Origin of the sequence: Halomonas sp. G15, from assembly GCF_021282295.1 — a bacterium.
Lineage (GTDB): Bacteria > Pseudomonadota > Gammaproteobacteria > Pseudomonadales > Halomonadaceae > Halomonas > Halomonas alimentaria.
Window position 1 is genome coordinate 1 of sequence record NZ_JAJSPA010000007.1, and the last position, 54,178, is coordinate 54,178.

53 protein-coding genes, 1 tRNA gene and 1 riboswitch (1 of these 55 cut by a window edge) are annotated in these 54,178 nt (G+C 67.7%); of the genes, 32 read left to right on the forward strand and 22 right to left on the reverse strand.

Annotated features, from left to right (window positions below; genetic code table 11):
- Positions 1 to 86: 86 nt before the first annotated feature.
- From LWH48_RS05165 to LWH48_RS05215, 11 genes are all read left to right on the forward strand, one after another.
- A complete protein-coding gene (locus tag LWH48_RS05165) occupies positions 87 to 659 on the forward strand; it encodes a bifunctional adenosylcobinamide kinase/adenosylcobinamide-phosphate guanylyltransferase (RefSeq protein ID WP_161432726.1) in 573 nt (190 codons plus the stop codon).
- Positions 656 to 1,411 (forward strand): adenosylcobinamide-GDP ribazoletransferase, encoded by a 756-nt coding sequence (gene cobS / locus LWH48_RS05170; RefSeq protein WP_232911713.1) that lies wholly within the window; start codon positions 656 to 658, stop codon positions 1,409 to 1,411. The genes LWH48_RS05165 and cobS overlap by 4 nt, the downstream gene beginning before the upstream one ends.
- Positions 1,363 to 1,995: a histidine phosphatase family protein gene (locus LWH48_RS05175; RefSeq protein WP_232911714.1), complete on the forward strand. Its 633-nt coding sequence runs from the start codon at positions 1,363 to 1,365 to the stop codon at positions 1,993 to 1,995. Before cobS ends, LWH48_RS05175 begins: the two co-directional genes overlap by 49 nt.
- Positions 1,950 to 2,366 carry a bifunctional adenosylcobinamide kinase/adenosylcobinamide-phosphate guanylyltransferase gene (locus tag LWH48_RS05180; protein ID WP_232911715.1) on the forward strand — a complete coding sequence of 139 codons (417 nt, stop codon included), beginning with the start codon at positions 1,950 to 1,952 and terminating at the stop codon, positions 2,364 to 2,366. The genes LWH48_RS05175 and LWH48_RS05180 overlap by 46 nt, the downstream gene beginning before the upstream one ends.
- A 57-nt stretch (positions 2,367 to 2,423) precedes the next feature.
- Positions 2,424 to 2,659, forward strand: a riboswitch (cobalamin riboswitch).
- A 128-nt stretch (positions 2,660 to 2,787) separates the two neighbouring features.
- Positions 2,788 to 4,680, forward strand: a complete 1,893-nt coding sequence (locus LWH48_RS05185) for a TonB-dependent receptor domain-containing protein (protein WP_232911716.1) — start codon at positions 2,788 to 2,790, stop codon at positions 4,678 to 4,680.
- On the forward strand, positions 4,680 to 5,588 hold the full coding sequence (locus LWH48_RS05190) for a cobalamin-binding protein (protein WP_232911717.1): 909 nt from the start codon (positions 4,680 to 4,682) through the stop codon (positions 5,586 to 5,588). The genes LWH48_RS05185 and LWH48_RS05190 overlap by 1 nt, the downstream gene beginning before the upstream one ends.
- Positions 5,585 to 6,553 (forward strand): FecCD family ABC transporter permease, encoded by a 969-nt coding sequence (locus LWH48_RS05195; protein ID WP_232911718.1) that lies wholly within the window; start codon positions 5,585 to 5,587, stop codon positions 6,551 to 6,553. Before LWH48_RS05190 ends, LWH48_RS05195 begins: the two co-directional genes overlap by 4 nt.
- The gene (locus LWH48_RS05200) at positions 6,553 to 7,320 is read left to right on the forward strand and encodes an ABC transporter ATP-binding protein (protein ID WP_161432733.1); all 768 of its coding nucleotides are present in this window, start codon (positions 6,553 to 6,555) and stop codon (positions 7,318 to 7,320) included. Before LWH48_RS05195 ends, LWH48_RS05200 begins: the two co-directional genes overlap by 1 nt.
- 4 nt (positions 7,321 to 7,324) lie before the next feature.
- Positions 7,325 to 7,930 carry a cob(I)yrinic acid a,c-diamide adenosyltransferase gene (gene cobO / locus LWH48_RS05205; protein WP_232911719.1) on the forward strand — a complete coding sequence of 202 codons (606 nt, stop codon included), beginning with the start codon at positions 7,325 to 7,327 and terminating at the stop codon, positions 7,928 to 7,930.
- On the forward strand, positions 7,927 to 8,634 hold the full coding sequence (bluB, locus tag LWH48_RS05210; RefSeq protein WP_232911720.1) for a 5,6-dimethylbenzimidazole synthase: 708 nt from the start codon (positions 7,927 to 7,929) through the stop codon (positions 8,632 to 8,634). The genes cobO and bluB overlap by 4 nt, the downstream gene beginning before the upstream one ends.
- Positions 8,622 to 10,073: a cobyric acid synthase gene (locus LWH48_RS05215; protein WP_232911721.1), complete on the forward strand. Its 1,452-nt coding sequence runs from the start codon at positions 8,622 to 8,624 to the stop codon at positions 10,071 to 10,073. Before bluB ends, LWH48_RS05215 begins: the two co-directional genes overlap by 13 nt.
- A 22-nt stretch (positions 10,074 to 10,095) precedes the next feature.
- Here the strand turns inward: LWH48_RS05215 and LWH48_RS05220 are convergent, their stop codons facing one another.
- From LWH48_RS05220 to bioB, 8 genes are all read right to left on the reverse strand, one after another.
- The gene (locus tag LWH48_RS05220) at positions 10,096 to 11,088 is read right to left on the reverse strand and encodes a hypothetical protein (RefSeq protein ID WP_232911722.1); all 993 of its coding nucleotides are present in this window, start codon (positions 11,086 to 11,088) and stop codon (positions 10,096 to 10,098) included.
- A 34-nt stretch (positions 11,089 to 11,122) separates the two neighbouring features.
- On the reverse strand, positions 11,123 to 12,403 hold the full coding sequence (gene bioA / locus LWH48_RS05225; RefSeq protein ID WP_232911723.1) for an adenosylmethionine--8-amino-7-oxononanoate transaminase: 1,281 nt from the start codon (positions 12,401 to 12,403) through the stop codon (positions 11,123 to 11,125).
- Positions 12,404 to 12,524: 121 nt separating this feature from the next.
- A tRNA-Leu gene (locus LWH48_RS05230) sits at positions 12,525 to 12,609 on the reverse strand.
- Between the two features lie 43 nt (positions 12,610 to 12,652).
- On the reverse strand, positions 12,653 to 13,354 hold the full coding sequence (gene bioD, locus LWH48_RS05235; protein WP_232911724.1) for a dethiobiotin synthase: 702 nt from the start codon (positions 13,352 to 13,354) through the stop codon (positions 12,653 to 12,655).
- Position 13,355: 1 nt separating this feature from the next.
- On the reverse strand, positions 13,356 to 14,153 hold the full coding sequence (locus LWH48_RS05240; RefSeq protein ID WP_232911725.1) for a methyltransferase domain-containing protein: 798 nt from the start codon (positions 14,151 to 14,153) through the stop codon (positions 13,356 to 13,358).
- On the reverse strand, positions 14,150 to 14,905 hold the full coding sequence (locus LWH48_RS05245) for an alpha/beta fold hydrolase (RefSeq protein ID WP_232911726.1): 756 nt from the start codon (positions 14,903 to 14,905) through the stop codon (positions 14,150 to 14,152). The genes LWH48_RS05240 and LWH48_RS05245 overlap by 4 nt, the downstream gene beginning before the upstream one ends.
- Positions 14,902 to 16,077 (reverse strand): 8-amino-7-oxononanoate synthase, encoded by a 1,176-nt coding sequence (gene bioF / locus LWH48_RS05250; protein WP_232911727.1) that lies wholly within the window; start codon positions 16,075 to 16,077, stop codon positions 14,902 to 14,904. The genes LWH48_RS05245 and bioF overlap by 4 nt, the downstream gene beginning before the upstream one ends.
- Before the next feature lie 3 nt (positions 16,078 to 16,080).
- Positions 16,081 to 17,211 carry a biotin synthase BioB gene (bioB, locus tag LWH48_RS05255; RefSeq protein WP_232911728.1) on the reverse strand — a complete coding sequence of 377 codons (1,131 nt, stop codon included), beginning with the start codon at positions 17,209 to 17,211 and terminating at the stop codon, positions 16,081 to 16,083.
- Between the two features lie 69 nt (positions 17,212 to 17,280).
- Here bioB and LWH48_RS05260 point away from each other — a divergent pair, with 69 nt between their 5' ends.
- Both LWH48_RS05260 and LWH48_RS05265 read left to right on the forward strand, forming a co-directional pair.
- Positions 17,281 to 17,997: a ComF family protein gene (locus LWH48_RS05260; protein ID WP_232911729.1), complete on the forward strand. Its 717-nt coding sequence runs from the start codon at positions 17,281 to 17,283 to the stop codon at positions 17,995 to 17,997.
- A gap of 41 nt (positions 17,998 to 18,038) precedes the next feature.
- Positions 18,039 to 19,025, forward strand: coding sequence for a serine/threonine protein kinase (locus tag LWH48_RS05265; protein ID WP_232911730.1), 987 nt, complete (start codon positions 18,039 to 18,041; stop codon positions 19,023 to 19,025).
- Positions 19,026 to 19,079: 54 nt separating this feature from the next.
- Here LWH48_RS05265 and LWH48_RS05270 read toward each other — a convergent pair whose 3' ends face one another.
- Positions 19,080 to 19,622, reverse strand: a complete 543-nt coding sequence (locus tag LWH48_RS05270; protein WP_232911731.1) for a hypothetical protein — start codon at positions 19,620 to 19,622, stop codon at positions 19,080 to 19,082.
- 262 nt (positions 19,623 to 19,884) lie between these two features.
- On the opposite strand from LWH48_RS05270, the gene folE reads away from it, so the two are divergent.
- From folE to LWH48_RS05285, 3 genes are all read left to right on the forward strand, one after another.
- Positions 19,885 to 20,442: a GTP cyclohydrolase I FolE gene (folE, locus tag LWH48_RS05275; RefSeq protein ID WP_161432746.1), complete on the forward strand. Its 558-nt coding sequence runs from the start codon at positions 19,885 to 19,887 to the stop codon at positions 20,440 to 20,442.
- A gap of 39 nt (positions 20,443 to 20,481) precedes the next feature.
- Positions 20,482 to 20,883: a dihydroneopterin triphosphate 2'-epimerase gene (gene folX / locus LWH48_RS05280; protein WP_205743548.1), complete on the forward strand. Its 402-nt coding sequence runs from the start codon at positions 20,482 to 20,484 to the stop codon at positions 20,881 to 20,883.
- A gap of 168 nt (positions 20,884 to 21,051) precedes the next feature.
- The gene (locus LWH48_RS05285; protein ID WP_232911732.1) at positions 21,052 to 22,509 is read left to right on the forward strand and encodes an NAD-dependent succinate-semialdehyde dehydrogenase; all 1,458 of its coding nucleotides are present in this window, start codon (positions 21,052 to 21,054) and stop codon (positions 22,507 to 22,509) included.
- Positions 22,510 to 22,723: 214 nt separating this feature from the next.
- Here the strand turns inward: LWH48_RS05285 and purH are convergent, their stop codons facing one another.
- The 7 genes from purH to dsbD form a co-directional block, all read right to left on the reverse strand.
- Positions 22,724 to 24,304: a bifunctional phosphoribosylaminoimidazolecarboxamide formyltransferase/IMP cyclohydrolase gene (purH, locus tag LWH48_RS05290; protein ID WP_232911733.1), complete on the reverse strand. Its 1,581-nt coding sequence runs from the start codon at positions 24,302 to 24,304 to the stop codon at positions 22,724 to 22,726.
- A gap of 100 nt (positions 24,305 to 24,404) precedes the next feature.
- Entirely contained in the window at positions 24,405 to 24,725 is a 321-nt protein-coding gene (gene fis, locus LWH48_RS05295; protein WP_232911734.1) for a DNA-binding transcriptional regulator Fis, read from the reverse strand.
- Positions 24,722 to 25,783, reverse strand: a complete 1,062-nt coding sequence (dusB, locus tag LWH48_RS05300; protein WP_232911787.1) for a tRNA dihydrouridine synthase DusB — start codon at positions 25,781 to 25,783, stop codon at positions 24,722 to 24,724. The genes fis and dusB overlap by 4 nt, the downstream gene beginning before the upstream one ends.
- 77 nt (positions 25,784 to 25,860) lie before the next feature.
- Positions 25,861 to 26,775, reverse strand: a complete 915-nt coding sequence (gene prmA / locus LWH48_RS05305) for a 50S ribosomal protein L11 methyltransferase (protein WP_232911735.1) — start codon at positions 26,773 to 26,775, stop codon at positions 25,861 to 25,863.
- A 237-nt stretch (positions 26,776 to 27,012) separates the two neighbouring features.
- Positions 27,013 to 28,362 carry an acetyl-CoA carboxylase biotin carboxylase subunit gene (accC, locus tag LWH48_RS05310; RefSeq protein ID WP_232911736.1) on the reverse strand — a complete coding sequence of 450 codons (1,350 nt, stop codon included), beginning with the start codon at positions 28,360 to 28,362 and terminating at the stop codon, positions 27,013 to 27,015.
- 43 nt (positions 28,363 to 28,405) lie between these two features.
- Positions 28,406 to 28,873, reverse strand: a complete 468-nt coding sequence (gene accB, locus LWH48_RS05315; RefSeq protein WP_232911737.1) for an acetyl-CoA carboxylase biotin carboxyl carrier protein — start codon at positions 28,871 to 28,873, stop codon at positions 28,406 to 28,408.
- Between the two features lie 228 nt (positions 28,874 to 29,101).
- Positions 29,102 to 30,979: a protein-disulfide reductase DsbD gene (dsbD, locus tag LWH48_RS05320; protein ID WP_232911738.1), complete on the reverse strand. Its 1,878-nt coding sequence runs from the start codon at positions 30,977 to 30,979 to the stop codon at positions 29,102 to 29,104.
- 240 nt (positions 30,980 to 31,219) lie between these two features.
- Here dsbD and LWH48_RS05325 point away from each other — a divergent pair, with 240 nt between their 5' ends.
- The gene (locus LWH48_RS05325; RefSeq protein ID WP_232911739.1) at positions 31,220 to 32,491 is read left to right on the forward strand and encodes a DUF2333 family protein; all 1,272 of its coding nucleotides are present in this window, start codon (positions 31,220 to 31,222) and stop codon (positions 32,489 to 32,491) included.
- 133 nt (positions 32,492 to 32,624) lie between these two features.
- Here LWH48_RS05325 and ppa read toward each other — a convergent pair whose 3' ends face one another.
- Positions 32,625 to 33,155, reverse strand: coding sequence for an inorganic diphosphatase (gene ppa / locus LWH48_RS05330; RefSeq protein ID WP_161432755.1), 531 nt, complete (start codon positions 33,153 to 33,155; stop codon positions 32,625 to 32,627).
- Between the two features lie 243 nt (positions 33,156 to 33,398).
- Here ppa and LWH48_RS05335 point away from each other — a divergent pair, with 243 nt between their 5' ends.
- Positions 33,399 to 35,132 (forward strand): bifunctional protein-serine/threonine kinase/phosphatase, encoded by a 1,734-nt coding sequence (locus LWH48_RS05335; protein ID WP_232911740.1) that lies wholly within the window; start codon positions 33,399 to 33,401, stop codon positions 35,130 to 35,132.
- A gap of 227 nt (positions 35,133 to 35,359) precedes the next feature.
- On the opposite strand, the gene LWH48_RS05340 is transcribed toward LWH48_RS05335, so the two are convergent.
- On the reverse strand, positions 35,360 to 36,616 hold the full coding sequence (locus LWH48_RS05340; RefSeq protein WP_232911741.1) for a 6-phosphofructokinase: 1,257 nt from the start codon (positions 36,614 to 36,616) through the stop codon (positions 35,360 to 35,362).
- A 185-nt stretch (positions 36,617 to 36,801) separates the two neighbouring features.
- Between LWH48_RS05340 and mpl the strand changes: the two genes are divergently transcribed.
- From mpl to LWH48_RS05355, 3 genes are read left to right on the forward strand one after another with little or no spacing between them, the layout of a single operon-like run.
- The gene (gene mpl, locus LWH48_RS05345) at positions 36,802 to 38,181 is read left to right on the forward strand and encodes a UDP-N-acetylmuramate:L-alanyl-gamma-D-glutamyl-meso-diaminopimelate ligase (RefSeq protein WP_232911742.1); all 1,380 of its coding nucleotides are present in this window, start codon (positions 36,802 to 36,804) and stop codon (positions 38,179 to 38,181) included.
- Positions 38,174 to 38,794, forward strand: coding sequence for a flavin prenyltransferase UbiX (locus LWH48_RS05350; RefSeq protein ID WP_232911743.1), 621 nt, complete (start codon positions 38,174 to 38,176; stop codon positions 38,792 to 38,794). Before mpl ends, LWH48_RS05350 begins: the two co-directional genes overlap by 8 nt.
- Before the next feature lie 58 nt (positions 38,795 to 38,852).
- Complete coding sequence (locus LWH48_RS05355; RefSeq protein ID WP_232911744.1) at positions 38,853 to 39,476, forward strand: LysE family translocator; 624 nt, start codon at positions 38,853 to 38,855, stop codon at positions 39,474 to 39,476.
- 186 nt (positions 39,477 to 39,662) lie between these two features.
- On the opposite strand, the gene LWH48_RS05360 is transcribed toward LWH48_RS05355, so the two are convergent.
- From LWH48_RS05360 to LWH48_RS05370, 3 genes are read right to left on the reverse strand one after another with little or no spacing between them, the layout of a single operon-like run.
- Positions 39,663 to 41,066 (reverse strand): bifunctional DedA family/phosphatase PAP2 family protein, encoded by a 1,404-nt coding sequence (locus LWH48_RS05360; RefSeq protein ID WP_232911745.1) that lies wholly within the window; start codon positions 41,064 to 41,066, stop codon positions 39,663 to 39,665.
- A 33-nt stretch (positions 41,067 to 41,099) separates the two neighbouring features.
- On the reverse strand, positions 41,100 to 42,026 hold the full coding sequence (locus tag LWH48_RS05365; RefSeq protein ID WP_232911746.1) for a diguanylate cyclase domain-containing protein: 927 nt from the start codon (positions 42,024 to 42,026) through the stop codon (positions 41,100 to 41,102).
- Complete coding sequence (locus tag LWH48_RS05370; protein WP_232911747.1) at positions 42,013 to 42,891, reverse strand: hypothetical protein; 879 nt, start codon at positions 42,889 to 42,891, stop codon at positions 42,013 to 42,015. The genes LWH48_RS05365 and LWH48_RS05370 overlap by 14 nt, the downstream gene beginning before the upstream one ends.
- 101 nt (positions 42,892 to 42,992) lie before the next feature.
- Between LWH48_RS05370 and LWH48_RS05375 the strand changes: the two genes are divergently transcribed.
- From LWH48_RS05375 to lipB, 11 genes are all read left to right on the forward strand, one after another.
- Complete coding sequence (locus LWH48_RS05375; protein WP_232911748.1) at positions 42,993 to 44,303, forward strand: glutamate-5-semialdehyde dehydrogenase; 1,311 nt, start codon at positions 42,993 to 42,995, stop codon at positions 44,301 to 44,303.
- 47 nt (positions 44,304 to 44,350) lie between these two features.
- Entirely contained in the window at positions 44,351 to 44,980 is a 630-nt protein-coding gene (gene nadD, locus LWH48_RS05380) for a nicotinate-nucleotide adenylyltransferase (protein ID WP_232911788.1), read from the forward strand.
- Positions 44,981 to 45,065: 85 nt separating this feature from the next.
- Complete coding sequence (rsfS, locus tag LWH48_RS05385) at positions 45,066 to 45,428, forward strand: ribosome silencing factor (protein ID WP_232911749.1); 363 nt, start codon at positions 45,066 to 45,068, stop codon at positions 45,426 to 45,428.
- The gene (rlmH, locus tag LWH48_RS05390) at positions 45,425 to 45,892 is read left to right on the forward strand and encodes a 23S rRNA (pseudouridine(1915)-N(3))-methyltransferase RlmH (protein ID WP_161432765.1); all 468 of its coding nucleotides are present in this window, start codon (positions 45,425 to 45,427) and stop codon (positions 45,890 to 45,892) included. The genes rsfS and rlmH overlap by 4 nt, the downstream gene beginning before the upstream one ends.
- A 51-nt stretch (positions 45,893 to 45,943) precedes the next feature.
- The gene (gene mrdA / locus LWH48_RS05395) at positions 45,944 to 47,851 is read left to right on the forward strand and encodes a penicillin-binding protein 2 (RefSeq protein ID WP_232911750.1); all 1,908 of its coding nucleotides are present in this window, start codon (positions 45,944 to 45,946) and stop codon (positions 47,849 to 47,851) included.
- Between the two features lie 3 nt (positions 47,852 to 47,854).
- Positions 47,855 to 49,015, forward strand: a complete 1,161-nt coding sequence (gene rodA / locus LWH48_RS05400; RefSeq protein ID WP_232911751.1) for a rod shape-determining protein RodA — start codon at positions 47,855 to 47,857, stop codon at positions 49,013 to 49,015.
- Between the two features lie 40 nt (positions 49,016 to 49,055).
- The gene (mltB, locus tag LWH48_RS05405) at positions 49,056 to 50,126 is read left to right on the forward strand and encodes a lytic murein transglycosylase B (RefSeq protein ID WP_232911752.1); all 1,071 of its coding nucleotides are present in this window, start codon (positions 49,056 to 49,058) and stop codon (positions 50,124 to 50,126) included.
- A complete protein-coding gene (locus LWH48_RS05410; protein ID WP_232911753.1) occupies positions 50,123 to 51,112 on the forward strand; it encodes a septal ring lytic transglycosylase RlpA family protein in 990 nt (329 codons plus the stop codon). The genes mltB and LWH48_RS05410 overlap by 4 nt, the downstream gene beginning before the upstream one ends.
- A gap of 46 nt (positions 51,113 to 51,158) precedes the next feature.
- Positions 51,159 to 52,370, forward strand: a complete 1,212-nt coding sequence (locus LWH48_RS05415) for a D-alanyl-D-alanine carboxypeptidase family protein (RefSeq protein ID WP_232911754.1) — start codon at positions 51,159 to 51,161, stop codon at positions 52,368 to 52,370.
- A 133-nt stretch (positions 52,371 to 52,503) separates the two neighbouring features.
- The gene (locus LWH48_RS05420) at positions 52,504 to 52,815 is read left to right on the forward strand and encodes an HP0495 family protein (RefSeq protein WP_161432770.1); all 312 of its coding nucleotides are present in this window, start codon (positions 52,504 to 52,506) and stop codon (positions 52,813 to 52,815) included.
- On the forward strand, positions 52,815 to 53,480 hold the full coding sequence (lipB, locus tag LWH48_RS05425; protein WP_232911755.1) for a lipoyl(octanoyl) transferase LipB: 666 nt from the start codon (positions 52,815 to 52,817) through the stop codon (positions 53,478 to 53,480). The genes LWH48_RS05420 and lipB overlap by 1 nt, the downstream gene beginning before the upstream one ends.
- Here the strand turns inward: lipB and lipA are convergent.
- Positions 53,467 to 54,178: the 3' portion of a lipoyl synthase gene (lipA, locus tag LWH48_RS05430; protein WP_232911756.1), read on the reverse strand. The gene runs 347 nt beyond the window's last position; 712 of the gene's 1,059 nt are visible here — the last part of the coding sequence; its start codon lies beyond the right edge, outside the window — the gene reads right to left on this strand; its stop codon occupies positions 53,467 to 53,469. The two genes, lipB and lipA, sit on opposite strands and share 14 nt — an antisense overlap.

The following is a 54,178-nucleotide window of genomic DNA, read 5'->3' on the forward strand; positions in this document are numbered from 1 at the left end:
CTGGCGCTGCGCGATGCCGAGGACAACGAGCGCCTGCTGGCGGCCCTGGCCGGCGCGTTGGCGGACAGCGGCGAGGAGGGCGCGTCATGATCGCCTTTGTCAGCGGCGGGGCGCGTTCCGGCAAGAGCCGCCACGCCGAGGGCCTGGCCCGCCAGTGGCAGGCCGCCGGCGGCGGAGAACTCGTCTATCTCGCCACGGCGCGGGCCGCGGACGCCGAGATGGCCGCGCGCATCGCCCGCCACCGCCAGGAGCGCGGGGCCGGCTGGCACACCCTGGAGGTGCCGCTGGCGCTGGACTCCGCCCTGGCCGAAGTGGGCGTGGGCAACACCGTCCTGCTGGATTGCCTGACCCTCTGGGCCAGCCAGTGGCTCTACGCCGGTGGCGGCCGCGAGGCGGAGGGGGAGGCGCTGTTGGCCCGGGTGATCGAGGTGGCCCGAGCACGCGATATCGCCCTGGTGGTGGTCTCCAACGACCTCAATGAAGATATTCCCCCAACCGACGCGGAGACCTGGCGCTACCTGGCCTTCCTCCAGCGGCTGCACCGCCAGCTGGCCCGAGAAGCGGATCGGGTGATCGAGGTGGTGGCGGGCATGGCTCTCGAATGGAAAGCCATCGACAGGCAGCCCTCCGGGGAGCGAGACGTGGAGACGCGTCGATGAACAACGCCCTCTACGGACTGGTGCTGGCGCTGCAGTTCCTGACCCGAATTCCGCTGCCCATCGTCTGCCCCTGGAATGCCGCCACCTGCCGATGGGCGCTGCGCTGCTATCCCTTGGTGGGCCTGCTGATTGGCGCGCTTCTGGCAGGGCTGGCCATGCTGGGGCAGGGGCTGCCCAGCCCGTTGCTGGCGCTGGCGCTGCTCAGCCTCTGGGTGGCGCTCTCCGGGGGACTGCACCTGGACGGGGTCATGGATATCGCCGACGCCCTGGGCAGCAATGCCCCCCTGGAGCGGCGCTGGGCAATCATGAAGGACAGCCAGGTGGGCAGTTTCGCGATCCTGGCCCTGGTCTTCCTGTTGGCTTGGAAGGGGGCGCTGATCTTGGCCCTGCTCGAGGCGGGAGCGAGCCCCTGGCTGTGGCTGATGCTGCCGGCGCTTTCGCGCTTCGGGGCGCTGCTGCTGCTGCGTCTGGCCCCCCTGGCACGGCGCGAGGGGCTTGCCTGGACCTGGCGCCAGCACCTGGCGCGGCGGGATCTGGGGCTGGCGCTGCTGCCGTTGCTGCCCTTCATCGGCTTCGTGCCTGGCGGCGCCTGGCTGCTCGGCGCCCTCTGCGTCTTTCTGTTTCTGTATGGCCTGGCCATGGTGCGGGCCTTTACCGGCATCAACGGCGATATCGTGGGTGCCGCTATCGAGGGAGGAGAACTATGGGTGCTGCTCAGCGCCTGGAGCTGGTGGTGGTTCGCCACGGCGTGACCGCCTGGAATCTCGAGCGACGCTATCAGGGCCAGCGCGATATCCCGTTGCTGCTGCCCGATGCGCTGGCGGATATGGATCGGCTTCGCGACCACCTGTCGGACGAGGCCTTCGACGCTGTGCACTGCAGCGACCTGATCCGCTGCCGCCAGACCCTGATGCATGTGTTGCCGGCGTGGGAGGCGGCGGCGCTCTTCGATTCGCGGCTGCGCGAGCTTGATTTTGGCGATTACGAGGGGCGCACCTGGGAAGCGCTCAAGGAGGACGCCCGCTATCGGGCCTGGATCGACAGCGCCGGTGAGCAGGCGCCTCCCGGTGGCGAGTCCGCTGAGGCGCTCTGGACGCGCCTGGAGGCCTGGCTTGGGGAGGTGCTCCTTCAGGCCGCCGAGCGGGGGCACCGCCGGGTACTGGCGGTGAGCCACGGCGGGGTGATTCGTGAGCTTCGGCGGCGCCTGGAAGGCAGCGACTTCTGGGAAGGTGTGGTGGGTCAGGCCCAGGGCCGCCGTTTCGAGTTCGACAACCAGGAGGGGGAGTGGCGATGCAGAGCGTCATCGGTGGTGCCTATTCGGGTCGACGCCGGCTAGCGGCGGAGCGCTTCCCCCGTGCCGGTTGGCACCGGTTGGTGAAGGGGGAGGGCGCCGAGGAGTGCCTGGTCGGACACGCGGGGCGGGATGTGCTGGTGGTCGACGGCCTCGCCGCCTGGCTCTCGGCCGCCCTTGCCGAGATCCCGGACGACGATGCCCTGAGGGAGACCTGGTTGAGGCTGCTTGATGGTCTCGTTGCGGCGCCCTGCGAAGCGGTGCTGATCCTCGACGAGATGGGGCGTGGCATCGTACCCATGGACCCGGCGGCGCGGCGCCTGCGGGACCATAACGGCTGGCTGGCCCAGGCCGCGGTCGAGCGTAGCCGGACGGCCTGGTATATGCGTCATGGCCTCTGCAAGCAGCTGAAATAAAAGATTTTTGAGTGTGCCTTCTAACCTCCGGCGTTGACCGCGCTGCCGCGCCTTGCTAGCTTACGCGCACTCTCAGGTGCCCCAGGCGTATCACAGCGCCGGGGTGAAACGGGAAGTCGGTGCGCGGTGCTCTTGCCGAGAGTCCGCCATTCCGACGCTGCCCCCGCAACGGTGATCGAGATAGAAGCGGCCAAACAGCCACTGTGCCAAGGCACGGGAAGGCGGTCGTCTTGAAGGCCAGTGAGAGGCCTTCGCTCGTCAGCCCGGAGACCGGCCGGAGAGCGCATGCCGAACCGCGGAGGGCGGTCTCGGGCAGGGCAGTTGCCACTCGCCTGGCCGCACTCTCGCCTGATGTCCCCCCTCGCCTCGGCCCAGAATAGACCCGCATCGTACGGGTTGGTACGACAAGCAAGGGACATCCATGACTATCGCTTACCCCTCACGTGGCCTGGCCGCCTTCGCCCTGGCCACCCTGCCGCTGGCCGTCATCTCCCATACCGCCCAGGCCCAGAACGCATCGGACGACGGCGATGACACCCCTCAGAGGCTCAACCCCCTGGTGGTCACCGCTGCGCTAGCGCCGCGCACTTCCGACGAGAGCCTCTCCTCGGTAACGCTGCTGGAAGAGGCCACCCTGCGCCGCCAGGACCCCACCAGCATCACCGATTTGCTGCGCGGTCAGCCCGGGGTGGACGTCACCTCCAATGGCAGCTTCGGTAAGAGCAGTAGCGTCTATATTCGCGGTACCGGCAATGAAGCAACGACGTTATTGATCGACGGTATCCGCCTACGCTCGGCGACTGCGGGTGGTTCGGCCTGGTCATACCTGGACCCGCGCATGTTCGAGCGGGCCGAAATCGTACGTGGCCCGCGTGGCAGCCTGTATGGCGCCGATGCGATGGGCGGGGTGGTGCAGCTGTTTACGCCGGAAGGCGGCGGTGAGCCCGCACCGCGCATTTCCCTTGGCGGTGGCTCCTTCGATACCCAGCGCTACAGCGCCAGCCTCTCCGGTGCCGAGGGCGGCACGCGGTACCATTTCGCCGCCAGCCGCTTCGATACCGATGGGCAGCCGGTTCGCCGTGGTGGAGACGATATGGGCTACGACAACACCTCAGCGCTGGCGCGAATGTCGCATACGTTGGATAGCGGCGCGGAACTGGGGGTATTGGCACTTAGGGCGCGTGGTACCACCGAGTATGACAAGAGTGGCTCGCTGGCCACGACGGACTATGTGCAGCAGGTGGCGGGTATCTATGGTGAGCTGCCTATTACCGGAAACTGGCGTAGCCGCTTGACGCTTAGCGAAGCACGCGATGAAAGCGTCAACCATGCCGAAGATTCTATCTTCGATACGCAGACGCGCACAGCCCGTTGGGAAAACACGCTTAGCGCTGGTGCGCATGAGTTGGTCATTGGCGCAGAGTACATGAATGACAGCGTGGCCGGTAGTATCACCGGGAGTGAGCCGTTTGGTGGTCCTTATGACATAGAGGATCGCGATAACAAGGCCGTTTTCAGCCAGGCGCTGCTCGATTTTTCCCCCTTGGCGGTGCAGGCCAGTCTGCGCTACGACGACAACGAAGCTTTTGGTGAAGAGGTTACAGGCAGCTTGGCACTAGGCTATGACCTGGATGCCCATCACACCCTGCGTACCAGCTATGGAACGGCCTTTAAAGCACCGACCTTTAATGATCTTTACTGGCCTTTTGAAGATTATGGTGTCTTTGGGTCCTATCAAGGAAACCCTGATCTCAAGGCGGAAACTTCTCAGGCTTTAGAGTTGGGCGTGCGAGGCCAGTACCAAGATTGGTTCTGGGATTTATCCGTCTATCAAACCGACATCGAGGATATGATCACTACAGAGACTATCAATGGCGATAGTCGACCGATTAATATCAATGAGGCGCGTATCCGTGGTGCCGAGCTCTCCATAGGGACCGAGATCAATGATTGGACCCTGGCAACGGCGCTGACCTATACCGACCCCGAGAATCGTCAAACCGGTAATCGTTTACAACGCCGTGCCGGCCAGAGCCTACGTTTCGATGTCGACCGCAAGCTGGGCGAGTGGTCACTGGGCGGCTCCTGGATTGCCCAGAACCATCGCTACGACGATGCCGCCAACCAGAACCGCCTGGGTGGCTTTGGCCTGCTCAACCTGCGTGCCGGCTGGCAGTTTGCGCCGCTATGGTCGGCTCGTCTGACCGTCGAGAACGCCCTGGACAAGGAGTACACTACAGCCAAGTTCTTCGACGGCGATGACTACATCAACGCCGGTCGTAGCGCCTTCCTTAGCGTGCACTTCGGGCAGTGATGACGATACGGATTTCTCGATTACTCCTGACCGGCCTGGCGCTGCTGTTGAGTGTGGCAGCTCCGGCCAGCGCCGAGGTCTGCGCCGTCGACGATACCGACAGGGAAGTGTGCCTGGTGGCCCCGGCGCAGCGCATCGCCGCCCTGTCGCCGGGGGCCACCGAACTGGTCTACGCCGCCGGCGCCGGCGAGAAGGTCGTCGCCGTGGTGGCCTACAGCGACTATCCGCCCGAGGCCCGCGAGGTCGCCTCGGTCGGGAGCCATACCCGCCTCGACCTGGAGCGGCTCGTCACCCTGCGGCCGGACCTGGTGATCGGCTGGGTCACCGGCAACCCACCCGAGCAGCTGGAGCGCCTCGAGGCCCTGGGGCTGCCGGTCTTCTATATCGAGCCGCGTTCCTTCGAAGGCGTGTCCGGCGCCATCGAGCGCCTGGCGATACTCGCCGATACCGAAGCGGAAGGTGATCGGGTGGCCGGTGAGTTTCGCGACGGCATGGCGGCACTCGCCGCCCGCTACGCAGAGGCCGCGCCGGTGCGGGTCTTCTATCAGGTGTGGGACGAGCCCTTGATGACGATCAATGACGACCACCTGATCGGCCAGGTGCTGCGCCTGTGCGGTGGCGTCAACGTCTTCGGGGCGCTTCCGCGGCTGGTGCCGCGTCCCGGCGAGGAGGCGGTGCTGGCCGCCGATCCCGAGGCGATCCTGGCCGGCGGCATGGGCGAGGAGAACCGCGATTGGTTGGACCACTGGGCACAGTATCCGCAGCTTACCGCGGTGGCGCGGGATAACCTCTTCTTCGTGCCGCCGTCGCTGATCCAGCGGCCCACGCCGCGGCTACTGGAGGGTAGCCGACTGTTCTGCGAGAAGCTGGAGCGGGCCCGCGAGCGGCGGGGAGCACTGGGCTCGTGACGGCGTTGATCCGCCCCCTCGGCGCCCTGGCCCTGGCCGCGCTGGCGGCCCTGGTGCTGTCGGTGGCGCTGGGCAGCGTGACCCTGCCGCCGGACGAGATCCTGGCGGCCCTGGGAGGGCAGGGCGAGGCGCTCTCCCGCACCCTGATCCTCGAGCTGCGCCTGCCGCGCTCGCTTGCCGCCTTCGCGGTGGGCGGGCTGCTCGCCGTGGCCGGAGCCCTGATGCAGGTGCTGCTGCGCAACCCCTTGGCCGACCCCTATGTGCTGGGGCTCTCCGGAGGTGCCTCGGTGGGGGCCCTGATGGCGATGCTGGCGGGGCTAGGCAGTGTGTTGGTCTCGGGCTCGGCCTTCGTCGGGGCGCTGGTCTCGACCCTGCTGGTGTTCGGCCTGGCCCACGGGCGCGGCGGTTGGACCCCGGCGCGACTGTTGCTCACCGGGGTGGTGGTGGCCGCCGGCTGGGGAGCGGTGATCACCCTGATGCTGGCGGTGAGCCCCGCCGACCGCCTGCCCGGCATGCTCTACTGGCTGATGGGCGATCTGTCCTACGCCGGCACCCCCTGGCCGCCGCTGGTGCTGCTAGCCATAGTCTGTCTGCTGGCGGTGCCGCTGGGGCGTAGCCTCAACGTGCTGGCCCGGGGGGCCATGCAGGCCGCCGCCCTGGGGGTCTCGGTGCGGCGCCTGGAGTGGGGCCTCTACCTGGCCGCCAGCGCCCTCACCGCCATGGCGGTGACCACCGCCGGCAGCATCGGCTTCGTGGGGCTGGTGGTGCCGCATATGCTGCGCCTGCTGCTGGGCAACGACCAGCGCCTGATTCTGCCCGCCTGTGCCCTGGCCGGCGGCACCCTGCTGCTGCTGGCGGATACCCTGGCGCGGATCATGATCGCCCCGGAGCAGTTGCCGGTGGGGGTGATCACCGCACTGCTTGGGGTGCCCACCTTTCTCTATCTGCTCTATCGGAGTCAGTGATGCGTCGACTCGAGGCCCGGGAGCTGGTGATCGATGTGCCGGGACGCCCCGCCGGGCGGGCCCTGGGCGTCTGCGTGGAGCCGGGCCAGATGTGGGGCGTGCTGGGCCCCAATGGCGCCGGCAAGACCACCCTGCTGCATACCCTGGCCGGGCTACGCGCGCCGCGCCGTGGCGAGGTGCGTCTCGACGGCCGCCCGCTCGCCGCGCTCAAGCGGCGCCAGGTGGCGCGCCAACTGGGGCTGATATTCCAGGAGCGCCACGACGGCTTCCCCGCCACGGTACGCGAGACCGCGCTGATCGGCCGCCACCCGTATCTGTCGCCCTGGCAGATGGAGGGCGCCGAGGAGCTGCGCCTGGCCGAGGCCGCGCTGGAGCGCCTCGATGTGGCGCATCTCGCCGAGCGCCTGGTCAGCACCCTCTCCGGGGGCGAGCGCCAGCGCCTGGCCATCGCCACCGTGCTGACCCAGGCACCGGCCATCTGGCTGGCCGATGAGCCCACCAACCATCTCGACCTGCATCACCAGGCGGGGGTGATGGCCCTGCTGGCCGAGCAGGCCGCCGAGGGCTGCGCCGTACTGATGTGCCTGCATGACCTCAACCTGGCCGCGCGCTGGTGCGACCACCTACTGCTGCTCTACCCGGATGGCGAGGCGTGCTGGGGCCCGGCGGAAGCGATGCTGGTGCCCGAGGTCCTGGAGCGCTTATACGGCCAGCGCCTGGCCACCGCCTGGGTCGACGGTGCCCCGGTTTTTGTACCTGTGAGGTAATCAAATGAAAAAAGTCGATCCCCAGCGCCATGCCGAGCGCATGGCCCACAAGCAGAAGATCATGAACGAGCGCATCGCCAAGGCCGACAAGGAGCAGGGCGTGCTGCTGGTGCTCACCGGACCCGGCAAGGGCAAGAGCAGCTCCGGCTTCGGCATGCTGGCACGCGCCCTCGGCCACGGCATGCAGGTGGGCGTGGTGCAGTTTATCAAGGGCGCCTTCAGCACCGGCGAGGAGGCCTTCTTCCGCCAGCTGCCGAACGTGGAGTACGACGTAATGGGCGAGGGCTACACCTGGGACACCCAGGACCGCGAGCGCGACGTCCAGACCGCCGAGGCGGCCTGGGAGGTGGCCCGGCGCATGCTCGCCGACCCGAGCTTCGATATGGTGCTGCTCGATGAACTCAACATCGCCCTGAAGAACGGCTACCTCGACCTGGATCGAGTGCTGGACGACCTCCAGGCGCGGCCGGCCATGCAGCACGCCATCGTGACCGGGCGCTACGCCCCCGACGCGCTGATCGAGTTGGCCGACACCGTCACCGAGATGAAAGTGGTCAAGCACGCCTTCAAGGATCAGGGCGTGAGGGCCCAGAAGGGCGTCGAGCTATGAGCTCCGAGCACGCCTTTTCCGAGGCACAGCGGGCCGGTGTCTATCGCGCCATCCACGAGCGCCGGGACGTGCGTTCTCAATTCCTGCCCGACCCCATCCCGCCGGCGGTGCTGGCGCGATTGCTGGAGGCCGCGCATCACGCCCCCTCGGTGGGTTTCATGCAGCCCTGGGATTTCCTGGTGATCGACAGCCTGGCGACCCGCGAACGGGTGTATCAGATCTTCCAGCGGGAGAACACCAAGGCCGCGGATCACTACGTCGGGGAGCGCGGGCGGACCTACCGCAGCCTCAAGCTCGAAGGCATCCGCGATGGCCCCCTGAACCTGTGCATCACCTGCGACCGGACACGCGGCGGCGAGCACGTGCTGGGGCGCAACAGCATCATCGACACGGACCTGTTCAGCGCCTGCCTGGCGGTACAGAACCTGTGGCTGGCGGCTCGGGCGGAAGGCATCGGCGTGGGCTGGGTGAGCATCCTCGACCAGCAGGACCTGGCCGAGGTGCTGGGCCTGCCGGAGGGGGTCTACCCGCTCGCCTACCTCTGCCTCGGCTATGTGGATGAGTTTCTCGATCAGCCCGAGCTGGCCCGCAAGGGCTGGCGTCGGCGACTGCCGCTGGCGGAGCTGGTGCACGGCAGCGGGTGGGGTGAAGGCCCCGCCGACGGTGAACTCCGCAAGATACTGGAGGGCCCATGCCCACGGTGATGATCCAGGGCACCGCCTCGGATGCGGGCAAGAGCACGGTGGTGGCCGCGTTGTGCCGCGCGCTCCATCGTCGTGGGATGTCGGTGGCGCCGTTCAAGCCGCAGAACATGGCGCTGAACAGCGCGGTGACGGCGGATGGCGGCGAGATCGGACGCTCCACGGCGCTGCAGGCGCTGGCGGCCGGCGTCGAGCCGCATAGCGATATGAACCCGGTGCTGCTCAAGCCGGAGAGCGACCGCGGAGCCCAGGTGATCCTGCGTGGCCAGGTGCATGGCCATATGGGTGCCCTGGACTACCAGGCCTACAAGCGCGAGGCGAAGGCCTCCATGCTGGCCGCCTGGGAGGCGCTGTCGAGTCGTTATGACGTGATCATCGCCGAGGGGGCGGGCAGCCCGGCGGAGATCAACCTGCGCGAGAACGATATCGCCAACATGGGCTTCGCCGAGGCGGTGGACTGCCCGGTGCTGCTGGTGGGGGATATCGACCGCGGCGGCGTCTTCGCCCAGTTGGTGGGCACACTCGAGCTGCTTAGCGAGAGCGAGCGGGCACGCACCCGGGGCGTTATCATCAACCGATTCCGCGGCGATATGGCGCTGCTGCAGCCGGGACTGGACTGGCTGGAGGAGTACACCGGCAAGCCGGTGCTGGGAACCTTGCCCTACCTGCAGGGGCTGGTGCTGGACGCCGAGGACAGCCTGGGCCTGGAGGGCAGGAGCCAGGGGGAACCGGCGCTGCGCGTGGTGGTGCCGGCGCTGCCGCGCATCAGCAACCACAACGACTTCGATCCGCTGCGCCTGCACCCGCGGGTGGCGCTCACCTTCGTGGGGCCGGATCGGCCCATTCCGCCGGCCGATTTGATCATCCTGCCGGGCAGCAAGAGCACCCGCTCGGATCTCGCCTGGCTGCGCGCCCAAGGCTGGGAGGCGGCCATCCGCCGCCATCTACGTTATGGCGGCAAGCTGCTGGGGATCTGTGGTGGTTTCCAGATGCTGGGCGACTGGATCCACGATCCCGAGGGGCTGGAGGGAGCGGCCGGTGCGGCGCCGGGGCTGGGGCTGCTCGAGATGGAGACCCGCATGGTGGCCGGCAAACAGCTGCGCAACGTGAGCGGACGCCTGCTGCCCGAGGGCGTGCCGATCGCCGGCTACGAGATCCACAACGGCGTTACCAGGGGGCCGGCGCTTGAGCGCCCCCTGTGCGAGCTGGTGGGGCGCCCGGACGGGGCAGTGAGCGACGACGGCCGGGTGCTGGGCACCTACCTGCATGGCCTGTTCGATCAGCCCGCGGCCGGTGCGGCACTGCTGGCCCGCTGCGGGCTGGAGGAGGCAGGCGAGGCGGTGGACCTGGCCGCCCACCGCCAGGCGGAGCTCGAGCGGCTGGCCGATGCCCTGGAAGCGCATCTTGATATGTCCGCTATTCAGCGGTTGTTGCGGTGTTAACGCCAGGCGTCTCGTGAGCGGGCTACAGCGTGACCCGGTCGATGAAGCGGCGGAAGTACATCTCCACGCGCAGGGTGAGTGCCCAGCGCGGGTCGCGGTTCGCCTCGCGGGGGAAGTGCAGGGCCGGGGCGACGTCGAGGAAGGTGAAACCCTTGTGGATGTCGCGGCGGAAGCGCAGTTGCAGGTAGCTGTCCTCGATGGTGGTGTGGGAGAGGCTCTCGCCGAGCACCACCGCGGAGTAGCGCAGCACGCTGCGGTTGTTGATGCGCTGGTTGAGCTCGGCGGCCTGGCTGAACTCCAGGGTGTCCACCTCCTCGCGCCACTGCACGTTACTGATGAAGCGCAGGTGACGCTTCTCGTCCACCGGGCGGCCCAGGTCCCAGCGGGTGCGAGCCGAGTAGCCATCCTCGTTGAACCAGGAGAAGCGATTGCCGCTGTGCAGCTGCCAGGGGCCGTCATCCAGCGTCCAGAGTCGCTGGGTAGTGATGCGAGCATAAGGGTCGAGAGGCAGGCGTACTTTTACCCCGGCACCCAGCTCGGTGTCCCACTCTCGGGTCCGGTCGCCATCCCCCAGGCGTCGCAGCCCCACCAGCACGTCCTCGATGCTGTCGACGCGATCGTCGGTCAGCGACGACTCCTGCTCGCCGAGGGTACCGCGGGTTTCGTCCGGCTCGCTCTCGATGACCAGGCGCAGGCGCTCCTCGGTGGTGGGCAGGTCGAGGCGGAAGCGGGCGCCCAGGTCCTGGTCGAACTCCTCGCCCTCCTTCCAGGCGAACTCCTGACTGATGCGCAGGTAGGAGTCGGAGTCCACGGTCAGGGCGTCGGTGGTACCGAAGAAGCCGTCGATGCTGCGTGACGTGCCATCCACCCAGTCGGTCATGGTGGCGTGAAAGGGGCCGATACGTTTTTCCGCCCACTCGGGCAGGTCGCTATCGTCATGGAGCATCTGGGTTTCGGCCTGTGCATGGCTCATCAGGCTCAGTGATGCGGCAAGGGCGATGAGCGCCTTTCTCATCTCTAGGATCTCGCGTGAATTCGTTTACGGAAGTCTATCCGAACCAGCCCTTCATGACCTCGGTAATTCGGCGCATTTCCTGTGCCGAAGTGATATAGGCCGGCATGGTGTAGAGCCAGCGGCCGATGGGGCGCAGCCAGACGCCTCGCTCCCGTGCCCAGTCATCCACTCCGACGAGGTCCGCCGCGTCATGGGTCTCGATCACCGCGGTGGCACCCAGCACGCGTATGTCCGTGATTGCCGGGTGTTCGGCCAGGCGTGTGTCGTCGAGCAGCTCGTTGTGTAGTACCTCGTTGAGCGCGGCGATGCGGCCCAGGTAGTCCTCCTCCTCGAACACCGCCAGGCTCTCCAGGGCCACGGCGCAGGCCAGCGGGTTGCCCATGAAGGTGGGGCCGTGCATGAAGGCATGCAGGGGGGAGTCGCCGACGAAGGCATCATGCACCCGGCCGGTGGCCAGCGTCGCGGCGTGGCCGAGATAGCCGCCGGTAAGCCCCTTGGAGAGCACCATGATATCGGGCGTGACATCGGCATGGTCGGCGGCGAACATCCGCCCGGTCCGTCCGAAGCCGGTGGCCACCTCGTCGAAGACCAGCAGCACGTCAAATTCGTCGCACAGCTTCCGAGCTCCACGCAGATACTGGGGCGAGGTCATGTTGAGCCCGCCGGCGGCCTGCAGCAGCGGTTCCATCAGCAGGGCGGCGATCTCGTGGTGGTGGCGTTCCAGCACCCCGCGCAGGGCGGCGAGGTCCTGCTCCACCGCATCGGGCTCGGCATCGAAGGGGGCGGTGGGCGCCGGGGCGAAGTGGTGGCGCGGCAGGTAGCCGGCAAACAGCGAGTGCATCCCCTCCTCGGGGTCGCACACCGCCATGCAGCCGGCGGTATCGCCGTGGTAGGCCTTCATCAGCGAGAGCAGTCGGTGCTTGCCGGGCCGGCCGTGCAGCTGGTGGTACTGCACGGCCATCTTCATGGCCACCTCCATGCCCACCGAGCCGCTGTCGGAGAAGAAGACGTGGTCGAGCCCCGCCGGCGTGATGCGCACCAGTTCCCGGGCCAGCCGGTCGGCGGGCTCGTGGGTGAGGCCGCCGAGCATCACGTGGCAGAGCGTGTCGGCCTGCTGCTGGATGGCGCGCACCAGCCGCGGGTGGCGATAGCCATGGATCATGCACCACCAGGAACAGGTGGCGTCGAGCAGCGTCTCGCCGCCTTCCAGGGTGAAGCTTGCCCCTTCTCCGCCGACTACCCTGGGGGCCGGCCGTTGGGTCTTGAGGTGGGCATAGGGATGCCAGACAGGGGATGGACTCAGCAAGGAAGGCATCGGCTGGCTCCGTGGTCGTGAGGAGGGCAAATGACGGACATGCCAAGGCGCCGCCCATCTTGTTGGAGATGACGGACAATATCGCGTCGCAAGCAGGAGAGGTCGTAACGGGAAACTGAGATGGTGCGGATGAGAGGACTTGAACCTCCACGCCCGAAGGCACCAGGACCTAAACCTGGCGTGTCTACCAATTCCACCACATCCGCAAGGGTAGGCAGGCGTTGTATTTTACGGACGCCTTCCGGCAAGTCAATCGCCATCGGGCAGCTCCAGGTGATCCGCGGCGGACGCGGCCAGGGTTCGCGGATCGCCGGCCGGCAGGTGCGGCACGACGCCCAGGCAGGGGGCGTCGAGGGTTCTCGCCAGAGTCGCCAGGTTGTCGCGATAGGGCGCCTCGTCGGCAGCGAATGCCGGGTCCACCAGGCAACCGACCCAGCCGGCCAGGTGCAGCCTATCCGCGGCGATGGCATCACAGGTGAGTCGTGCATGGCTGATGCAGCCCAGGCGTAGTCCCACCACCAGTATCACCGGCAGACTCAGTGCCATGGCCAGGCCGGCGAGGTCCTCGTGGTCGTTCAGCGGCACCCGCCAGCCGCCGGCGCCCTCCACCAGGGTCAGCTCGCGCCCCAGGTTCAGCCCGCCACGGACACTCGCGGCCAGGGTCTCGAGCGTCACGCTCACACCCGCCTCGCGTGCGGCCAGGTGAGGGGCGATGGCCGGCAGGAAGGCATGGGGATTGACGGTGGCATAGGGCACCGGCGGATGGCTCTGGGCCTGCAGCGCCAGGGCATCGGGGTTACGCGGCCCTTCGGCGGTTGACTCGCTGCCCGAGGCGACGGGCTTGAGTCCCAGGGTGGATAGCTCCCGGCGGCGGGCCAGGGCCAGCAGGCCGGAGGTGATCAGGGTCTTGCCGGCATCGGTGTCCGTACCGGTCACGAAGTAGGCGGGCATCTCAGCGAACGAGCTCCAGCGTCAGCAGGTGGTAGGTGACAGGCAGCCCTGTGGGTTCGCGCAGGGACTCGTACCGCCGCCTGGCGCGAGCGAGGTCGGCGCGAGTCAGGTGTCCCGCAGGGCGCGAGACCTGGGCGCCGATGCCCTTGATGGAGGCCATCACCGCGGCCAGGTCGACATAGTGGAAACGTGGCCGGCTGGCAGCCACCGCCACACGGCGGAAGCCGGCCAGGTGCGCCGCCTCCAGGTATCGCTCGCGCTGGCGAAAGTCGAGCAGGGCAGCGGGGTGATCGGGGCGTTGCCAGGCGTGACTGACCTCGGCAAGGGTGCCTGGCCCCAGGGTATTGATCAGCGCTTGGCCACCGGGGCGCAGCACGCGATGCAGTTCCGCCATCACGGCATCGAGGTCGGGGCACCATTGCAGGGCGAGGTTGGAGAACACCAGTTCCAGGCGGCCATCGGCAAGTGGCAGGGCGGTGGCATTGCCACACACCCACTGCACCCGGTCGTCGTGATCACGACGGGCGACCTCCAGCATCCCCCGGGCGAGATCCAGGCCCACGATGCGGGCATCGGGAGCGAAGTGCTCGGCCAGTCGCTGGCTCCACTGGCCCGGGCCGCAGCCAAGGTCGAGCACCGACGCCGCCCTGGGCGGGAGTCGGGCCCAGAGTGTCTCTCCCATGGCCTGCTGGGCCGTCGCCAGGCGTTCGTAGTTGTCGGCGGCACGCGAGAAGGCGTGGGCCACGCGGCGCTGCCAGTCGTCGCTTGTTGCCGCATGGGGCAGGGCAGGCGTGTTCATGCGTGGGTACCCTCCGGGCGTGAGCTAGCGCCATTGGTAAGACACTCACGGGTCAGCACGACCAGGCCCTCGGCCAGCTCAGCGGGGCGCGAGAGCATCGGGCAATGGCCGGCGCCGTGGATGCGCCGGTCAGCACCCTGGCGCAGCGTCTCGGCCAGCAGCGGGTCGTCAGCGCCGGCCAGGGTGCGCACCGGACAGGGTGGTGCGGCCAGGGTGTCGCCGATATCCAGGGTGGCCAGCCAGTGGAGGCCCGCGGCGAGACTCGCTGCGTCGGGGCTCGGGTCGTCATGGAGAAGGTCGCGCAGGAGGCGGTGGGTGTCGCCAGGGGATGCTTCGCCGCCGAGCATCCAGCGTCGGAAGTGGGCCAGGGCGGCTGCGGGATCACGGGCGAAGGCGTGATGGAAGGCGGCCAGTTCCCGCGAGCCGACGCCTCCGGGGTGGCAGAAGGTCGGACCCATGCCCAGCAGGATCAGTCCTCGGGGCGGTACCAGGCTTGTCGGCAGGCGCCTGAGCAGGCTGGCCGCCAGCAGCCCACCCAGCGACCAGCCCACCCAGACCGCATCGGGGTGAAGCTCATCGGCCATGGTGGCGGCCAGGGCGTCGAGGTCGGTGGGGGATGCCAACGGCGGCCGGCCGCCATACCCCGGCCAGTCGGGCGCAGCGATGGTGACTCCCGCCGGCCAGTGGCGCGCCAGTGGCCGCCAGACTCGGGCGTCGACCCCCCAGCCGGAAAGCAGCACCAGGCGGGTCATGTCAGCATCTCTCCACCGGTTACGGTGTGCCGGGCCCAGCAGTCGGCCAGGCCCTCGAGCAGGGCGTTCAGGTCGTCGTCGGTATGGGCGGCGGAGAGGGTGATGCGCAGTCGCGCCTGGCCGCGTGGCACCGTGGGCTCGCGGATGGCGCCCACCTGGATGCCGCGCTCGGCGAGGTGTGCGGCCCAGGCCATGACCGTTGCATCATCGCCCAGCACCACCGGCTGGATCGGCGTGGAACTGGCCATCAGTGGCAGCCCCAGCGTCGCCGCCTCGCGGCGAAAGCGGGCGATCAGCGCGTGCAGCCGGGTGCGGCGTTGCGGCTCGGAGGCAAGGATCTCCAGCGCGGCGAGCGTGGCCGCCGCCACTCCCGGCGGCTGGGCCGTGGTGTAGATGTAGGGGCGGGCGAACTGGACCAGGTGCTCGACCAGTGCCTCGCTTCCCGCCACGAAGGCGCCGGCGGTGCCCAGCGCCTTGCCGAGCGTGCCCACCAGCACCGGCACCTCGTCCATGCCGTGGGTGTGGCCGACGCTGCCATCGCCGCGCTCGCCGAGTACGCCCAGGCCGTGGGCATCGTCGATCATCAACCAGGCCCCGTGGCGGCGCGCCGTCGTGGCAAGCCCGGGGATGTCGGCGATGTCGCCATCCATGCTGAAGACGCCGTCGCTCACCACCAGCCGCAGGGCCCCTGTCGCCCTGCGCTCCAGCAGCCGGTCGAGGTCGGCCAGATCAGCATGATGGAAGCGTCGCGAACGGGCACCGGCAAGTCGGGCGCCATCGATCAGTGAGGCGTGGTTGAGGCGATCCTGGAAGACCCGGGTCTCCTCGTCGCAGAGCGCCTGCAGTACACCCAGGTTGGCCATGTAGCCGGTGGAGAAGAGTAGCGCCCGTGGGCGACCGGTGAGATCGGCAAGGCGGCCCTCGAGTGCCTCGTGAACCGCGAGGTGGCCATTGACCAGGTGCGAGGCACGGGCCCCGGCACCATGGCGCCTGGCACCCTCGGCCATCGCCTCGGCAAGGCGCGGGTCCCGTGCCAGGCCCAGGTAGTCGTTACCGGCGAAGTCGCACAGCGCGCTTGTTGGCTGCCCGATGTGGCGGTGTCGCCACAGGCCAGCCGATCGGCGGGCCTGGGTGCATGCGGCGAGCCGGCCTGCCCAGTCGTGGACGGCCATGGCTCAGCTCTGGCTGGCGTCGTAGGTCAGCTCGCTGGCCCGGTCGGCGGCTTTCCGCGCCGCCTGACGGGCCAGGTCGGCCTCGATGCTGGCGGCCACGCTCGCCTGAACCTGGTCGTCATCGACGCAGGTGTCTCTCCGCTCGGAATGCAGGCCGAGCCTGGTGAACAGCGCCCGGTCGTGCTCCGCCTGGGGGTTGGCGGTGGTCAGCAGTTGCTCGCCATAGAAGATCGAGTTGGCCCCGGCCAGGAAGGCCAGTGCCTGGGTCGAATCATCCATCTGCTCACGGCCGGCGGAGAGGCGCACGTGGCTCTTTGGCATCAGGATGCGAGCCACGGCGATGGCCCGGATGAACTCGATGGGGTCGAGGTCGTCCACCCCCTCGAGTGGCGTGCCGGGCACCTTGACCAGCATGTTGATGGGCACCGACTCCGGGTGCGGGTTGAGGCGCGCCAGCTGCTGCAGCAGGGCGGCGCGGTCGCGGGGCGCCTCGCCCATGCCGAGAATCCCGCCGGCGCACACCTTCATGCCCGCGTCGCGCACGTGGCCCAGGGTCGCCAGGCGGTCGGCGTAGCTGCGTGTAGTGATGATCTCGCCATAGTACTCCGGTGAGGTGTCGAGGTTGTGGTTGTAGTAGTCGAGGCCTGCCTCGGCCAGGCGCGAGGCCTGATCGCCATCGACCATGCCGAGCGTCATGCAGGTCTCGAGCCCCATCGCCTTGACCCGCCGGACCATCTCCAGCACCACCTTGAGGTCGCGCTCGCGGGGGCTCTTCCAGGCCGCCCCCATGCAGAAGCGGCTGGCGCCTGCGTCCTTGGCCGCCCGGGCCTGCTCCACCACCTTCTCGATCTCCAGCAGCTTCTCCCTGCCCAGGCCGGTGTTGTAGTGGCCGGACTGCGGACAGTACTTGCAGTCCTCGGGGCAGGCGCCGGTCTTGATCGAGAGCAGGGTGGAGACCTGTACAGCGTTGGGGTCGAAGTGGGCGCGATGCACCCGCTGGGCCCGGAACAGCAGGTCGTTGAAGGGCAGCGCGAAGATTGCCTCGATCTCGTCGAGGGTCCAGTCGTGGCGCACCTCGCCCGGGGTGGCTAGGTTCTGGGTATCGGCTGCACAGGACGGCGGCGTCGGTGTCATGGGGGAGTGCCTATGGTCAACTTTGTGAGAATTAACAAGTTGACGGATAGCTTACGGTCCGAGATGGCGATGTCAACTCGTGTTGGTACTCTGGTTGACAGAGTGCTGCGCCGGGCCCTGCCGGGGCGATGCGCCTTCTGCCTCGCGCCGGCCCTCGCCGAGCGGCCCTGGTGCCAGGCCTGCTTCGAGGGGCTGCCGTGGAACCTGCCCGCATGCCCCATGTGTGGCGAGCCGCAGCCCGAGGCGTGGCGGGGCCGGACCTGTGGCGCCTGCCTGCGACGGCCACCGGCCTTCGTGCGTACTCGGGCACCGCTGCGCTACAGCGACGAGATCGCCTGGCTGGTGCGGCGCTTCAAGTTCCAGGCCTCACCGCGGGCCGGAACAGTGCTGCTGGCGCTGCTGGAAACGGCGCTGAGCGAGGAGGCGAGGGCGTGGCCCGAGGCGCTGGTGCCGGTTCCACTGCATGCGCGTCGTGCCCGCGGGCGCGGCTTCGACCAGGCAGAGTGGCTGGCGGCAAGGCTGGCCAGGCGACTGGGGGTGCCGCTGCTGCGCGGTCGACGCCTGCATGATACGCCCAGTCAGCGGGGGCTCGACCGTCGCGAGCGGCGGGCCAACCTGCGCGGAGGCTTCCGGATGCAGGACTCCCTGCCGGCGCGTGTGGCACTGCTTGACGACGTGATGACGACCGGCGCTACCCTGGAGGCCCTGGCACGCGCCTGTCTGGCCGCCGGGGCGGAGGAAGTCGAGGCCTGGGCGGTGGCACGCACGCCACTGGGGGAAATATGAGCAAAGCCTGGTAGAGTGGGGTTTTCCCTGGAGGATGGACCATGGACGCTGATCTGCACCCCTTCTCCACGCTGTCGCCCGCCCGGGTCGTGGCGGCCATCGAGTCACTGGGCTTCTGGCTACCAGGCGAGCCCTTCGCGCTGAACAGCTACGAGAACCGCGTCTACCTGGTCCACGATGACGAGCGCCGTCGCTGGGTGGCCAAATTCTATCGCCCGGAGCGCTGGAGCGATGCGCGCATCGAGGAGGAGCACGACTTCCTGGCCGAGCTGGCCGCCGAGGAGGTGGCGGTGGCCGAGCCCTGGTGTGATGAAGCGGGGCACAGCCTGCACCGGGCCGAGGGTTTCCGCTTCGCGCTCTTTCCCCAGCTGCCGGGTCAGGCGCCGGAACTTGCGAACCCCGCCCACCTGTTTGCCCTGGGCGAACTGATCGGCAGCGTGCATGCGGTGGGTGAGCGGAAGCCCTTCAGGCACCGCGGCGCCATGGACCTGGATGGCATGGTGCTCGACGCCCGCGAGCGTGTGCTCGCCGGCCCCTGGCTGGGTCGCCTTCAGCGCCAGGCCTATGAGCGTGTCACGACGGCGCTGCATGAAGCGCTGGCGGCATATCGCTGGGACCCAGAGCAGGCGATACGCGTCCATGGTGACTGCCATATCGGCAATATCCTGGGCCGCGACGAACACTTCGCGCTGGTGGACTTCGATGACTGCCTGATGGCCCCGGCGGTGCAGGACCTGTGGATGCTGATTACCGCGCAGGCCCCGGAGGAGCGGCACATGCAGCTCTCGGAGGTGATCGAAGGCTACGAGCAGCACCGCGATTTCGACCGCCGCGAACTGGCCCTGGCCGAGCCGCTGCGTACCCTTCGCCTGCTGCGTCACAGCGCCTGGCTGGTGTCACGCTGGGAGGACCCGGCCTTTCCGGTAGCCTTTCCCTGGCTGGCAGATGCGGGTTACTGGGACGGCCATATCAGGACCCTGGAGCAGCAGTGCCAGGCGCTCGAGCGGGCGCCGCGCTGGTTGGCATGAAGACGCCGCGCCTCTTCTGGACGAGGAGGCGCGGATCAGCTGTCGGTGGGGGGATTACTGGGCGTCGGGGTCGGGCTGCTCGGCGGGGATCGGGTTGGCGACGCCGTCACCCTCGGCCTGACGACGCTCGATATTGATCTGCTCGGAGGGATTCTCCTGCTCCTCGATGGCCAGCTCGCTGGCCAACTGGAGCTCGAATCCGTGCTCCGGGGTGATCTCGCAGCGGCCGTCCTGGCAGGCATTGATACCGAACTCGCCGTCGCTGTCGTAGGCCGCGGCGGAGATCTCGCCGCTGTAGATGTGGCTGTCGCTGCCTGCGGTGTCGATGCAGGTGACGCTGGAGGTGGTGATACGGATGCGCTCGCCATCGAGCTGCGCATCACCGACCATCACGCAGTAGTCGGGTACCTGATGGCTACCGCTGCCATCGGCCACCGGGCGCAGCAGGATGTCGTCCTGGCGAGGTGTCTCGGCGTCGAGGCTCAATGACGAGACCACCTGCACTTCCAGGCGGGCATCGGCGGGAAGCTCCAGGGTGGTGGCGAAGGCCAGGGAGGGGGCCAGCAGGAGGCCCAGCAGCAGGGGTGTCTTGGTCATGTCGGGCTCTCGCGGAAAGATCTGCACAGCATGAAAGACTGCATAATATCACAGCCTGACGCATCGACTCACCGCCGGGTTTCGGGTGCGGCAGGATGTCGCGAGGGATGGCATGGCGAGAACGCGTCGGCCGAGATGCCGAAAGGAGGCGGCGGGCTGCTAGACTATTGGCTTGGAGTGACGAAAAATTGTACAGGAATGTATCCCTGTATATATTATGTACATGAAAGCTGGCAATCAGTGACGACCTGACGGGGCCCCCATGACAGAAGAGCTCGCCAACCACTACCGACAGATCATCCTCGCGCTGGGCGAGGATCCCGAGCGGGAGGGACTGCGTGACACGCCCAAGCGTGCCGCCAAGGCCATGCAGTTCCTTAACCGCGGTTATCTCCAGTCGCTGGAGGAGATCGTCAATGGCGCTGTCTTTGCGTCGGAGACCGACGAGATGGTGTTGGTCAAGGACATAGAGCTCTATTCCATGTGTGAGCACCACCTGCTGCCCTTCATCGGCAAGTGCCATATTGCCTACCTGCCCGATGGCAAGGTGCTGGGGCTGTCCAAGTTCGCGCGCATCGTCGACATGTTCGCCCGGCGCATGCAGATCCAGGAGAACCTCACCCGCCAGATCGCCGAGGCCGTCCAGGAGGTGACCGGCGCCCGTGGTGTGGCGGTGGTGATCGAGGCCCGCCATCTGTGCATGATGATGCGCGGCGTCGAGAAACAGAACTCCAGCATGACCTCCTCGGTGATGCTCGGCGCCTTCCGACAGAACCAGTCGACCCGTCAGGAGTTCCTGACGCTGATCAACGGGCGCTGAACCCAGGCGCATACTCTTGAGAGCCCAGGAGAGCCGGCCATGCCGCTGCATGCCATTGACGACCAGCACTTCGACCACGATCTGGCAACCATTCGCATCAAGAACCTTCGCCTGCGCACCCATATCGGGATAAAGGAAGAGGAGATCAAGAACCGTCAGGACGTGGTGATCAACGCGGTCATTCGCTATCGCGCCGACAAGGCGGTGGCGTTCAACCATATCGAGCAGGCATTGAATTACCGCACCATCACCAAGCAGGTGATCGCCCATGTCGAGGAGAACCGTTTTCTGTTGCTCGAGCGCATGACCCGCGAGGTACTCGACCTGATCATGGCCCACGAGCAGGTGCTGACCGCCCAGGTCGAGATTGACAAGCCCCACGCCCTGCGCTTCGCCGACTCGGTCTCCATTACCCTCTCCGAGAGCCGTCAGCTTCGTTGAGAAAGCCGTCAGCTTCGTTGAGAGAGCCATCAGCTTCTTTGAGAGAACCGCACGAGCCGCGTTGATGCCGGCGTGCGAAAAGGTGGGCCCCTGCGCTTGGAGTGCCGGGGCCTTTGCGCTTAGCATGAGGGCAAACCGACCAGTGCCGCGATGCGGCGGGAGAACAATATGCAAGCCCTCAAGGAAACGCAGCTCTACTGTCCCTTCGCCTATATCGATGGCAGTTGGGTCGCCGCGGACAGCGGCGAACAGATCCAGGTCGTCAACCCGGCCACCGGCGAGGCCATGGGTGACGTGCCACGCCTGGGACGTGCCGAGACCGATCGCGCCATCGAGGCCGCTCATGCGGCCCTGCCTGCCTGGAAGGGGCTGAGTGCCCTGGAGCGTGCCGACATCCTGATGAAGTGGTACGAGCTGATGCTCGAGCATCAGGATGACCTGGCGATGATCATGACCTTCGAGCAGGGCAAGCCGCTCAAGGAAGCCGCCGGGGAGATCGCCTACGCGGCGAGCTTCCTGCGCTGGTTCGCCGAGGAGGCACGGCGTGTCTACGGTGATACCGTCCCCGCCGCCAAGGCCAATCAGCGCATCGTGGTGACCAAGCAGCCGGTGGGTGTGGTCGGGGCCATCACCCCCTGGAACTTCCCTGCTGCCATGATCACCCGCAAGGCCGGTGCAGCGCTGGCCGCCGGCTGTACCATCGTCTGCAAGCCGGCCAGCCAGACGCCGTTCTCGGCCACCGCCCTGGCCCTGCTGGCCGAGCGCGCCGGCGTGCCACGCGGCGTGTTCAACGTGGTACCCGGGCGTGCCAGCGAGATCGCCGCGGCCATGACCGAGTCGCCGCTGGTGCGCAAGATCACCTTCACCGGCTCCACCGAGGTCGGTCGTGAGCTGATGGCCAACGCCGCGCAGCATATCCAGAAGATCTCTCTGGAGCTGGGCGGCAACGCGCCTTTCATCGTCTTCGAGGATGCCGACCTGGACGCCGCGGTGGAGGGTGCGATGGCGGCGAAGTTCCGCAATGCCGGCCAGACCTGTGTGTGCACCAACCGCTTTCTGGTGCAGTCCAGCGTGGTCAACGCCTTCTGCGAGAAGCTCGCCGTGGCCATGCACAGCGAGCTCAGGGTGGGCGACGGCACCCAGCCTGATATCAACATCGGCCCGCTGATCGATGACAAGGCGGTGGCCAAGGTGAGCGAGCACGTTCAGGATGCCGTGGACAAGGGCGCCGAGCTGCTGCTTGGCGGCCACCCGCACCCGCTGGGCGGCAACTTCTTCACGCCGACCCTGATCAGCTTCGCCACCGACCAGATGAAGGTGGCGAAGGAGGAGACCTTCGGCCCGCTGGCCGCGGTGTTCCCCTTCGATGATGAGGAGAGCGCGGTGGAAATGGCCAACGACACCGAGTATGGCCTCGCCGCCTACTTCTACTCCCGCGACCTGGGGCGCGTGTGGCGCGTCGCTGACGCCCTGGAGTACGGTATGGTGGGTATCAACACCGGGCTGATCTCCAACGCCGCCGCTCCCTTCGGTGGGGTCAAGGCGTCCGGCCTGGGTCGCGAGGGCGGCCACCAGGGGCTGGAGGAGTTCCTCGAGACCAAGTACCTCTGCATCGATCTGGGATAGGAGCGACAAGGCTCAAGGGGCAAGGAACAAGCGGCTCGTCGACGGGCCGCAATCCCTCCCACGAAAAAACCCACTCGACCTGACGGTTGAGTGGGTTTTTCAGTGACTGTGGTCAGAGTCAGGACGCCTGCAAGGAGCCCCGGAATATCATCGCTTGCTCCTTGCTCCTTGCTCCTTGCTCCTTGCTCCTTGCAGCTCGCCGCAGGCGCTGGCGTCAGTGGCGGAAGTGGCGCATCCCGGTGAAGACCATGGCGATGCCCGCCTCGTTGGCGGCGTCGATCACTTCCTGGTCACGCATGGAGCCGCCGGGCTGGATCACCGCGGCGATGCCGGCGGCGGCGGCGGCGTCGATGCCATCGCGGAAGGGGAAGAAGGCGTCACTGGCCATCACCGAGCCCGGCACCGAGAGGCCCTCGTCGGCGGCCTTGATGCCGGCGATCTTGGCGGAGTAGACGCGGCTCATCTGGCCGGCGCCCACGCCGATGGTCTGGCCATCCTTGGCGTAGACGATGGCGTTGGACTTGACGTACTTGGCCACCTTCCAGGCGAAGGCCAGGTCGCGCAGCTCCTGCTCGGTGGGCACGCGCTCGCTGACCACGGTGAGCTCGTCGCGGCCGACCATGCCCAGGTCGCGGTCCTGGACCAGCAGCCCGCCGGTGACCCGCTTGAAGTCGTGGGCGTGGCCACGGCTGCCGGGCCAGTGGGCACCGACGTCGAGCAGGCGCACGTTCTGCTTCTCGGCGACTATCTTGGCGGCCTCGGCTTCTACGCCGGGGGCGATGATCACCTCGACGAACTGGCGGTCGATGATGGCGCGGGCGGTGTCGGCATCCAGCGGCACGTTGAAGGCGATGATGCCGCCGAAGGCGCTGGTGGGGTCGGTGGCGAAGGCCTTGTCGTAGGCCTCCAGTGCGCTGGCGCCCACCGCCACGCCGCAGGGGTTGGCGTGCTTGACGATCACGCAGGCGGTATCGCTGAAGGCCTTGACGCACTCGAAGGCGGCATCGGTGTCGGCGACATTGTTGAAGGAGAGCGCCTTGCCGTTGAGCTGTACGGCGGTCGCCACGCTGGGCTCGCTGGCATCGGCCTCCACGTAGAAGGCGGCGTTCTGGTGCGGGTTCTCGCCGTAGCGCATGGCCTGCTTCTTCTCGAACTGCAGGTTGTAGGTGCGCGGGAAGCCGTCCTCGCCGCCGGGGACGCGCTGGCCGAGATAGTCGGCGATGGCGGCGTCGTAGCCGGCGGTGTGTTCGAAGGCCTTCACCGCCAGGTCGAAGCGGGTGGCGTCACTCACCGCGCCGTCCTGGGCGGCGATCTCGCCAAGTACCCGGGCATAGTCGCCGGCGTCCACCACGATGGTGGTGTGGGCGTGGTTCTTGGCGCAGGCGCGCACCATGGTGGGGCCGCCGATATCGATGTTTTCGATGGCATCCTCGAGGGTGCAGTCAGGCTTCGACACGGTCTGGGCGAAGGGGTAGAGGTTGACCACCACCATGTCGATAGGGGCGATATCGTGCTCCGCCATCACCGCATCGTCCTGGCCGCGGCGACCCAGGATACCGCCGTGGATCTTCGGGTGCAGGGTCTTGACCCGGCCGTCCATGATCTCGGGGAAGCCGGTGTGCTCGGAGACCTCGGTCACCGCTATGGCGTTCTCCTGGAGCAGACGGAAGGTGCCTCCGGTGGAGAGCAGCTCTACGCCGTGCTCGGACAGGCCGCGGGCGAAGTCGACGATGCCGGTCTTGTCGGAGACGCTGATCAGGGCGCGGCGAACCGGGGTGGGGGAGGCTTGGGCCATGGGGACACTCTCTTGACGTCTGGGGCGATGGATGGATAGGCGGAAAGTCGCGGTGGCGGGTCGTGAGTGACGCGCCGAAGGGAGCCGGGGACTCCCTTCGTCATATCAAGTCATACTGCTTGAGTTTCTTGCGCAGGGTGCCGCGATTGAGTCCGAGCATCTCGGCGGCGCGGGTCTGATTGCCCTGGGTGTGCTCGAGGACCGAGGCGAGCAACGGGGCCTCGACCTCGGCCATCACCATGGCGTAGAGCCCGGTGACGTCGCCGCCATCCAGGTGGGCAAAATAGCTGCGCATGGAGAGCTCCACCGCCTCGCGTAGCGGCTGTTGGCCGCCTTCCTGTGCGGCAAGGTCCGGCGACGCGTCGTCCAGTTGGCGGCCTGTCGATAGCTCTGGGTCGGAGGGAAGGGCTTGGCTGGTCATGCGGCTCGTGTTCCTTTCGCGGTCGCGCCCGGCTCGTCCGGCGCCGTGGCCGATGAGTGGGCATGACCAAAGAGGTCGTCGATGAAACGGTACTGTTCGGCAGTGCTCTCGAGGCGATTGAAATGTCCCTTGAGCTCGCGGCGCTGGGCGTCGCGGAGGCGGACGTCGCCGGCCAGGTACCAGCCGACGTGCTTGCGCGCGATACGCACGCCCATGTGCTCGCCATAGAATTCGTGGAGGGCGTCCAGATGATCGCGCAGCACCCCGGCGCGCTCGTCGTCGCTGGGCGGTGGCAGCGCTTCACCATGGCGCAGATAGTGGTTGATCTCGCGAAAGATCCAGGGATTGCCCTGGGCGCCACGCCCGACCATCACCGCATCCGCACCAGTATAGTCGAGGACCTCGGCAGCCTTCTCGGGGCAGTCGATATCGCCGTTGGCAAACACCGGAATCCTCACCGCCGCCTTGATGGCGGCGATGGTGTCGTACTCGGCATGGCCGGTGTAGCGCTGCTGGCGGTGGCGACCGTGCACCGCCAGGGCCTGGATGCCGGCGTCCTCGGCGAGGCGCGCGATGCGCAGGCCATTGTTGCTCTCGGCACACCAGCCGGTGCGGATCTTCAAGGTCACCGGCACGTCTACCGCTGCCACTACGGCGGCAAGGATCTCGGCGACCAGCGACTCGTCCCGCAGCAGGGCGGAGCCGGCGGCCTTGTTGCATACTTTCTTGGCCGGGCAGCCCATGTTGATGTCGATGATCTCGGCGCCCTGATCGGCATTTAGGCGGGCGGCCTCGGCGAGCATGGCGGCGTCGCCGCCGGCGATCTGTACGCTGCGCGGTCCCGGCTCGCCGCGGTGATCCATGCGCAACCGGGACTTGCGGGTGTGCCAGAGGCTGGGGTCCGAGGTGACCATCTCGCCCACCACCAGCCCGGCTCCCAACTGGCGACACAGCTGCCGGAAGGGGCGGTCGGTGACGCCGGCCATGGGCGCCAGGATGGCGCGGTTGGGCAGGGCATGATCACCGATGCAGGGCAGTGGCTGGCTGGAGTCGGACATGGCTCGGGGCAGTAGCGGCAAGAGGGGGCATATCATACGCCCACCGTCGGGCAGGGTGAAGTGGCGGTCGGGGCGCGCTAGCTCGGCCGACGACCGGTGAGACGGACCCAGCCCTCGCGTGTGACCGGTTCATCCATCTGTAGACCCTGCTCGCGATAGGCCTGTAGTACCTCCTCGGCCTGGGCCGCAAGGATGCCGGAGAGCGCCAGACGCCCACCGGGGGCGACGTGCCCAGCGATCATCGGCGCCATCTCGACCAGCGGACCGGCGAGAATGTTGGCCACCACGATGGGGAAAGTCTCGCCGTCGTCGAGCTGCTCGGGGTAGCAGAGGCGCAGTGCGTCCTCGGCCACCTCGTTGCGTTCGGCATTGTCGCGGCTCGCGGTGAGCGCCTGGGGGTCGATATCGGTGCCCGTCGCGCTGGCGGCCCCGAGCTTGAGGGCGGCGATGGCGAGTATCCCCGAGCCGGTGCCTATATCCAGGGTCGCCTGGCCCTCGAGGGCCTCGCTTATCGCCAGGCCGTCGAGCCAGGCCAGGCAGAGTGCGGTGGTGGGGTGGGTGCCGGTACCGAAGGCCAGCCCAGGGTCGAGGTGCAGGTTGACCGCGCCCGGCTCCGGGGGCTCGTGCCAGCTGGGTACGATCCACAGGCGTTCACCCATCTGCAGCGGCGTGAAGTCATCCATCCACTCGCGCTCCCAGTCACGGTCGGCGAGCAGCTCCACCTCGATCTCGGGGCAGGGCTCCTCGGGCTGCTCGGCAGCCCAGGCCTGATGCACCCGTTCGAGCATGGCATCGACCCCCTCGAGGTCGTCGTAGAGCCCGGTGAGCACCGTCTCGTGCCACAGCGGAGTACTACCGCGCTCGGGCTCGAATACCGGATCGTCATGGGCGTCCTGAAGGGTGATGGCGGTGGCCCCCTCGGCGAGCAGCAGCTCCTCGAGGGTCTCGGCCTGCTCCGGGGCGATATGGGCCTTGAGTTGCAGCCAGGGCATAAAGGTTCCCGTGGTGGCTCAGAAATGAAAAGGCCGCACTGCGGTGTCGATGCGGCCTGGAATAATGGCTTGGCTCGGCGGCGAGGGGCGCCGGGGGCAGGCTTGGAGGGGGTCCTACGCCAGGGATGGCGTCGGTAGCGCCCAGGGAGGGGTTCACAGCGCCCCCGAACAAGCCTGCCGCCGGATCAGCCCCGAGCCATGTGGCACTCGGGGCGGACGGGGCCGGGGATCAAGGAGTTACAGCCCCAGCTTCTTCTCCAGGTAGTGGATATTGACGCCACCCTGTCGGAAGTAGCCGTCGCGCACCAGATCCTTGTGCAGGTCGGTGTTGGTCTTGATGCCCTCCACCAGCAGCTCGTCCAGCGCGACCCGCATGCGGGTCAGCGCCGTCTCACGGTCGGCACCCCAGGTGATCAGCTTGCCGATCAGCGAGTCGTAGTGGGGCGGCACGGTGTAGCCAGTGTAGAGGTGGGAGTCCATGCGTACGCCCAGGCCGCCCGGCGGGTGATAGAGGGTCACCTTGCCGGGAGAGGGCATGAAGGTGCGCGGGTCCTCGGCATTGATGCGGCACTCGAAGGCGTGGCCGCTGAGCTCCACATCCTCCTGGCGGATGGAGAGCGGCAGGCCGGAGGCGATGCGCAGCTGTTCCCGGACGATATCCACGCCGGTGACCATCTCGGTGACCGGGTGCTCCACCTGGACGCGGGTGTTCATCTCGATGAAGAAGAACTGGCCGTCCTCGTAGAGGAACTCGAAGGTGCCGGCGCCGCGATAGCCGATGGTGATGCAGGCCTGGCGGCATGCCTCGAGCACCTCGGCGCGAGCCTCTGGGTCGAGCATCGGTGCCGGGGCTTCCTCGATCACCTTCTGATGGCGGCGCTGTAGCGAGCAGTCGCGGTCATACAGGTGGATGGCGTTGCCCTGGCCATCGGCGAGTACCTGCACCTCTACATGACGCGGGTTCTCGAGGAACTTCTCCATGTAGACGGTGCCGTCGCCGAAGGCTGAGTGAGCCTCGGTGCGGGTCACGTTGACCGCGGAGAGCAGGTGCGCCTCGGTGTGCACCACGCGCATGCCGCGCCCACCGCCACCGGCGGCGGCCTTGATGATCACCGGGTAGCCGATGCGGCGTGCGGTGGCCAGGATCTCGGCTTCCTCACCTTCACCTTCGGGCAGCGGGCCGTCGGAGCCCGGCACCGTGGGTACGCCGGCCTTCTTCATCGACTCGATGGCACTGACCTTGTCGCCCATCAGGCGGATGGTCTCGGCCTTGGGCCCGATGAAGGTAAACCCGGAGCGCTCCACCTGCTCGGCGAAGTTGGCGTTCTCGGAGAGGAAGCCGTAGCCGGGGTGGATGGCGCTGCTGTCGGTGACCTCGGCGGCACTGATCAGCGCCGGGATGTTGAGGTAGGACTGGGCCGAGGGGGCCGGCCCGATGCATACGGCCTCGTCGGCCAGGCGCACGTGCATCAGCTCGCGGTCGGCCTTGGAGTGGACCGCCACTGTCCTGATGCCCAGCTCCTTGCAGGCGCGCAGGATGCGCAGGGCGATCTCGCCGCGGTTGGCGATAAGAACCTTGTCCAGCATGATGGGTCCGCCAGTGTCGGGTGAATGAAGAGGTAAGCGATGCTCAGGCGATGACGACCAGGGGCTGGTCGTATTCCACCGGCTCGCCGTCCTCGACCAGGATCGCCTCGATCACGCCGTCACGGTCGGCCTCGATCTGGTTCATCATCTTCATCGCCTCGACGATGCACACCGTCTCGCCCTTCTTGACGTGGGAGCCGATCTCGACAAAGGCCTTGGCGCCGGGGGCCGGTGAGCGATAGAAGGTGCCCACCATGGGGGAGGTGATGGCCTGTCCCTGGAAGCTGGGGCCCTCTGCGGTGGCCGGCTCGGCGCTCTCGGCGGGTGCCGGAGCCGCGGCGGGAGCCGGCTGAGCCACTGGAGCGTAACCCTGGGGCATGCTGGGCTGCCAGTTCACGCCGTTGGGGTGGCGGCTGATGCGAACCGACTCTTCGCCTTCCTGGATCGCGATTTCGCTGATGTTCGACTCTTCGAGCAACTCGATCAGCTTCTTGACCTTGCGGATATCCATGACGTTCGTCCCGATCGGTTGGGTGCGGTGAATGGCCGTTGGCCCGGTGCTGTCAACCATGGCCAAGTTTCATTAGATCGCGGCAAGATGGCGACTCTTCCGCCTCTATAGGCCGTTAAAAGAGGGTAGCGCAGGAGTTTGCCGAAAAACCGGGATGATGTCCAGCGCAGACGAAAACGCCGTTCACGCTCCGCTGAGCGGTGCGTGAACGGCGTCATGATGCGTGTTTCAGGCGTTGCCGGCGGTGCGCTCCTCGAGCCAGCCGAGCACGCCTTTCAGGTGTTCCGCCAGTGGCTCGGCGCGGGTCTCGCCCTGGATACGGGCCGAGCGAATCTCCTCGCCGGCGTGGAAGAACAGCAGGCTGGGCGGCCCGAACAGCTCGTAGCGGTCGAGCAGTTCGCGACTGGCGGCATCGGTGTCGGTCACATCGACGTTGATGCGGGCGAAGGCCGCCAGCGGCTCGGCGACCCGGGGGTCGGGGTAGACCTGGCGCTCGAGCTGCTTGCACGAGATGCACCAGTCGGCGGTGAAGTGGACGAAGGCGGCCTGACCCTCGGGTACCGAGGCGAGTGCCTGTTGCAGTCCGTCGAGCTCGTCAACGGTGGTCACCTCGGCAGCGGGCTGGGTGCCACCTGACGCCGGCCCAGTGCCGGCAGTCAGCGGTGCCAACGGACGCAGGGGATCACTGGCACCACTGGCTGCGCCGAGCACCAGTGCCAGGCCCCAGGCCAGCAGCAGCAGACCGAGCGCCTGGCGGGCCCGCGCCCATCCCTGGGGGAGGTTGGTGGACATGGCGCCGAGCGCCAGGGCGGTACCGACCGCCAGTGCGGCCCACAGCAGCAGCACAGCAGTGGCCGGCAGCAGGCGCTCGACCAGCCAGATCGCCACTCCCAGCAGCAGGATGCCGAAGGCGATCTTGACACCGTTCATCCAGGCACCACTGCGCGGCAGCAGGGTGGTACCGAAGGTGCCAACGAGCAGCAGTGGCACCCCCATGCCCAGGCCCAGGGCGAGCAGGGCGGCGCCCCCCATCACGGCGTCGCCGGTGGTGGAGATGAATACCAGGGCACCGGCCAGCGGCGCCGAGACGCAGGGCGAGACCACCAGCACCGACAGCGCGCCAGCCAGGGCCAGGCCGGCGGGACCGCTCTGCTGGGCGCGCGCCTGCCAGCCGTCGATGCGGCCGGCCAGTCGGGGGGAGAGACGCATCTCGAAGGCGCCGAACATGGCCAGGGCGAAGAGGGTGAAGAGCACCGCGAAGGTGATCAGCACCGGCGCCGACTGCAGCCGCGCCTGGAGGTTGAGCCCGGCCCCGAACAGGCCCATCAGTACGCCGACCAGAGCGTAGGTGAGCGCCATGCCGGCCACGTAGCTGGCGGAGAGGGCGAAGGCGCGTGGCCGGCTGGGGTTCTGGCCGACGATGATCGACGACAGGATCGGCACCATGGGCAGCACACAGGGGGTAAAGGTCAGACCCAGGCCGGCGAGGAAGAAGAGCCCCAGTGCCAGCGGCAGGCTGGCCTCGGCCATCAGCGACTGGAAGCGGCCGTCCTCGCTCTGTGGTGCCGCGAAGTCTCCGGCAGAGCCAGTGGCACCGGCCTGCTCCCCATCGCCCCCCGCGGCGGAATTGCTGTCGCCATCTGATGGCTGCCAGCCAGCGAAGGCCGCCGGTGCCTGCTGCTCGGCGGCCTCCAGGCCGACACGCTCGGGGGGATAGCAGAGGCCGGCGTCGGCGCAGCCCTGGAAGGTGACGGTGATCGGTACCACGCCGCTGGCCGTTTCCTCGAAAGGCACCTCGAAGACCAGGGTGTCGCGGAAGGTATAGACGTCGCCGAGGAACTCGTCGCTGGTAAAGGTGCCCTCGGGGAGCTCCGGTTCCCCCAGCGGCTGGTCGGCCGACTCCACCGCAAATTGGTGGCGATAGAGGTAGTAGCCTTCGGCGGCTTCCATGCCAATGTAGAGGGTATCGCCGTCATGCCAGGCACTGGGCTGAAAGGCCTCCAGTACCGGCAGGAACTCCTTGTCGTCGCTTGCGAACCACTGGGCCTGGGCGGCGAGCGGCAGCAGCAGCAGGGTCGTCAGGGCGGTTCGTCGCAGGCTGATCACGGAAATCCTGTCCTTGGTTGGGGTGTAGCTGGCGATCAGACCCCACCCGATCCGCGGGGTTCCTGCCCGGCATCGCGCGGGGAGCGGGACCCTGGCATGAGGGTGAGGATGGACTGAACGCTTGCGCTGGTCGGGTGCTAGGATAACGCAGGAGAGGGCGTGGCTTCATCGAGGGACGTGGCGAAAGGTGTGCCACGTTGTCGCACGCTCCCATGTCTCGTATAGGGAAGGAACCTGCACATGGCTTGGATGGGCAAGGGCGGCGCCAGGCGTCGCGAGAGGATCGAAGCGCTGGAGCGCCCCGAGTACGGCTGGATCTGGAAGCCGTTGCTGGCGCTGCTGGTGATCTATCTGGTGGTGACGCTGGCCCTCGGGATCTGGTGGAGCCGCACGCCGGCGCCGCATAGCGTCGAGCAGGTGCCGATGGAGCGGCGTGGGGACGCCGGTGGCGAGCCCGCCGCCCGAGGTGCGGTGACCGTGGCCACCCTGGCCTCCATCGTCGAGACCCTCTATGACAAGCCCGGTGGCTATCTGCGCAACGACCGCCTGCCTCCGGGTCTGTGGCTGGACAACATGCCGAGCTGGGAGCGTGGGGTGCTGGATCAGGCCAGGGATCTGGCGCGAGCCCTGCCCTCGATGCATCCACACGAGGTCGAACTACTGGAGGAAGTGGTGCGAGGCCTGGCCGGAGACGGCCTCGACTGGTACCGGCCCGCCACCGAGTCACATCTGGTATCGGCGGTGGCCGCTCTGGATAGCCAGCTGACGGCGCTGGGCGGCATGCAGGCCGAGGGCTTCGTCCCCGGGGCGGGGCTGCGCCGCTGGCTGGCCGATGTCGGGGTGCGTCTCGACGAACTCTCTCTACGCCTGGCTTCGGGTGCCGGAGGGCACCAGATGCTGCGTGAGCTGGCCATCGACAGCGAGGCACTGCCCGAGGGCACTCCCTGGTATCGGGTCGACAATGTCTTCTTCGAGGCGCGTGGCACCGGCTGGGCGTTGGTCCAGATGCTGGAGGGGGTGCAGCGTGATCAGGCCGATGTCCTGGAGAGCGCCGGAGTGACCGAGCGTTGGGAGCGCCTGCGGGCGGAATTGGCCATGACCCAGCGACGCCTGTGGAGTCCGGTGGTGATGAGCGGCTCCGGATTCGGTCCCTTCGCCAACCATACGCTGGTGATGGCGCTTCACGTCAGCCGTGCCCGGGACCTGGTCGAGGAGATCACTACGGTGCTTGCCGAGAGTGCCGCCCTCGAGGCTGGCGGCGATGGCGTGACCCAGGCGCCGGCCAGCGAGCCCGAGGTGGTTGAGGTGACGCGTGATGCCCAGGCCGCGCCGGAAGCAGCTGTTCAGCAGGAGGCCGAGCAGTCAGAGGCCAATCAGGAAGAGGCCAATCAGGAAGAGGCGGGTCAGGAAGAGACAGGTCAGGAAGAGACAGGTCAGGAAGAGGCGGGTCAGGAGGAGGCAGGTCAGGACGAGGCGGGTCAGGAAGAGCCCGCACCCCAGGCCAGCGAATAGCCGCCCATCGACCGGCCCAGTGTTCGGCTGGCCGGGTTTGGCAGGCAACAAATGAAGCGGGCCGCCCCTTCGGGCGGCCCGCTTTACGTCTGGCTCCAGTTCCAGGGGCCGAAGGCCGCCGTGGGAACTGGGTTCAGGCCTTCTCGTAGGCGGAGACCGCCTTTTCGATGGCCTTGCGGGCGGCCTCGACACCTTCCCAGGACTCTACCTTGACCCACTTGCCCTTCTCGAGATCCTTGTAATTCTCGAAGAAGTGGGCGATCTGCTGGCGCAGCAGCTCGGGCAGGTCGGTCACTTCCTGGACATCATCATAGAGGCTGGAGAGCTTGTGGTGCGGTACGCAGACCAGCTTGGCGTCTTCGCCGGCTTCGTCGGTCATGTTGAGGATGCCCACCGGACGGGCGCGGATGACGCTGCCGGGCTGCACCGGGTAGGGGGTGACCACCAGAGCGTCCAGCGCATCACCGTCGTCGGCCAGGGTGTGCGGGATGAAGCCGTAGTTGGCCGGATAGAACATCGGGGTGGCCATGAAACGGTCGACCAGCAGTGCCCCCATGTCCTTGTCGATCTCGTACTTGATCGGGGTGTGGTTGGCCGGGATCTCGATCGCCACGTAGACGTCGTTCGGGAGGTCCTTGCCGGCGGGGATATTGTCGAAGTTCATCGTCGCTTCCTTGGGGTTGGAAATGGCGGTTGGCAGAAGTTCTAGGCGAATCGTCTGGATGAAAAAATTTGCCGAATTATACGGGGCCGTCGAAGCGAATACCAATTCGACCATCGATGCCGTCGACGCTTCGGAGCAGGGCGGCACCTTTGGAGGGGCGCCGCCGTGCCGCGCTCCCGTGTATGATAGGCGCCGCCACGGAGCCGAGCTTCGGGCAGGCAACCAACGGGCAAGGAGGGGCGAGTGACTCCCGCGCAGCTGTCATTGAGTTTTGGCCAGGCCTTTGTGGCGCCGGATCGTCGGCGGCATCGCAGCTCCATGTCCGTCCGCCTGCCCGAGGCGCCCCAGCTCAACGCCAAGGGGGCCTGTGCGCTGATCAGCGATTCCACCTTGCGCAACAGCATGGCCAAGCAGGCCGGGGACCTCAGCGTGCGCAGCTTCCTCGCCGACTACTACTCCACCCCCGACCACTGGGACGTCAAGACATCGGCGACCCGGGTACTGCGCGCCCTCAATGCCTGGACCTACAGCCAGAGCCGTCAGGTGGCAGAGGGCAGTTACGTCACTTCGCTGTCGGCGCTGGTACTGCGCGGTACCGAGGGCCACCTCTTCCATATGGGCGACACCCTGGTGTTTCGACTGCGTGGGGCGGAATTCGAGCAGCTGACTCGCGACCACGTCACTGACCTCGGGGGCTATCGCTACCCCTCCAGGGCCCTGGGCATGGACAACAGCATCGACATCGATTACGCCCGCTTTCCGGCCAAGCAGGGGGATCTGTTCCTGTTTACCACCCAGGCGGTGCTGGGCACCCTGATGCCGTCGGAGTATGTGCAGCTGATTCGTCAGGATGCCAGCGACCTCGATGCCGCCTGTGATCGCCTGGCCGAGGCGGCGGTACAGCGTGCGCAGTCTCGCGGCTACGGGGCGGACCAGTTCTGCTTCCAGTTGGTGCGCATCGATGAGCTGCCCGATGCCCAGTCCGACAATCCGGCCAAGGTGTACGGCGAACTGCCGATCCCGCCTGAGCTCTCCCCGGGGGATCGCCTCGACGGGCTGGAGGTGCTGGCCGTGCTGTCACGCACCGCCCAGTCGCGGGTCTACCGGGTGCGTGACCTTCAGAGCGATCGCGAGATGGTGATGAAGGCCCCGAGCCCCGAGCTCTCTCACCGCAATATCTACCTGGAGCACTTTCTGCTTCAGCAGTGGGTGGTGGAGCGGGTCAAGTCGCCCTTCGTGGTGCGCGTCATGGAGCCGTCACGGCCACGCCGCTACCTCTACTACCTGATGGCTCATGTCGAAGGTGAGACCCTGGTCGACTGGGCGCGGCGCCACCCCCAGGCGAGCCTGGCCCAGCGCCTGGATATCGCCAACCAATTGGGCAAGGCGGTGCAGGCCCTGCACCATCGCGAGTTGCTGCACCAGCAGATCCACCCCGGCAATGTGCTGATCGACAGCCATGGGCAGGTCGTGTTGACCGACTTCAGTGCCTGTCGGATGCGCGACGGAGGAGGGCTCACGGATGCTCGCGAGCTGCTGCGCCAGGTAGGTCTTACCGAACACAGCGCACCGGAATACGCCCTGGATGACGGGATCGGTCGGCGCAGCGACCAGTACTCCTATGCCTCAACGGTCTACTGGCTGCTGACCGGCGAGCTGCCCTACGCAGTGCCCCCCAACCGCCTGCGTAGCCATACCGACCTCGAGCAGCTTGTCTATCGCAGCGCGCGACAGCGCAACCCCGAGGTGCCCCAGGCACTGGACGAGGCGCTGCGCCGGGCGCTGGATCCCCAGCGAGCGCTGCGCTACCGGCGCATGTCGGAGTTCCTGCGCGAGCTGCGCCAGCCGCTGGCGATGTCTCGCGACGCCTCGACATCGCGCATGAGCCCGCGCCGATTCCGTGATTCCGGCCACTTCTGGCAGGGCATCGCGGCGATCCTGCTGTTGCTGCTGGTGCTTTCCTGGTTGCTGCGTTAAAACGCCGAGCGCCGAGCGCCGAGCGCCGAGCGCCGAGCTACAAGCGCCAAGCTGGCCGGTGGCGGGCGGTAGGTGGCGAGATAAAGCGGAGAAAGGGAGAAAACGATAAACCCCACCAGAGGTTAACCAGGTGGGGTTTCTTGTTACCTTGCCGATTGGCCGCTTGGCCGCTTGGCCGCTTGGCCGCTTGGCCGCTTGGCCGCTTGGCCGCTTGGCCGCTTGGCCGCTTAAAGCTTGAACTCCGGCAGCTTGCGTTCGACCCGGTGCTTGGCCAGCTTCGCCACGCGGGGCAGGCCGTTGTCGAACGGGGGGAAGTCCTCGCCCTGGATAAGCGGCGAGAGGTAGGTGCGGCACGCTTCGGTGATGCCGAAGCCATCCTCGCTGATGAAGTCCCGGGGCATGAACTTCTCGCGGTTGGCGATCTCGGCCAGCGGAGCGGCCTCGATGCGCCAGGCGTAAGGCGCGTCGGAGATACGCTTGATTGCCGGCATCATCGCGTTCTTGCCCTCGATGGCCAGCTCCACGGCCTTCTCGCCTACCGCATAGGCCTGTTCGACGTCGGTCCTGGAGGCCAGGTGACGAGCGGCGCGCTGCAGGTAGTCGGCCACTGCCCAGTGGTACTTGTAACCCAGGTCCTGCTTGACCATGCCGGCCAGGGTCGGTGCCACGCCGCCCAGTTGGCGATGGCCGAAGGCATCGGTGTTGCCGGCGTCGGCGAGGAAGGTGCCATCCTCGTAGCGGGCACCCTCGGAGACCACGATCACGCAGTAGCCGTACTTCTTCACCGCCTCGTCGACGCGGGCCATGACGGCCTCGCGGTCGAAGGCGATCTCGGGGAAGATCACCAGGTGGGGCGGCTCGCCCTCGCCCTGGCCGGCGAGTGCCCCGGAGGCGGCGATCCAGCCAGCATGGCGGCCCATTACCTCGAGCACGAACACCTTGGTGGAGGTGGCGCACATGGAGGCGATGTCCAGCGAGGCCTCCAGGGTAGAGGTGGCGATGTACTTGGCCACGCTGCCGAAGCCGGGCGAGTTGTCGGTGATCGGCAGGTCGTTGTCCACGGTCTTGGGCACATGGATGGCGGTCAGCGGGTAGCCGAGCTTCTCGGAGAGCTGGGAGACCTTCAGGCAGGTGTCGGCGCTGTCGCCGCCACCGTTGTAGAAGAAGTAGCGGATATCGTGGGCACGAAACACCTCGATCAGGCGCTCGTACTGGGCGCGGTGGGTCTCGATGTCCTTCAGCTTGTAGCGGCAGGAGCCGAAGGCACCCCCCGGGGTATGGCGCAGGGCGGCGATCGCCTCGTCCGATTCCTGGCTGACATCGATCAGCTCCTCGGTGAGGGCTCCGATGATGCCATTGTGGCCGGCATAGACCTTGCCGATACGGTCGGGGTGGCGGCGGCAGGCCTCGATCACGCCGCAGGCGCTGGCGTTGATCACGGCGGTGACGCCGCCGGACTGGGCGTAGAAGGCATTGTGGGCCATGGGGCTTGTCTGCTCCTGGTCGTCGCTGCTGTTCGGGTTGAATGGGGCGAAAGTCGAAGGATTCTAGCCGAAAGCCCTTCGCGCTGCATCCGGGCGAGCTGGAGGGGCTCGTTGGGGCCATGCTAGTCTCCCCCCTCTGCGTGCCGCGCCGATGCGGCCACCGACCCCATGCTGGAGCGAGCCCCATGCACCTTCATATCCTCGGTATCTGCGGCACCTTCATGGGCAGCCTGGCGCTGCTGGCTCGGGAGCTGGGCCATACGGTCAGCGGCTCGGATGCGGGCGTCTATCCGCCCATGAGTACCCAGCTCGAGGAGGCCGGCATCGCCCTGTGCGAAGGGTATTCACCCACCAACCTCGAGCCGCGCCCCGACCTGGTGGTGATCGGCAACGCATTGTCGCGGGGCAATCCCGAGGTGGAGGCGGTGCTCGATGCGGGCCTCCCCTACGTCTCCGGCCCCCAGTGGCTGGCCGAGCACGTACTTCCGGGCCGGCGGGTGATCGCCGTGGCTGGCACTCACGGCAAGACCACCACGGCGAGTCTGGTTGCCTGGCTGCTGGAGTCGGCAGGAGTGGCGCCGGGCTTCCTGATTGGCGGCGTGCCGCGCAACTTCGGCGTTTCGGCACGCCTCGGCGCTGCGGATGCGCCCTTCGTGGTGGAGGCCGACGAGTACGACACCGCCTTCTTCGACAAGCGCTCCAAGTTCGTTCATTACCGCCCCGAGATCGCGGTGATGGGCAATCTGGAGTTTGATCATGCCGATATCTTCGATGATCTTGCTGCCATCGAGCGACAGTTCCACCACCTGGTGCGAACCGTTCCTGGCCGGGGGAGGCTGCTGGTGGCCGATGGCGAGCCGGCCCTCGACCGGGTGCTGGCGATGGGGGCCTGGACTCCGGTGGTGCGCTTCGGCGAGGCCGCCGAGAGCCCCTGGAGGTTCGAGCTGGAGCGCGACGACGCCTCACGCTTCCGGGTGATCCATCAGGATGGCGAGGCCAACGAGGATGCGGTGGTCGACTGGCCGCTGACCGGTACCTACAACGCCCGCAACGCCCTGGCGGCGCTGGCTGCCGCCCACGCCTGCGGGGTGGACCCGGCCCGCGGTGCTGCGGCCCTGGCGCGTTTCGAGTCGCCGCGGCGGCGTCAGGAGCTGCGCGGTGAGGTGGCCAATATCCAGGTGATCGACGACTTCGCCCACCACCCCACGGCCATCGCCGCCACCCTCCAGGGACTGCGGGCCGCCACCGCCCGGGGCCGGCTGCTGGCGGTGGTCGAGCCGCGCTCCAACACCATGCGCCTGGGGACCCTGCGTGATCGCCTGGCGGAAAGCGTGGCTGCCGCCGATGTCGCCTTCTGGTATCGCCCCGAGGGGCTGGACTGGCCGCTGGAGCCGATCATCGCGGCGAGTCCGGTGCCGGCGCACCTGGAGCAGGACCTGGACGCCCTGGTGGCGGCCCTGGTCGCCGAGGCCAGGCCCTATGACCGTATCGTGGTGATGTCCAATGGCGGCTTCGGTGGCATCCACGAGAAGCTGCTGGTGGCATTGGAGGTGGCCCATGGCTGAGGGTTATGCATCCCCGGTCACGGTGGCGCTGACCGGTGCCTCCGGCGTCCAGTACGGTCTGCGACTGATCGAGGCGCTGGTAGCGGCGGATCACGAGGTATGGGTGTTGATCTCCAAGGCGGCCCATCTGGTGATCGCCACAGAGACCGACGGCGAACTGCCCGCCCGGCCCGAGCGACTGGCCGCGGCCCTCACGGAACGCAGTGGGGCCCGGCCAGGCCAGATCCGCTGCTTCGGCCGTGAGGAGTGGATGGCACCGGTGGCCTCCGGCTCCGGGGCGCCATCCGCCATGGTGGTTTGCCCTTGTTCTACCGGGACCCTCTCGGCGGTGGCGACGGGAGCCAGCAACAACCTGATCGAGCGTGCCGCCGACGTGGCCCTCAAGGAGCGGCGTCGCTTGATTCTGGTGCCCCGCGAAACGCCACTTTCGGCGATCCACCTCGAGCACATGCTCAACCTGACGCGCCTGGGGGCGGTGATCCTGCCTGCCGCGCCGGGGTTCTATCACAAGCCCGCATCGATAGACGACCTGATCGACTTTATCGTGGCGCGAATCCTCAATCAGCTCGGCATCGAGCACCGCCTGATGCCGCGCTGGGGCGAGGGCGCGTAAGCGAAGCGTCACCCATCCCTGCCACCCTGGACTCCTGCCGCTACACCAAGGAACTGGCATGCTGAACCTCTCACTGCTCTCGGTCTTCGTGCCGACCTTCTTCCTCGTCTCCCTTACCCCCGGAATGTGCATGACACTGGCCATGGTGCTGGGCATGACCCAAGGCGTGCGCCGCAGCCTGTGGATGATGGCCGGGGAGCTGGTCGGGGTGGGACTGGTGGCTGCGGCGGCAGGCGCCGGGGTGGCGGCCCTGATGCTCCGCCAGCCGGAGCTCTTCGCGCTGTTCAAGTGGCTGGGCGGTGCCTACCTGGCTTATCTGGGCATCATGATGTGGCGCTCCCGGGGGCGCATGGCGATCCCCGAGGAGGGGCTTGCGGTGGCGCCGGCCGGGCGCGTGCAGCTGGCCACCCAGGGCTTCGTCACCGCGGTGGCCAATCCCAAGGGGTGGGCCTTCTTCGTGGCACTGCTGCCCCCCTTCCTCGATGCCGAGCGGGCCCTGGCCGGCCAGCTCGTCGTGTTGGTGGCGCTGATCCTGACCATCGAGTTCATCTGCCTGCTGCTCTACGCCACCGGCGGCAGCCGGCTGCGCCGCCTGCTGTCGCGAGGCGGCAGCGTGCGCCTGCTCAACCGCATCGCCGGCACTCTGATGGTGGGCGTCGGCCTGTGGCTGGCCCTGGGATAGGCAGCAACAAGCCTCGAGGAGCGAGTGACAAGCAAATCCTCTTTGGATTTGGCATAAGTAGCCGGATCCTTGCCTTGCAGCTTGCAGCTTGCAGCTTGCAGCTTGCAGCTTGCAGCTTGCAGCTTGCAGCTTGCAGCTTGCAGCTTGCAGCTTGCAGCTTGCAGCTTGCAGCTTGCAGCTTGCAGCTTATACCGGTGGCAGCCAGGCGATGCGTGCGGTTGCCAGGGCAAGCGATGCAGTGACCAGCCAAGGCCAGGGGCAGGGAGCGAGAGGAGGCCGTTCCCGCGTCTGCCAGGAGAGCTGTACCAGGGCGCAGGCCACCAGCCCCAGCAGGGCGCCACCGATCAAGTCGCTGAACCAGTGCACGCCGATCACCAGACGCGACAGCGCCATCAGGGTGGAGGCCAGGATCGCGCCCCAGTAGACCCAGTGACGCCAGGCCGGGGCGAGCTCCCGGGCGGCGAAGGCCGCGGCCAGACCGAACAGGACCACCGCACTGGAGGCGTGGGCGCTGGGGTAGGAGAAGGAGTCCGCCAGGTGGCTGGGGGCATCGGGCCGCGGCCGCGTGAACAGTGCCTTGCCCAGGGTGTTGAGCAGGGCGATACCTACCAGCCCACCGGTGATGTGCCAGAAGGCATCCAGGCGCCGCCGCCACACCAGCCACACGCCCCAGGGCAGGCTCAGTGCCACCACGCCGTGCAGGTCGCCGATGCGTGCCAGTCCCTCGCTGACGAGAGTCAGGGCGGGGAAGGCGAGTCCTTCGAAAAGGGCCTTGGCCTGGAGATCCATGGGTAACGGGCCATGCAAGTCATCCTGCATCACCAGCAGCGTCCAACCCGATACCCCGCCCAGGGCCAGTATCAGCAGCATCAGGCTGGCCAGGGGGACCTCGCCGCTGCCGCTCTGGCGCAGCCACAGGGTGCGCAGCAGGGGGTGACGCCGGGCCAGACCGGCGGTCAAGCGGTAGACACGTCCGCGCCTGCCGGCGTGGTGGCGCAGCCAGGAGAAGGTCACCGCCAGCACCAGCAGCATCACGACCATCACCGCCAGCGGCTTCTTGAGCGCCGGCGGCACCTCGAGCAGCTGCTCCCAGGTGCGTCCCAGCAGGTAGCCAGGCAGCACATAGGCGGGGGACCATAGCGCCGCGGAGGCGAGGTTGGCCCAGGTGAAGGTGCGCGGCGACATGCGCAGCATGCCGGCGATCAGCGGCACCATGGGCCTAACCGGCCCTACGAAGCGTCCCAGGAACACCGACAGCACGCCGTAGCGCTGGAAGAAGCGTGCCCCTCTGGCCAGGAACTCCGGATGGCGAGATAGCGGCCAGCGCCGTGTGACGCGCTCGCGCTGAGTGTAGCCGAGCACGAAGCTGGCGCCGTCGCCCACGATTGCGCCCAGGAAGGCGGCGAACAGGGTCGCCGGCAGGGCCAGCTCCTGGTGGCCGGCCATGGAGGCGGCAGCGGTGATCAGTAGTACGCCAGGTACCAGGACGCCCACCAGCGCCAGGGATTCCAGCATGGCGATGCCGGCGATGATCAGCAGCAGCAGCCCCGGCGACGGAGTGAGCTGGTAGAGCAGCTGGGCAAGGTTCATGGCGGGGCTTCCGGGGCCAGAGTGGGCAGGGTATCAGCCATCGGTGAGGCGTCGTGTGGTGGCATCCAGGCGTCGCTTGAGTGCCATGATGGTCTGTCCGGGGGAGTGGGCGCAGGTGGCGCCGCGTACCTCCAGGCCCCCGGTGTCGTTCAGCATGGCGCCGGCCGCCGCTTCCTCGATGCGCTGGCGCACCAGCAGGGCCCCGCTCTCGGTGGTGTCGGGAAGCACCAGCCAGAAGTCGGCTCCGCCGATGCGGCCCAGCAGGTCGTGGTCGCGGCTGTGCTGTGCCACTGTCCTGCACAAGGTGCCGAGCAGGGCCAGCCGGGCAGGGGTGCCGAACGGCTCATCGGTCACCTCCAGCTGCGGCAGGTGGAGCACCACCACGGCGAGTCGCTGGTCCAGCAATTCGGCGCGTTCCACCTCGCTCTCCAGGCGCTCCAGAAGCAGAGCCGCCTTCAGTGCAGCACACTCTTCGTCGCGGGGATCGGTGGCCAGCAGCAGGGCCTGCTGATGGCGTATTCCCCAGGGAGCGAGCCCGGTGGCGATCACCAGCGACAGGTAGGCAAGCGACAGCGGCATTGCCAGGCCGCCATCGGCCAGCAGCAGCCAGATGGGTGCCAGGGTCAGGTTGAGCAGGGTGGCGGGACCCAATGGCAGCAGCAGCAGGGTCAAGACCGGAGGCAGCCCCAGCCACAGCAGCGCCAGGTAGCCTTCACCCGGCAGGTTGGTGGCGACCAGCAGGTACCCGCAGATCAGTACCAGATAGGCCGAGAGGCGAGCCGTCTCCTGCTGGCCCAGGCGCATCAGGGCGGCGGTGAGCAGCAGTGGAGCGAGCAGGGCCGGGAGCAGGATGCGGGTGTAATCGCCGACCAGGTAGTGCCACAGCGCCTGGCCGAGCAACAGCACGGCCCCCAGCGCATAAAGCCCTGCCAGCAGGCGTGGGGTATCAGTCCTCGGCATCGGGTTTCACCCCCTGAGTCACGTCGAGAGGTGCTGCCTGCCGCTCCAGGGCGTGCAACTCCTCGCTCAGTGGGCGGGCTCTCTGCAGAGGGACTGCACGCACACGCTCCACCCGGGGCAGGTGCCCCAGCAGCGTCGCGCGCCTGCTGGCCGCCTGGGCGGCGTCGCGACAGACCAGCAGGGCCGCCAGGGTACGGCCATCGAGTCGATAGCAGTGCTCGAAGCGTCGGGTCATGTCGCACAGTTGTCGTGCCACACGCCACAGGTGACGCCGCCGGGTGCGTACCAGCAGCAGCTCGCTGTGGGTGCCCTCGCGCCTGCCGCGACCACGCTCCCGGGCCAGGTCACGGGCCAGGCTGGCGCCAGGCCAAAGGCGCAGCCCCGGCTCCAGGCTGACACGTCCCCTGGCCTGGCCATGCAGAGGTATCAGCCGGCGTGCCCGGGCGAGGCCGAGTGCCAGCAGCAGGGCGAGCACCAGGCCGGCGGCCAGTGCCTGTTCGACGGGCAGCAGGCGTGCCACCCAGGCCCAGGAGAGGGTGGCCAGCAGCACGTTGAGGGCGGCCATCCAGGCGGGCTGGGGCAGCATCACCAGGGCGGCCCATCCCCATAGCCAGAAGGGGTAGTGTTCGGCGGATGTCCACAGCAGGGCACCGAGGAGCAGGCTGGGCAGCAACTGCCAGGGCACCAGGGGAGGGCGGCGATGGCTGAACTCGACCAGACCGGCACTGATGGCGAGCCAAGCCGCCGCCAGGCCGAGCAGCATGCCTTCGGAGAAATCGCGGGCGGTCGGCACCATCAGCGCCGGAAGCAGGGCCGCCAGCAGCAGGTTGAGGCGCAACAGGCTGACTTTGTACTTGCTCTGCATGGTGGCTTACTATGACTCCCTTTCCGCGATGTGCCCACTCGGCGCCAGTATAGCGCCGTTCCGGCACGTTCAGGCCACGCCCACAGGAGATACCCTCTGGCATGACAGCTCAAGTCCAGCGCGACGGCGCCGCCGCGGCAGGCGCCGAGGAGATCCGCGATATCGAAGCCTACATGACCGGCCTGGGGCAGGCGGCGCGGCAAGCCGCCGCGGTCCTGCGTCGCACGCCCACCGGGCCCAAGAACGCCGCGCTGCTGGCCATGGCCGAGGCGCTTCAGGCCTCACGGAGCGAGGTGCTGGCGGCCAATGCCAGGGACCTTGAGCGTGGGCGAGAGAGCGGCCTGGACGCCTCCCTGCTCGACCGTCTGGCCCTGGATGAGGGCCGCGTCGACGCGATGATCGAGGGGCTCACCCAGGTGGCGGCCCTGCCCGACCCGGTGGGCGAGGTCGATGGCCTGCGCGCTCGGCCCAGCGGCATCCAGGTCGGCCAGATGCGCGTGCCCCTGGGGGTGATCGGCATCATCTACGAGTCGCGCCCCAACGTCACCCTCGAGGCGGCCAGCCTGTGCCTCAAGTCAGGCAATGCCGCCATCCTGCGCGGCGGCTCCGAGGCGCGCGACTCCAACGCTGCCATTGCCGCCTGCATCCGCCAGGGGCTGGCCGCCGCTGGACTCCCCGAGGGGGCCGTGCAGGTGGTGGCCACCACCGATCGTGCCGCCGTGGGCCGGCTGATCGCCATGCCCGAATTTGTCGATGTGATCATCCCGCGTGGCGGCAAGTCGCTGATCGAGCGCATTTCCCGCGAGGCCAGGGTCCCGGTGATCAAGCACCTCGATGGTGTCTGCCACGTCTATCTGGACGCTACCGCCGATCCCGACAAGGCGCTGGCCATCGCGGTGAATGCCAAGACCCACCGCTACGGTACCTGTAACACCATGGAGACCCTGCTGGTGGATGCGCCGCTGGCCGAGTCCCTGCTGCCGAAGCTGGCCGCGGCCTACGCCGAGCATGGCGTCGAGTTGCGCGGCTGCGAGCGCGCCCGGGAAATCCTCCCGGATCTGGTGGCGGCGGTCGAGGAGGACTGGCACGCCGAGTACCTGGCCCCGGTGCTGGCGATCCGCGTGGTCGACGGTATCGAGGCCGCCATGGCGCATATCGAGCGCTACGGTTCCCACCATACCGACGCCATCGTCACCGAGTCCTGGACCCTGGCCCGGCGCTTCATGGCCGAGGTGGACTCCAGTTCGGTGATGGTCAACGCCTCGACCCGTTTCGCCGACGGTTTCGAGTATGGCCTGGGCGCCGAGATCGGCATCTCCACCGACAAGCTGCACGCCCGCGGCCCGGTGGGGCTCGAGGGTCTCACCACTCGCAAGTACGTGGTGCTGGGCGACGGCCAGGTTCGCCAGTGAGCGAGCCGTATCCGACTGCGCAGGACGCCGGTCCGGCCCGTATTGCCATGCTTGGCGGCACCTTCGATCCGGTGCACCTGGGCCATCTGCGCAGCGCCGTGGAGCTTCGCGAGGCGTTGTCCCTCGACCGAGTCCATCTGATTCCCGCCAAGGCCCCGCCGCTGCGCGGGGAGCCTCGGGTGGCGCCGGAGGAGCGTCTGGCGCTGCTGCGCCTGGGGATCGGCGATACCCCGGGGCTTGTCGCCGACGACCGCGAACTCTCTCGTGAGGGCCCCTCGTTCAGTGCCGACACCCTGGCCTCCCTGCGCGAGGAACTGGGGCCCGATGGGCGGCTGGTCATGGCGCTGGGCCATGATGCCTTTCTGCGCCTGGCCGAATGGCACCAGCCTCAGCGCCTGTTCGCGCTGGCCCACCTGGTGGTGGTAGACCGACCCGATTACGAGGCACCGCTGCCGGTAGCGCTGCGCGAGCTGATTGCCGGGCGCGAGTGCGAGGATGCCGAGGAACTGATGGCGCGCCCCGCTGGGGGCCTGCTGCGCGTGCGGCTGCCTTCGCGGATGGCGATCTCGGCGACTGGGCTGCGTCGGCGCCTGTCCTCCGGCCGCAGTGTGCGCTACCTGCTGCCCGAGGCAGTGGAACGGCATATTCTGGCCCACGGTCTCTATCGTCAGGACTGAAGACCGTTCAGGGCCGAATGGGCCCTGTCAGATGGTGGTCAAGGCGTTACAATGCCCATTCAACGACAGCCTGACAGAAGATCCTATGCATAACGACGCTCTCAAGACTCTGGCGGTGGACGCGCTGGAAGAACTCAAGGCCAAGGATATCGTCCAGTTGGACGTGGCACGGCTGACCAGCGTGACCGACCTGATGATCATCGCCAGCGGCACTTCGACCCGTCACGTTGCCGCACTGGCCGAGCGGGTGGTCGAGCGTGCCAAGGAGGCCGGCCTGCAGCCACGCGGCGTCGAGGGTGGGGTCGGTGCGGACTGGGTGCTGGTCGATCTGGGCAGCGTAGTGGTCCACGTGATGCTGCCCGAGACTCGCCGGCTCTACGACCTGGAGCGTCTCTGGGCCGATCTGCCCAGCGACCTGGAGCCTGAAAACGAGCTGTCCGGCGCATGAAGGTGCGCCTGCTGGCGGTGGGCACGCGCATGCCCGCCTGGGTCACCGAAGGCGTCGAGGAGTACCGCAAGCGCCTGCCCCGTGACTTCGCCCTGCAGGTGGAGGAGATCGCCCCCGGGCAGCGTGGCAAGAATGCCGACCTGTCGCGGGCCATGGCCAGCGAGGCCGAGCGGATACGCGCCAGGCTGCGCGGCGATGAGCACGTGGTCGCCCTGGAAGTGGGGGGCAAGGCCTGGAGCACCGAGCGGCTCGCCGAGCAGGCCGAGGGCTGGCGGCTGGCCGGCCGTGATGTGGTGCTGCTGGTAGGCGGTCCCGACGGCCTGGCGCCGGAGCTCTCCGCCGCCGCCGACCAGCGCTGGTCGCTGTCGCCACTGACGCTGCCCCACCCGCTGGTGCGAATACTGCTTGCCGAACAGCTCTATCGCGCCTGGACGCTGATGGTCGGCCACCCCTACCACCGCTGAGTCGACGCCTCGCCGCTCTCTCGCCGCGCTCTCGCCAACCCCGGGAACCCGATGCGCAAGTCACGTCATAACCTCAAGAGCCCCGAGCAGGAGCTGCGCATCTTCCGGGTGCGTGCGCTGCTTGCGCTGGTGGTGGTGTTCAGCCTCACCGGCCTGCTGATGGGGCGTCTGGCCTACCTTCAGGTGGTTCAGCACGAGGTCTACACCACTCGCTCGGAGAAGAACCGGGTGCGTGTCGAGCCGCTGCCACCTACCCGCGGCCTGATCTACGATCGCAACGGTGAGTTGCTGGCCGAGAATCGACCGACCTATAACCTCACCCTGGTGCGTGAGCGGGTCGAGGACCTCGACGCCACCCTGACGCGACTGGTGGAGATCCTCGAGCTGTCCGACGAGGAGGCAGAGGCCTTCCGGGTGCGCTCGCGCCAGCGCCAGCGCCCCTTCCAGCCGGCGCTGCTGATGAGCGATCTCGACGAGGGGCAGATAGCGCGCCTGGCGGTCAATCGTCATTTGCTGCCAGGCGTCGAGGTGGAGGCCCAGCTGCTGCGCTATTACCCCGATGCCGAGGTGATGGCTCACGCCCTGGGTTACGTGGGGCGCATCAATGCCGAGGAACTCGAACGCCTGGATGCCGGCCGCTATGCCGGGACCCACTTCATCGGCAAGACCGGCGTCGAGCGCTTCTACGAGGACGCACTGCATGGCGAGGCCGGACTGCGCAAGGTAGAGACGAATGCCCGTGGCCGGGTGCTGCGTGAGCTGGGCCGCACCGACCCCTTGCCCGGCAAGGACCTGACTCTGACCCTGGACAAGGAGCTCCAGCACCTGGCCTTCGAGCTGCTCGACGGCCGGCGCGGCGCCATCGTCGCCATCGAACCCGCCACCGGCGGTATCCTGGCGATGGTCTCGGCCCCTGGCTATGACACCAACCAGTTCGTCACCGGTATCGATGTGGCCTCCTATCGCGGACTCCAGGAGGATCTCGATCTGCCGCTCTACAACCGGGCGATTCGTGGCCACTATCCTCCCGGCTCGACCATCAAGCCCTTCCTGGCGCTGGCCGGGCTGGCCGAGGGCGTGATCACCCCCGACAAGACCATCTACGACCCCGGGTACTTCCAGCTCCCCAACGATGATCGCCGCTATCGCAACTGGCTGCGCTGGGGACACGGGCGCGTCGATATGGAGCGCTCCATCGCCGTCTCCAACAACACCTACTACTATTCCCTGGCCCACGACCTGGGCATCGACCGTATCCATGCGAACATGACCGACTTCGGCTTCGGTACGCGTGTTGGCCACGATATCTTCGGCGAGAGCGCCGCCCTGATGCCATCACGGGACTGGAAGCGGGAGCGCTACAACCAGCCGTGGTATCCCGGCGAGACGCTCTCGGTGGGCATCGGCCAGGGCTACTGGCAGCTCACCCCGCTGCAGCTGGCCACCGCCACCGCAGTGCTGGCCAACCGGGGGCACTGGGTCAAGCCGCGCCTGGCCAGGAGCCTCGGCGGAGAGGCGTTGCCGGAGCCGCTGCCCGATACCCCGGAGGATATCGAACTGACCAACGAGGGCTGGTGGGACCGGGTCTTCTCCGGCATGGAGAAGGTGATCTCAGGCCACGAAGGCACCGCGCGCCGCACCGGGGTAGGGCTCGAGTACCGCATGGGCGGCAAGTCGGGCACCGCCCAGGTCTTCTCGCTGGGACAGGACCAGAAGTACAACGCCGACGAGCTGGCCGAGCGCCTGCGCGACCACGCCCTGTTCATGGCCTTCGCGCCGATCGAGGAGCCGCAGATTGCCGTGTCGGTGATCGTCGAGAACGCCGGCGGGGGCAGTACCCATGCCGCCCATCTGGCGCGGGCGATGACCGATGCCTGGCTGCTGGATGACGATGAGCCCGATGTCGAGGAGATTCGCGAAGAGATGGATGAAGACGATGAACGCCTGGCGGGGAACTGATCCATGGCGCTGAGTGACCTCTCGCGCCGCTGGCGACCGTATCCGGTCAAGGCGCCGGCCAGCGGCATGTCTCGTCGCCGCGGATTCTGGGAGCGCGTCCACCTGGATCCCTGGCTGCTGGGCCTGCTGCTGCTGCTGATGGGCGCCGGCCTGGTGGTGCTCTACAGCGCCAGCGGTCAGCGCCTCGATACCGTCATCGCCCAGGGCATCCGCTTCGGCGTAGCGCTGGGGGTGATGGTGGTGATCGCCCAGTTTGCGCCGGCCACCCTGATACGCTGGGCACTGCCGGCTTACCTGCTCGGCGTGATGATGCTGGTGGCGGTGGAGCTGGTGGGCGACATGGGCATGGGGGCCCAGCGCTGGCTGGTGATCCCCGGTGTGATCCGTTTCCAGCCCTCGGAGCTGATGAAGCTGGCGATGCCGCTGATGGTGGCCGCCTACCTCAGCCGTCGGGAGCTGCCTCCCCGGGCTCGGGATCTCGCCGTGTGTGCACTGATCGTCGGAGTGCCGGTGGTGCTGATCGCCAAGCAGCCGGACCTCGGCACCTCGCTGCTGGTGGGTGCCTCGGCGGTCTTCGTGGTGCTGCTGGCGGGACTCTCCTGGCGCATCATCGGCCTGCTTGGTGCCCTGGCCGCGGCGGCGCTGCCGCTGCTGTGGATGAACATGCACGACTACCAGCGCCGCCGCGTGCTGACCTTCCTCGATCCGAATAGTGACCCGCTGGGGGCGGGCTGGAACATCATCCAGTCCACCACCGCCATCGGCAGCGGCGGGGTGCTGGGCAAGGGCTGGATGGAGGGTACCCAGTCGCAGCTCGAGTTCCTGCCCGAGCGGCATACCGATTTCATCGTCGCGGTGCTCGGCGAGGAGTTTGGCCTGGTGGGGATGCTGGCCTTCCTGCTGCTCTACCTGATGATCGTCTGCCGCGGGCTGTGGCTCGCCGCCGAGGCTCAGGAGACCTTCGGGCGTCTGCTGGCCGGCAGTATCATCCTGACCTTCTTCATCTACGTGTTCGTCAACGTCGGCATGGTCAGCGGCATCCTGCCGGTGGTCGGTGTGCCGCTGCCACTGGTCAGCTACGGGGGCACCTCCAGCGTGACCTTGATGGCCGGTTTCGGTATTCTCATGGCCATTCATGCCCACCGCAGGCTGCTGCCACGTTAGCCACGCGACAAGGGCCGGGCACCGACAGAAGAGGCCGCACATGACGCCGTCATGCATTCAGGGAAGGAAGGGGCGCCTGGTCACACTGGCCTGTGCCGCCCTGCTGGCCAGCTCGCCGCTGGCCGCTCAGGAGTTTGCCCCGGAGCGCCACGCCGGGGCGCGGGCCCTGGTCAATGAGCTGACCGATGAGGGAATCGAGCGCGCCTGGCTGGAAAGCGCCATGCAGCAGGCACGCTATCGTCAGGAGGTGCTTGACGCCATGTCCGGGGCTGCCGAGCGCCGCCTGCGCTGGGACGAGTACCGGGCGATCTTCCTGGATGACGAGCGGATTTACGCCGGGGTGGCCTTCCTGGAGGCCCACGCCGATGCCTTTGCCCGCGCCGAGGCGGAGTACGGCGTGCCCGAGGAGATCATCGCCGCCATCCTCGGTGTGGAGACGCGCTACGGGCGCATCACCGGCAAGCATCGGGTGATCGATTCGCTGGCGACACTGGCCTTCCATCATCCCCGTCGTGGCGACTTCTTCCGCGGCGAGTTGGCCGCCTTCCTGGAGATCGCCTTTGAGCAGCAGGTCGCGCCGGATGAGCCGCTGGGCTCCTACGCCGGCGCCATGGGCTACCCGCAGTTTATCCCCACCAGCTATCGTGCCTATGCCGTGGACTTCGACGATGATGGTCTGCGCGACCTCTGGACCAACCCGGTGGATGCCATCGGCAGCGTGGCGAACTACTTCGCCGAGCATGGCTGGCGAGGCGGCGAGGCGATCCTGCATGAGGTCGAGGGGCCCGCGACGCCCCCCGACAGCATCGATTTCAACCGTGCGGCGCGCAAGCCCGCGGTGAGCGCCGGGTCCCTGCGCGACGCCGGGTTCGAGGTGCCCGCCGCGCTGGCCGACGAGCGCCGCCTGTTGCCGGTGGCACTCGAGGATGGCGAGGACAACTGGCGCTACGTGCTGGGCGACTTCAACTTCTATGTGATCACCCGCTACAACCACAGTCATCTCTACGCCATGGCGGCGGTCGAACTGGCCCAGGCGATCGCCACGGCGCGCAATCTCGATGCCCACTGGTTGCAGGCGGTGGATGCCGATGACGAGGAGACGCGTCCATGATGCTGCGCTGGCTGCCCATCGCCCTTGCGGTCACCCTGGCCGGCTGCGCCGGTAGCGGCGGGCCCGCACCATCCGATTCCGGCCAGGCCGCCACGGTCTCTTCCGGCGGGCGCTATGCCATGTCCGGCGACGCCTACCCCGAGGAGCCGCCGGACGTCAGCCGGGTGCCCGACGCGGTCCCCCGTCATGAACCGCACTCGCGGGGCGGCAACCGCTCCAGCTACGAGGTATGGGGCAAGACCTATCATGTGCTGCCGGACGCCAGCGGCTACGCCAAGCAGGGTACGGCCTCCTGGTATGGCGAGAAGTTCCACGGCTACGCCACCTCCAACGGCGAGATCTACGACATGTACAAGATGTCGGCCGCCCACCGCTCGCTGCCGTTGCCGACCTTTGCCCGGGTAACCAGCCTGGATAACGGTCGCTCGGTGATCGTGCGGGTCAACGATCGCGGCCCCTTCCACAGCGACCGCGAGATCGACCTCTCCTATGCCGCGGCGGCGCGCTTGGATATCCTCGACAACGGCACCGGACGTGTGCGGGTCGAGGCCATCGATGTCGACCGTTGGCTCGCCGAGAACGGCGGGTCGACACCCTCTGCCGGCGCCGGGCGTCAGGGCGTGAGTCAGCCGGCTGCTGCCGCGACGACATCCGTGGCCCGCGAGGCTCCTTCCGCTGCGGCCCGCCCGGCGGAGGAGCGCTCTGCCGAAGCTCGCCCCGCGGAGCGCCGCCCGACGGAAGGCCGCCCCGCGGATCGCCGCCCGCTCTACCTACAGGTGGCGGCGCTGGGTTCCGCCGACAGCGCCCGCGCCCTGCGTGCCCGCCTGGAGAACGAACTGGCCCAGCCGGTGCGGGTGGCCGAGGCTGCGGGTGCGCATCGCGTTCAGGTGGGCCCCATCTCCGGCGCCGACCAGGTCGAGCCACTGCGCGAGGCCTTGCAGCGTGCCGGTTTCGCCGAGAGTTTCATCGTCAAGGAGGCCGAGTGATCGGCCTCGATCCCCCTTCCCAGAAAGACCTGACGAGAGTCGCCCCATGAAAGAGCTGTTTTCCCTACGTTGTGGCCGTCTGCTGCCGGTACTGCTGGCCTGTCTGGCACTGTTTGTTGCGGCGCCTGCCGCGGCTCAGGAGGTCCCGGTTCCCCAGCCCCAGACCCTGATTCCCTCGCCGCCTCAGCTGGCGGCGAGTGGTTGGATCCTGATGGATGCCGATAGCGGCCGCGTGCTGGCCGAGCACAACTCCGACGAGCGCCTGCCGCCGGCCAGCCTCACCAAGCTGATGACCGCCTACCTGGTGGAGCGCGAGCTCGATCGCGGCAATATCGCCATGGACGACATGGTGCCGGTCAGCGAGAACGCCTGGCGCACCGGCGGCTCGAAGATGTTCATCGAGGTTGGCAGCGAGGTCTCCATCCGCGATCTGCTCTACGGCATCATCATCCAGTCCGGCAACGATGCCAGCGTGGCCGTGGCCGAGCACCTGGCTGGGGGCGAGGCGCCCTTTGCCGATCTGATGAACCAGCACGCCGATCGCCTGGGACTGACCAACACCAACTTCCTCAACGCCACCGGCCTGCCGGCCGAGAATCACTACTCCACGGCCCGTGACATGGCCCAGCTGTCGCGCCATATCATCCAGGATTATCCCGAGCACTATAAGATCTACGCCGAGAAGTACTTCACCTACAGCGACATCCGCCAGCCCAACCGAAATCGCCTGCTGTGGCGCGATCCCAGTGTGGATGGCCTCAAGACGGGTCACACCGAGGCGGCCGGTTACTGCCTGGTGGCCTCGGCCAAGCGCGACGACATGCGCCTGATCTCGGTGGTGATGGGTGCCAACTCCGAGGAGGCGCGTGCCCAGGAGACCCAGAAGCTGCTCAGCTACGGCTTCCGCTACTTCGAGACCCTCAAGCTCTATGACCGTGGCTCGGTGCTCAATACCCCCCGGGTGTGGGGCGGCGAGATCAACGAGCTGCGCGTCGGTGTCGACGCTGACGTGGTGATGACCGTGCCGCGCGCGCGCAACGGGGAGCTCACCGCACAGCTGGATATCCAGGGCGATCTCGAGGCACCGATCCAACAGGGCGACCGCGTCGGCACCCTGCAGGTGAGTCTTGGTGAGGAGCTCGTCGGCGAGCAGCCCCTGGTGGCCCTTGAGACGGTCGAGGAGGGCGGTTTCATCAAGAAGCTGATCGACCAGGTGCAGCGCTTCTTCTCCAACCTGATCGGCGGCTGGTCCGACTGATGATCGGCATCGGCCAGGTGTAACCACGAGGAGCAAGCCGCTTGGGCTTGCTCCTCTTCGTTCGGGGGCACATTGGTCACCAGGTCTGACCTTGAGTAAAATGGTCGCCTATTCACGAACATCTGGAACCAGCATGAACGACAAGTCGCTGCGTGACCTGCGGCGCCCCAGCCGTCCGGTCTCCGGCAAGCCGCCGAAGATCACCTTCCCGTGCCGCTACCCGCTCAAGGTGGTGGGGGATGCCGCCGATGACTTCGCCGCGGAGGTGTGCCAGATCGTCAGCCGCCACGACCCCGAGTTCGATGCCGCCGCCATGCAGGTGGTCGACAGCCGCAATGGCCGCTTCCAGTCGGTTCGCCTCACCATCCTGGCCACCGGCGAGGCCCAGCTGCAGGCGCTGTTCGTCGAGCTCAAGGCCACCGGCCGTGTGCATATGGTGGTGTGATGGCCGCTAGCCCCACTCTTGCGCCCATCGAACTGCATCGCCTGGGACGTCGCCCCTACGAGCCCGTCTGGCAGGCGATGCGTTCGCTCACCGATGAGCGCGATGTCGATACCCCCGACCAGTTCTGGCTGGTCGAGCATGACCCGGTCTTTACCCAGGGGCAGGCGGGCAAGCCGGAGCACCTGCTGATGCCCGGCGATATCCCGGTGGTGCAGACCGACCGCGGCGGTCAGGTCACCTACCACGGCCCCGGCCAGGTGGTGCTCTATCCGCTGATCGATGTGCGTCGCGCCGGACTGGGCGTGCGCGAACTGGTCACCGCCCTGGAGAACGCGGTGATCGCCATGCTCGCCGAGCACGGGGTCGCAGCGCGGGCGCGCCCCGATGCACCGGGCGTCTATGTGGAGCAGGCGGGTGGAGGAGAAGCCAAGATCGCCTCGCTGGGACTGCGTATCCGTCGTGGCGGTAGCTTCCACGGGGTGGCGCTCAACATCGACGGTGACCTGTCACCCTTTTCGCGCATCAATCCCTGCGGCTATGCGGGCATGGCGATGACACGTCTGGCTGACCTGGTCGATGACTGCCCCCGGGTGGAGGCGGCGGGCGAGCGCCTGGCCGAGTGCCTGGCGCTCGCGCTGGGAAGGGAGCTACTCAGCCTACATTGATGGCATCGATGCGGTCGGGGTCGGGCTCCTGGCCGGGCACCTCGGCGGGGGCGGCCAGCCCCAGGTTGTTCTTCTCGAACACCCGGTCGGCGCGATAGCTCGAGCGCACCAGCGGACCCGCCGCGACCTCCATGAAGCCCTTCTCGAGTCCCAGACGACGGTAGCGGTCGAACTCCTCGGGGCTCACCCAGCGCTCCACCGGTAGGTGATTGCGGGTGGGGCGGAGGTACTGGCCCAGGGTGACGATATCCACGCCGATGGCGCGCAGATCGTCGAAGGTGGCCAGGATCTCCTCGTCGGTCTCGCCGAGGCCGAGCATCAGGCTGGTCTTGGTCAGCACCTTGGGGTTGTGGGCCTTGGCGTGGGCGAGTACATCAAGAGTCTTGCGGTAGCCGGCCCGGGGGTCGCGGACCCGATCGGTCAGGCGCTCGACGGTCTCGACGTTCTGGGCGAACACCTCGAGGCCGGAGTCGACGACCCGCTCGATGGCGGAGTGGACGCCGTCGAAGTCCGGGGTCAGCGCCTCGACCACTACCTCGGGGGTGTTGCTCTTGATGGCGCTGATGCACGCGGCGTAGTGGGCGGCGCCACCATCGTCGAGGTCGTCCCGGTCCACCGAGGTGAGTACCACGTAGCGCAGGCCCATCAGTTCCACCGACTTGGCGGTGTTGGCCGGCTCCTCGGTATCCAGCCAGCCG

What these genes read in the sequence shown, in the direction of transcription:
- LWH48_RS05165 (WP_161432726.1), top strand. Translation starts at nt 87, where the DNA reads ATGATCGCCTTTGTCAGCGGCGGGGCGCGTTCCGGCAAGAGCCGCCAC.
- cobS (WP_232911713.1), top strand. Translation starts at nt 656, where the DNA reads ATGAACAACGCCCTCTACGGACTGGTGCTGGCGCTGCAGTTCCTGACC.
- LWH48_RS05175 (WP_232911714.1), top strand. Translation starts at nt 1,363, where the DNA reads ATGGGTGCTGCTCAGCGCCTGGAGCTGGTGGTGGTTCGCCACGGCGTG.
- LWH48_RS05180 (WP_232911715.1), top strand. Translation starts at nt 1,950, where the DNA reads ATGCAGAGCGTCATCGGTGGTGCCTATTCGGGTCGACGCCGGCTAGCG.
- LWH48_RS05185 (WP_232911716.1), top strand. Translation starts at nt 2,788, where the DNA reads ATGACTATCGCTTACCCCTCACGTGGCCTGGCCGCCTTCGCCCTGGCC.
- LWH48_RS05190 (WP_232911717.1), top strand. Translation starts at nt 4,680, where the DNA reads ATGACGATACGGATTTCTCGATTACTCCTGACCGGCCTGGCGCTGCTG.
- LWH48_RS05200 (WP_161432733.1), top strand. Translation starts at nt 6,553, where the DNA reads ATGCGTCGACTCGAGGCCCGGGAGCTGGTGATCGATGTGCCGGGACGC.
- cobO (WP_232911719.1), top strand. Translation starts at nt 7,325, where the DNA reads ATGAAAAAAGTCGATCCCCAGCGCCATGCCGAGCGCATGGCCCACAAG.
- bluB (WP_232911720.1), top strand. Translation starts at nt 7,927, where the DNA reads ATGAGCTCCGAGCACGCCTTTTCCGAGGCACAGCGGGCCGGTGTCTAT.
- LWH48_RS05215 (WP_232911721.1), top strand. Translation starts at nt 8,622, where the DNA reads ATGCCCACGGTGATGATCCAGGGCACCGCCTCGGATGCGGGCAAGAGC.
- LWH48_RS05220 (WP_232911722.1), bottom strand. Translation starts at nt 11,088, where the DNA reads ATGAGAAAGGCGCTCATCGCCCTTGCCGCATCACTGAGCCTGATGAGC.
- bioA (WP_232911723.1), bottom strand. Translation starts at nt 12,403, where the DNA reads ATGCCTTCCTTGCTGAGTCCATCCCCTGTCTGGCATCCCTATGCCCAC.
- bioD (WP_232911724.1), bottom strand. Translation starts at nt 13,354, where the DNA reads ATGCCCGCCTACTTCGTGACCGGTACGGACACCGATGCCGGCAAGACC.
- LWH48_RS05240 (WP_232911725.1), bottom strand. Translation starts at nt 14,153, where the DNA reads ATGAACACGCCTGCCCTGCCCCATGCGGCAACAAGCGACGACTGGCAG.
- LWH48_RS05245 (WP_232911726.1), bottom strand. Translation starts at nt 14,905, where the DNA reads ATGACCCGCCTGGTGCTGCTTTCCGGCTGGGGGGTCGACGCCCGAGTC.
- bioF (WP_232911727.1), bottom strand. Translation starts at nt 16,077, where the DNA reads ATGGCCGTCCACGACTGGGCAGGCCGGCTCGCCGCATGCACCCAGGCC.
- bioB (WP_232911728.1), bottom strand. Translation starts at nt 17,211, where the DNA reads ATGACACCGACGCCGCCGTCCTGTGCAGCCGATACCCAGAACCTAGCC.
- LWH48_RS05260 (WP_232911729.1), top strand. Translation starts at nt 17,281, where the DNA reads ATGTCAACTCGTGTTGGTACTCTGGTTGACAGAGTGCTGCGCCGGGCC.
- LWH48_RS05265 (WP_232911730.1), top strand. Translation starts at nt 18,039, where the DNA reads ATGGACGCTGATCTGCACCCCTTCTCCACGCTGTCGCCCGCCCGGGTC.
- LWH48_RS05270 (WP_232911731.1), bottom strand. Translation starts at nt 19,622, where the DNA reads ATGACCAAGACACCCCTGCTGCTGGGCCTCCTGCTGGCCCCCTCCCTG.
- folE (WP_161432746.1), top strand. Translation starts at nt 19,885, where the DNA reads ATGACAGAAGAGCTCGCCAACCACTACCGACAGATCATCCTCGCGCTG.
- folX (WP_205743548.1), top strand. Translation starts at nt 20,482, where the DNA reads ATGCCGCTGCATGCCATTGACGACCAGCACTTCGACCACGATCTGGCA.
- LWH48_RS05285 (WP_232911732.1), top strand. Translation starts at nt 21,052, where the DNA reads ATGCAAGCCCTCAAGGAAACGCAGCTCTACTGTCCCTTCGCCTATATC.
- purH (WP_232911733.1), bottom strand. Translation starts at nt 24,304, where the DNA reads ATGGCCCAAGCCTCCCCCACCCCGGTTCGCCGCGCCCTGATCAGCGTC.
- fis (WP_232911734.1), bottom strand. Translation starts at nt 24,725, where the DNA reads ATGACCAGCCAAGCCCTTCCCTCCGACCCAGAGCTATCGACAGGCCGC.
- dusB (WP_232911787.1), bottom strand. Translation starts at nt 25,783, where the DNA reads ATGTCCGACTCCAGCCAGCCACTGCCCTGCATCGGTGATCATGCCCTG.
- prmA (WP_232911735.1), bottom strand. Translation starts at nt 26,775, where the DNA reads ATGCCCTGGCTGCAACTCAAGGCCCATATCGCCCCGGAGCAGGCCGAG.
- accC (WP_232911736.1), bottom strand. Translation starts at nt 28,362, where the DNA reads ATGCTGGACAAGGTTCTTATCGCCAACCGCGGCGAGATCGCCCTGCGC.
- accB (WP_232911737.1), bottom strand. Translation starts at nt 28,873, where the DNA reads ATGGATATCCGCAAGGTCAAGAAGCTGATCGAGTTGCTCGAAGAGTCG.
- LWH48_RS05325 (WP_232911739.1), top strand. Translation starts at nt 31,220, where the DNA reads ATGGCTTGGATGGGCAAGGGCGGCGCCAGGCGTCGCGAGAGGATCGAA.
- ppa (WP_161432755.1), bottom strand. Translation starts at nt 33,155, where the DNA reads ATGAACTTCGACAATATCCCCGCCGGCAAGGACCTCCCGAACGACGTC.
- LWH48_RS05340 (WP_232911741.1), bottom strand. Translation starts at nt 36,616, where the DNA reads ATGGCCCACAATGCCTTCTACGCCCAGTCCGGCGGCGTCACCGCCGTG.
- mpl (WP_232911742.1), top strand. Translation starts at nt 36,802, where the DNA reads ATGCACCTTCATATCCTCGGTATCTGCGGCACCTTCATGGGCAGCCTG.
- LWH48_RS05350 (WP_232911743.1), top strand. Translation starts at nt 38,174, where the DNA reads ATGGCTGAGGGTTATGCATCCCCGGTCACGGTGGCGCTGACCGGTGCC.
- LWH48_RS05355 (WP_232911744.1), top strand. Translation starts at nt 38,853, where the DNA reads ATGCTGAACCTCTCACTGCTCTCGGTCTTCGTGCCGACCTTCTTCCTC.
- LWH48_RS05360 (WP_232911745.1), bottom strand. Translation starts at nt 41,066, where the DNA reads ATGAACCTTGCCCAGCTGCTCTACCAGCTCACTCCGTCGCCGGGGCTG.
- LWH48_RS05365 (WP_232911746.1), bottom strand. Translation starts at nt 42,026, where the DNA reads ATGCCGAGGACTGATACCCCACGCCTGCTGGCAGGGCTTTATGCGCTG.
- LWH48_RS05370 (WP_232911747.1), bottom strand. Translation starts at nt 42,891, where the DNA reads ATGCAGAGCAAGTACAAAGTCAGCCTGTTGCGCCTCAACCTGCTGCTG.
- LWH48_RS05375 (WP_232911748.1), top strand. Translation starts at nt 42,993, where the DNA reads ATGACAGCTCAAGTCCAGCGCGACGGCGCCGCCGCGGCAGGCGCCGAG.
- nadD (WP_232911788.1), top strand. Translation starts at nt 44,351, where the DNA reads ATGCTTGGCGGCACCTTCGATCCGGTGCACCTGGGCCATCTGCGCAGC.
- rsfS (WP_232911749.1), top strand. Translation starts at nt 45,066, where the DNA reads ATGCATAACGACGCTCTCAAGACTCTGGCGGTGGACGCGCTGGAAGAA.
- rlmH (WP_161432765.1), top strand. Translation starts at nt 45,425, where the DNA reads ATGAAGGTGCGCCTGCTGGCGGTGGGCACGCGCATGCCCGCCTGGGTC.
- mrdA (WP_232911750.1), top strand. Translation starts at nt 45,944, where the DNA reads ATGCGCAAGTCACGTCATAACCTCAAGAGCCCCGAGCAGGAGCTGCGC.
- rodA (WP_232911751.1), top strand. Translation starts at nt 47,855, where the DNA reads ATGGCGCTGAGTGACCTCTCGCGCCGCTGGCGACCGTATCCGGTCAAG.
- mltB (WP_232911752.1), top strand. Translation starts at nt 49,056, where the DNA reads ATGACGCCGTCATGCATTCAGGGAAGGAAGGGGCGCCTGGTCACACTG.
- LWH48_RS05410 (WP_232911753.1), top strand. Translation starts at nt 50,123, where the DNA reads ATGATGCTGCGCTGGCTGCCCATCGCCCTTGCGGTCACCCTGGCCGGC.
- LWH48_RS05415 (WP_232911754.1), top strand. Translation starts at nt 51,159, where the DNA reads ATGAAAGAGCTGTTTTCCCTACGTTGTGGCCGTCTGCTGCCGGTACTG.
- LWH48_RS05420 (WP_161432770.1), top strand. Translation starts at nt 52,504, where the DNA reads ATGAACGACAAGTCGCTGCGTGACCTGCGGCGCCCCAGCCGTCCGGTC.
- lipB (WP_232911755.1), top strand. Translation starts at nt 52,815, where the DNA reads ATGGCCGCTAGCCCCACTCTTGCGCCCATCGAACTGCATCGCCTGGGA.